At 71.7% G+C, this 56,754-nt stretch carries 49 protein-coding genes and 1 riboswitch (1 of these 50 only partly in view); of the genes, 17 read left to right on the top strand and 32 right to left on the bottom strand.

Features of this window, described 5'->3' with window-relative positions; translation table 11 throughout:
• Window positions 1-62: 62 nt before the first annotated feature.
• The 7 genes from nuoK (ACLZOT_RS36220) to ACLZOT_RS36250 are packed head-to-tail and all read right to left on the bottom strand — an operon-like array spanning window position 63 to window position 5,280.
• Window positions 63-458: an NADH-quinone oxidoreductase subunit NuoK gene (gene nuoK, locus ACLZOT_RS36220; protein ID WP_416973399.1), complete on the bottom strand. Its 396-nt coding sequence runs from the start codon at window positions 456-458 to the stop codon at window positions 63-65.
• Window positions 458-1,168 carry an NADH-quinone oxidoreductase subunit J gene (locus tag ACLZOT_RS36225; RefSeq protein ID WP_416973400.1) on the bottom strand — a complete coding sequence of 237 codons (711 nt, stop codon included), beginning with the start codon at window positions 1,166-1,168 and terminating at the stop codon, window positions 458-460. Before ACLZOT_RS36225 ends, nuoK (ACLZOT_RS36220) begins: the two co-directional genes overlap by 1 nt.
• Window positions 1,165-1,758: a NuoI/complex I 23 kDa subunit family protein gene (locus ACLZOT_RS36230; RefSeq protein ID WP_416973401.1), complete on the bottom strand. Its 594-nt coding sequence runs from the start codon at window positions 1,756-1,758 to the stop codon at window positions 1,165-1,167. The genes ACLZOT_RS36225 and ACLZOT_RS36230 overlap by 4 nt, the downstream gene beginning before the upstream one ends.
• Complete coding sequence (locus ACLZOT_RS36235) at window positions 1,759-2,727, bottom strand: complex I subunit 1/NuoH family protein (RefSeq protein WP_416973402.1); 969 nt, start codon at window positions 2,725-2,727, stop codon at window positions 1,759-1,761.
• A complete protein-coding gene (locus ACLZOT_RS36240) occupies window positions 2,724-4,220 on the bottom strand; it encodes an NADH-quinone oxidoreductase subunit C (RefSeq protein ID WP_416973403.1) in 1,497 nt (498 codons plus the stop codon). The genes ACLZOT_RS36235 and ACLZOT_RS36240 overlap by 4 nt, the downstream gene beginning before the upstream one ends.
• Window positions 4,217-4,843 (bottom strand): NADH-quinone oxidoreductase subunit B, encoded by a 627-nt coding sequence (locus tag ACLZOT_RS36245; RefSeq protein WP_416973404.1) that lies wholly within the window; start codon window positions 4,841-4,843, stop codon window positions 4,217-4,219. Before ACLZOT_RS36245 ends, ACLZOT_RS36240 begins: the two co-directional genes overlap by 4 nt.
• A gap of 29 nt (window positions 4,844-4,872) precedes the next feature.
• Window positions 4,873-5,280: an NADH-quinone oxidoreductase subunit A gene (locus tag ACLZOT_RS36250; protein WP_416973405.1), complete on the bottom strand. Its 408-nt coding sequence runs from the start codon at window positions 5,278-5,280 to the stop codon at window positions 4,873-4,875.
• A gap of 193 nt (window positions 5,281-5,473) precedes the next feature.
• On the opposite strand from ACLZOT_RS36250, the gene ACLZOT_RS36255 reads away from it, so the two are divergent.
• The 5 genes from ACLZOT_RS36255 to ACLZOT_RS36275 all read left to right on the top strand — a co-directional run bounded on the left by ACLZOT_RS36255 (window position 5,474) and on the right by ACLZOT_RS36275 (window position 12,442).
• Window positions 5,474-6,637: a sensor histidine kinase gene (locus ACLZOT_RS36255; RefSeq protein WP_416973406.1), complete on the top strand. Its 1,164-nt coding sequence runs from the start codon at window positions 5,474-5,476 to the stop codon at window positions 6,635-6,637.
• A gap of 250 nt (window positions 6,638-6,887) precedes the next feature.
• Complete coding sequence (locus ACLZOT_RS36260) at window positions 6,888-8,243, top strand: sensor histidine kinase (protein ID WP_416973407.1); 1,356 nt, start codon at window positions 6,888-6,890, stop codon at window positions 8,241-8,243.
• 302 nt (window positions 8,244-8,545) lie between these two features.
• Entirely contained in the window at window positions 8,546-9,205 is a 660-nt protein-coding gene (locus tag ACLZOT_RS36265; protein WP_416973408.1) for a LuxR C-terminal-related transcriptional regulator, read from the top strand.
• 236 nt (window positions 9,206-9,441) lie between these two features.
• Complete coding sequence (locus ACLZOT_RS36270; protein ID WP_416973409.1) at window positions 9,442-11,373, top strand: 2-oxoacid:acceptor oxidoreductase subunit alpha; 1,932 nt, start codon at window positions 9,442-9,444, stop codon at window positions 11,371-11,373.
• Window positions 11,366-12,442 (top strand): 2-oxoacid:ferredoxin oxidoreductase subunit beta, encoded by a 1,077-nt coding sequence (locus tag ACLZOT_RS36275; RefSeq protein ID WP_416973410.1) that lies wholly within the window; start codon window positions 11,366-11,368, stop codon window positions 12,440-12,442. The genes ACLZOT_RS36270 and ACLZOT_RS36275 overlap by 8 nt, the downstream gene beginning before the upstream one ends.
• A gap of 124 nt (window positions 12,443-12,566) precedes the next feature.
• Here ACLZOT_RS36275 and ACLZOT_RS36280 read toward each other — a convergent pair whose 3' ends face one another.
• Window positions 12,567-12,902: a winged helix-turn-helix transcriptional regulator gene (locus ACLZOT_RS36280; RefSeq protein WP_416973541.1), complete on the bottom strand. Its 336-nt coding sequence runs from the start codon at window positions 12,900-12,902 to the stop codon at window positions 12,567-12,569.
• 166 nt (window positions 12,903-13,068) lie between these two features.
• Between ACLZOT_RS36280 and ACLZOT_RS36285 the strand changes: the two genes are divergently transcribed.
• The 4 genes from ACLZOT_RS36285 to ACLZOT_RS36300 all read left to right on the top strand — a co-directional run bounded on the left by ACLZOT_RS36285 (window position 13,069) and on the right by ACLZOT_RS36300 (window position 16,778).
• Window positions 13,069-13,923, top strand: coding sequence for an SDR family oxidoreductase (locus ACLZOT_RS36285; RefSeq protein WP_416973411.1), 855 nt, complete (start codon window positions 13,069-13,071; stop codon window positions 13,921-13,923).
• Between the two features lie 316 nt (window positions 13,924-14,239).
• Window positions 14,240-15,310, top strand: a complete 1,071-nt coding sequence (gene rarD, locus ACLZOT_RS36290; protein ID WP_416973412.1) for an EamA family transporter RarD — start codon at window positions 14,240-14,242, stop codon at window positions 15,308-15,310.
• 237 nt (window positions 15,311-15,547) lie between these two features.
• On the top strand, window positions 15,548-15,715 hold the full coding sequence (locus tag ACLZOT_RS36295) for a winged helix-turn-helix transcriptional regulator (RefSeq protein WP_416973413.1): 168 nt from the start codon (window positions 15,548-15,550) through the stop codon (window positions 15,713-15,715).
• Between the two features lie 106 nt (window positions 15,716-15,821).
• Window positions 15,822-16,778 (top strand): M28 family metallopeptidase, encoded by a 957-nt coding sequence (locus ACLZOT_RS36300; RefSeq protein ID WP_416973414.1) that lies wholly within the window; start codon window positions 15,822-15,824, stop codon window positions 16,776-16,778.
• A gap of 240 nt (window positions 16,779-17,018) precedes the next feature.
• On the opposite strand, the gene ACLZOT_RS36305 is transcribed toward ACLZOT_RS36300, so the two are convergent.
• Complete coding sequence (locus tag ACLZOT_RS36305) at window positions 17,019-18,449, bottom strand: tetratricopeptide repeat protein (protein ID WP_416973415.1); 1,431 nt, start codon at window positions 18,447-18,449, stop codon at window positions 17,019-17,021.
• Window positions 18,450-18,673: 224 nt separating this feature from the next.
• On the opposite strand from ACLZOT_RS36305, the gene ACLZOT_RS36310 reads away from it, so the two are divergent.
• The 3 genes from ACLZOT_RS36310 to ACLZOT_RS36320 all read left to right on the top strand — a co-directional run bounded on the left by ACLZOT_RS36310 (window position 18,674) and on the right by ACLZOT_RS36320 (window position 20,964).
• Complete coding sequence (locus ACLZOT_RS36310) at window positions 18,674-19,204, top strand: NUDIX hydrolase (protein ID WP_416973416.1); 531 nt, start codon at window positions 18,674-18,676, stop codon at window positions 19,202-19,204.
• Window positions 19,201-20,307 carry an amidase gene (locus ACLZOT_RS36315; RefSeq protein ID WP_416973417.1) on the top strand — a complete coding sequence of 369 codons (1,107 nt, stop codon included), beginning with the start codon at window positions 19,201-19,203 and terminating at the stop codon, window positions 20,305-20,307. The genes ACLZOT_RS36310 and ACLZOT_RS36315 overlap by 4 nt, the downstream gene beginning before the upstream one ends.
• A 75-nt stretch (window positions 20,308-20,382) precedes the next feature.
• Window positions 20,383-20,964 (top strand): flavodoxin family protein, encoded by a 582-nt coding sequence (locus ACLZOT_RS36320; protein ID WP_416973418.1) that lies wholly within the window; start codon window positions 20,383-20,385, stop codon window positions 20,962-20,964.
• 6 nt (window positions 20,965-20,970) lie between these two features.
• On the opposite strand, the gene ACLZOT_RS36325 is transcribed toward ACLZOT_RS36320, so the two are convergent.
• The 4 genes from ACLZOT_RS36325 to ACLZOT_RS36340 form a co-directional block, all read right to left on the bottom strand.
• Entirely contained in the window at window positions 20,971-21,861 is an 891-nt protein-coding gene (locus tag ACLZOT_RS36325) for an ABC transporter permease (RefSeq protein ID WP_416973419.1), read from the bottom strand.
• Window positions 21,848-22,927, bottom strand: a complete 1,080-nt coding sequence (locus tag ACLZOT_RS36330; RefSeq protein ID WP_416973420.1) for an ATP-binding cassette domain-containing protein — start codon at window positions 22,925-22,927, stop codon at window positions 21,848-21,850. Before ACLZOT_RS36330 ends, ACLZOT_RS36325 begins: the two co-directional genes overlap by 14 nt.
• Window positions 22,928-22,977: 50 nt before the next feature.
• Window positions 22,978-24,183: a LolA family protein gene (locus ACLZOT_RS36335; RefSeq protein WP_416973421.1), complete on the bottom strand. Its 1,206-nt coding sequence runs from the start codon at window positions 24,181-24,183 to the stop codon at window positions 22,978-22,980.
• A 249-nt stretch (window positions 24,184-24,432) separates the two neighbouring features.
• Window positions 24,433-25,443 (bottom strand): polyprenyl synthetase family protein, encoded by a 1,011-nt coding sequence (locus ACLZOT_RS36340; RefSeq protein WP_416973422.1) that lies wholly within the window; start codon window positions 25,441-25,443, stop codon window positions 24,433-24,435.
• 462 nt (window positions 25,444-25,905) lie between these two features.
• A riboswitch (cyclic di-AMP (ydaO/yuaA leader) is annotated at window positions 25,906-26,081 on the top strand.
• 5 nt (window positions 26,082-26,086) lie between these two features.
• Here ACLZOT_RS36340 and ACLZOT_RS36345 point away from each other — a divergent pair.
• Window positions 26,087-26,548 (top strand): transglycosylase SLT domain-containing protein, encoded by a 462-nt coding sequence (locus tag ACLZOT_RS36345; RefSeq protein WP_416973423.1) that lies wholly within the window; start codon window positions 26,087-26,089, stop codon window positions 26,546-26,548.
• 55 nt (window positions 26,549-26,603) lie between these two features.
• On the opposite strand, the gene ACLZOT_RS36350 is transcribed toward ACLZOT_RS36345, so the two are convergent.
• A complete protein-coding gene (locus ACLZOT_RS36350) occupies window positions 26,604-27,431 on the bottom strand; it encodes an HAD family hydrolase (RefSeq protein ID WP_416973424.1) in 828 nt (275 codons plus the stop codon).
• 260 nt (window positions 27,432-27,691) lie between these two features.
• Between ACLZOT_RS36350 and ACLZOT_RS36355 the strand changes: the two genes are divergently transcribed.
• From ACLZOT_RS36355 to ACLZOT_RS36365, 3 genes are all read left to right on the top strand, one after another.
• A complete protein-coding gene (locus ACLZOT_RS36355) occupies window positions 27,692-28,780 on the top strand; it encodes a GNAT family N-acetyltransferase (RefSeq protein ID WP_416973425.1) in 1,089 nt (362 codons plus the stop codon).
• Window positions 28,781-28,829: 49 nt separating this feature from the next.
• A complete protein-coding gene (locus ACLZOT_RS36360) occupies window positions 28,830-30,149 on the top strand; it encodes a glycosyltransferase (RefSeq protein WP_416973426.1) in 1,320 nt (439 codons plus the stop codon).
• Between the two features lie 92 nt (window positions 30,150-30,241).
• The gene (locus ACLZOT_RS36365) at window positions 30,242-30,997 is read left to right on the top strand and encodes a polysaccharide deacetylase family protein (protein WP_416973542.1); all 756 of its coding nucleotides are present in this window, start codon (window positions 30,242-30,244) and stop codon (window positions 30,995-30,997) included.
• Window positions 30,998-31,135: 138 nt separating this feature from the next.
• Here the strand turns inward: ACLZOT_RS36365 and ACLZOT_RS36370 are convergent, their stop codons facing one another.
• The 5 genes from ACLZOT_RS36370 to ACLZOT_RS36390 all read right to left on the bottom strand — a co-directional run bounded on the left by ACLZOT_RS36370 (window position 31,136) and on the right by ACLZOT_RS36390 (window position 38,702).
• The gene (locus ACLZOT_RS36370; protein ID WP_416973427.1) at window positions 31,136-32,329 is read right to left on the bottom strand and encodes a glycoside hydrolase family 26 protein; all 1,194 of its coding nucleotides are present in this window, start codon (window positions 32,327-32,329) and stop codon (window positions 31,136-31,138) included.
• Entirely contained in the window at window positions 32,326-32,748 is a 423-nt protein-coding gene (locus ACLZOT_RS36375) for a hypothetical protein (RefSeq protein ID WP_416973428.1), read from the bottom strand. The genes ACLZOT_RS36370 and ACLZOT_RS36375 overlap by 4 nt, the downstream gene beginning before the upstream one ends.
• On the bottom strand, window positions 32,745-34,619 hold the full coding sequence (locus ACLZOT_RS36380; RefSeq protein ID WP_416973543.1) for a glycosyltransferase: 1,875 nt from the start codon (window positions 34,617-34,619) through the stop codon (window positions 32,745-32,747). Before ACLZOT_RS36380 ends, ACLZOT_RS36375 begins: the two co-directional genes overlap by 4 nt.
• A 395-nt stretch (window positions 34,620-35,014) precedes the next feature.
• Window positions 35,015-37,465, bottom strand: coding sequence for a lipopolysaccharide biosynthesis protein (locus ACLZOT_RS36385; protein WP_416973429.1), 2,451 nt, complete (start codon window positions 37,463-37,465; stop codon window positions 35,015-35,017).
• On the bottom strand, window positions 37,458-38,702 hold the full coding sequence (locus ACLZOT_RS36390; RefSeq protein ID WP_416973430.1) for a DegT/DnrJ/EryC1/StrS family aminotransferase: 1,245 nt from the start codon (window positions 38,700-38,702) through the stop codon (window positions 37,458-37,460). Before ACLZOT_RS36390 ends, ACLZOT_RS36385 begins: the two co-directional genes overlap by 8 nt.
• Window positions 38,703-39,115: 413 nt before the next feature.
• Here ACLZOT_RS36390 and ACLZOT_RS36395 point away from each other — a divergent pair, with 413 nt between their 5' ends.
• A complete protein-coding gene (locus tag ACLZOT_RS36395) occupies window positions 39,116-40,054 on the top strand; it encodes a M56 family metallopeptidase (RefSeq protein ID WP_416973431.1) in 939 nt (312 codons plus the stop codon).
• A 50-nt stretch (window positions 40,055-40,104) separates the two neighbouring features.
• Here the strand turns inward: ACLZOT_RS36395 and recQ are convergent, their stop codons facing one another.
• The 13 genes from recQ to ACLZOT_RS36460 form a co-directional block, all read right to left on the bottom strand.
• Window positions 40,105-42,105 carry a DNA helicase RecQ gene (recQ, locus tag ACLZOT_RS36400; RefSeq protein ID WP_416973432.1) on the bottom strand — a complete coding sequence of 667 codons (2,001 nt, stop codon included), beginning with the start codon at window positions 42,103-42,105 and terminating at the stop codon, window positions 40,105-40,107.
• Between the two features lie 230 nt (window positions 42,106-42,335).
• Window positions 42,336-43,985, bottom strand: a complete 1,650-nt coding sequence (nuoN, locus tag ACLZOT_RS36405) for an NADH-quinone oxidoreductase subunit NuoN (protein WP_416973433.1) — start codon at window positions 43,983-43,985, stop codon at window positions 42,336-42,338.
• Window positions 43,982-45,553, bottom strand: a complete 1,572-nt coding sequence (locus tag ACLZOT_RS36410) for an NADH-quinone oxidoreductase subunit M (RefSeq protein WP_416973434.1) — start codon at window positions 45,551-45,553, stop codon at window positions 43,982-43,984. Before ACLZOT_RS36410 ends, nuoN begins: the two co-directional genes overlap by 4 nt.
• A 5-nt stretch (window positions 45,554-45,558) precedes the next feature.
• Entirely contained in the window at window positions 45,559-47,472 is a 1,914-nt protein-coding gene (nuoL, locus tag ACLZOT_RS36415) for an NADH-quinone oxidoreductase subunit L (RefSeq protein ID WP_416973435.1), read from the bottom strand.
• A gap of 15 nt (window positions 47,473-47,487) precedes the next feature.
• Complete coding sequence (gene nuoK, locus ACLZOT_RS36420; protein ID WP_003974374.1) at window positions 47,488-47,787, bottom strand: NADH-quinone oxidoreductase subunit NuoK; 300 nt, start codon at window positions 47,785-47,787, stop codon at window positions 47,488-47,490.
• A complete protein-coding gene (locus ACLZOT_RS36425) occupies window positions 47,784-48,659 on the bottom strand; it encodes an NADH-quinone oxidoreductase subunit J (RefSeq protein WP_416973436.1) in 876 nt (291 codons plus the stop codon). Before ACLZOT_RS36425 ends, nuoK (ACLZOT_RS36420) begins: the two co-directional genes overlap by 4 nt.
• Entirely contained in the window at window positions 48,656-49,258 is a 603-nt protein-coding gene (gene nuoI / locus ACLZOT_RS36430) for an NADH-quinone oxidoreductase subunit NuoI (RefSeq protein ID WP_055718802.1), read from the bottom strand. Before nuoI ends, ACLZOT_RS36425 begins: the two co-directional genes overlap by 4 nt.
• Window positions 49,251-50,612 (bottom strand): NADH-quinone oxidoreductase subunit NuoH, encoded by a 1,362-nt coding sequence (gene nuoH / locus ACLZOT_RS36435; protein WP_416973437.1) that lies wholly within the window; start codon window positions 50,610-50,612, stop codon window positions 49,251-49,253. Before nuoH ends, nuoI begins: the two co-directional genes overlap by 8 nt.
• Window positions 50,609-53,110 (bottom strand): NADH-quinone oxidoreductase subunit G, encoded by a 2,502-nt coding sequence (locus tag ACLZOT_RS36440; protein WP_416973438.1) that lies wholly within the window; start codon window positions 53,108-53,110, stop codon window positions 50,609-50,611. The genes nuoH and ACLZOT_RS36440 overlap by 4 nt, the downstream gene beginning before the upstream one ends.
• Complete coding sequence (nuoF, locus tag ACLZOT_RS36445; RefSeq protein WP_416973439.1) at window positions 53,107-54,453, bottom strand: NADH-quinone oxidoreductase subunit NuoF; 1,347 nt, start codon at window positions 54,451-54,453, stop codon at window positions 53,107-53,109. Before nuoF ends, ACLZOT_RS36440 begins: the two co-directional genes overlap by 4 nt.
• A complete protein-coding gene (nuoE, locus tag ACLZOT_RS36450; RefSeq protein ID WP_416973440.1) occupies window positions 54,450-55,214 on the bottom strand; it encodes an NADH-quinone oxidoreductase subunit NuoE in 765 nt (254 codons plus the stop codon). Before nuoE ends, nuoF begins: the two co-directional genes overlap by 4 nt.
• Complete coding sequence (locus tag ACLZOT_RS36455; RefSeq protein WP_416973441.1) at window positions 55,211-56,533, bottom strand: NADH-quinone oxidoreductase subunit D; 1,323 nt, start codon at window positions 56,531-56,533, stop codon at window positions 55,211-55,213. The genes nuoE and ACLZOT_RS36455 overlap by 4 nt, the downstream gene beginning before the upstream one ends.
• Window positions 56,530-56,754, bottom strand: the 3' portion of a protein-coding gene (locus ACLZOT_RS36460; RefSeq protein WP_416973442.1) for an NADH-quinone oxidoreductase subunit C. The gene runs 516 nt beyond the window's last position; only the last 225 of its 741 coding nucleotides appear in the window; its start codon lies off the right edge, out of view; it ends in the stop codon at window positions 56,530-56,532. The genes ACLZOT_RS36455 and ACLZOT_RS36460 overlap by 4 nt, the downstream gene beginning before the upstream one ends.

Genomic DNA, 56,754 nt, shown 5'->3' on the forward strand with positions numbered 1-56,754 from the left:
CTGCGTGACCGCCGCCCCTACGAGGCCCGGCCACCTCTTCGTCTCGTGGCTTGACTTCAGCATTAGGCAGCGGCCTCGGCCTTCTCGTCCTTCGGGTGCGTGGGGTTCTCCGAGTTTTCCGGGGTCTCCGGGGTCTCCGGGGTCTCCGCCGTGTCGCGGAGTCGGTCGATGTCCGAGGTGCCGCGGTTGCGGTACACGGCGAGGACGATCGCCAGGCCGATGCCGATCTCGGCGGCGGCGATCGCGATGGTGAACAGGGTGAGGGCCTGGCCGGAGTGGAGGGTGTCCTCGGCGGTCCTGCTGAGCCAGACGTCGAAGGCGACGAGGTTGAGGTTGACCGCGTTGAGCATCAGCTCGACGGACATCAGGACCAGGATGGCGTTGCGGCGGGCGAGGACGCCGTAGAGGCCGGTGCAGAAGAGGAGGGCCGAGAGGACGGCGGGGTAGGCGAGGTGCATCAGCGGGCGCCTTCCTGCTCGGTCGGGGGGTTGGGGTCGGTGGGGGGAGCGGGGGTGCCGGCGGGGCTCGTCGTGGCCGGGGTCTTCGGGGGGCGCGAAGTTTTTTCGGAATCTGTGACGGGATGGGAACTCTGCGTGACCGGTCGGGCGTTGTCGGGGGGAGAGCTCGTATCCGCCTTCGCTTTGCGGGACAGGACGATCGCGCCGACCAGTGCCGCGAGGAGGAGGACGGAGAGGGCCTCGAAGGGCAGGACCCAGTGCCGGAAGAGGCTCTCGCCGGTGACCTTCGTGGAGCCGGCGGCCGGGCCGTCGAGGTCGATCCAGGTGGTGCGGAAGGCGTCGGCGACCACCCAGACCAGGGCGGTGGCGGCGGCGACCGCGACCGCGAGGGCGGGCCACCGGTTCCCGGAATCGGCGTCCGGGGAGCGGCCGATGGGGGCGCGGGTGAGCATCAGACCGAAGAGAAGGAGGACGACCACGGAACCGACATAGATGAGGACCTGCACCCAGGCGATGAACTCCGCCGTCAGCAGCAGGTATTCGACGGCGAGTCCCCCGAGGGCCACGACCAGCCAGAGAGCCGCGTGCACCAGCTGTCTGGTGGTCACGGTCACCACGGCGGCGCCGAGGGTGAGCAGGCCGACCAGCAGGAACGCGACCTCGACACCGGTCGGCGAGAGGAAGCCGTGCGGCGCTTGGGCGAGGGTCACTGCCGGCCTCCCGGGGGGTCGGTGGGCGCGGGGCCGGTGGCCGGGGGCGAGCCGGGAGGCGTCGACTGGGTGGCGGCCAGCTTTTCCGCCGCCTTGCGGGCCGCTGTCAGTTCCTTCGGTTCTTCCGCGGCGGGGTCCAGCGGGGGCGGGGCCGGGACCGTCCACATCCACTCGCGGAGCTTGTCCCGCTCGTGGGTGAGGTCGCGGATGTCGGTCTCGGCGTACTCGAACTCGGGGGACCAGAAGAGGGCGTCGAAGGGGCAGACCTCGATGCAGATACCGCAGTACATGCAGAGGGAGAAGTCGATGGCGAAACGGTCGAGGACGTTGCGGCTGCGCTCGCGGCCACCGGGCGCGGCGGCGGGGACCGTCTCCTTGTGGGAGTCGATGTAGATGCACCAGTCGGGGCACTCGCGGGCGCAGAGCATGCAGACCGTGCAGTTCTCCTCGAACAGGCCGATGACGCCGCGGGTGCGGGGCGGCAGGTCGGGCTGGGTGTCGGGGTACTGCTCGGTGACGGAGCGGCGGGTCATCGTGCGGAGGGTGACGGCCAGACCCTTGGCCAGGCCGGAGCCGGGAATGGGGGCCATTTAGGAGATCACCACCTTGACGACGCCGGTGACGGCGATCTGGGCGAGGGAGAGGGGGACGAGGAGGGTCCAGGAGAGCTTCTGGAGCTGGTCCTCGCGCAGGCGGGGATAGGTGACGCGGAGCCAGATCACGACGAAGGCGAGGAGGGCGGTCTTCAGGAGGGTCCACACCCAGCCGAGGCCGTCGGCGCCCCAGGGGCCGTGCCAGCCGCCCAGGAAAAGGACGGTGGTGAGGCCGCACAGGACGACGATGCCGGCGTACTCGGCGAGCAGGAAGAGGGCGAAGCGCAGGCCGGTGTACTCGGTGTAGGCGCCGAAGATGATCTCCGAGTCGGCGACGGGCATGTCGAAGGGCGGGCGCTGGAGTTCGGCGAGGCCGGCGACGAAGAAGACGATCGCGCCGACGAGTTGCCAGGGCAGCCACCACCACTCGAAGGCGTCGAGGATGCCGGGCAGCGAGACCGTGCCGGCCGCCATCGCGACGGACGCGGCGGCGAGGAGCATCGGGAGTTCGTAGGCGAGGAGCTGGGCGGCGGTGCGCAGGCCGCCGAGGAGGGAGAACTTGTTGGCGCTGGCCCAGCCGGCCATGAGGGAGCCGAGGACACCGACGCCCATCACGGCCAGGACGAAGAAGATGCCCGCGTCCAGGACCTGGCCGACGGCGCCCTCGCCGGGGCCGATCGGGATCGCGAGCAGGACGAGGAGGTACGGCAGCAGGGCGACGGCCGGGGCGAGCTGGAAGACGCGGCGGTCCGCGCCCGCCGGGACGACGTCCTCCTTCTGCGCGAACTTCACGCCGTCCGCGACGAGTTGGGCCCAGCCGTGGAAGCCGCCCGCGTACATCGGGCCCAGGCGGCCCTGCATGTGGGCCATGACCTTGTGTTCCGTCTGGCCGACGAGCAGGGGGAAGGTGAGGAAGACGACGAAGACGATCAGCAGGCGCAGGGTGACGTCGAGCGCGTCGTTCACCGCGGGCCTCCTGAGGGGGTGTCGTCGTCTTCGCCGGGGGGCTGGTCCGGGTCGGGTGCCGGGGGCTTCGGGGTGGTGCCGGGGGTCTCCGGCCGCCCGGCTTCGGGGGCGGGCTGCGGGGGCGGGGCGTCGGGGGCCGGTTCGCCGGAGGGCGGGTTGCCGGGGGCCGGTTCGCCGGAGGGCGGTTCGCCCGTGAGCGGGTCGTCGAAGGCCGGGCGGGCGTGGTGCCAGGGGGCGTCGCTGCTTCGGGGGGCCGTCGTGCGGCGGGGGGTGGGCTCCGGGGGCCGGGTGCGCTGGCTGGCCGAGCCTTGGGAGGCGCTGCGGTTGCGGCGGGGGCCGGCGGGCGGGGGTGCCGGGGTCTCGTCCGGGGACGCCGGTTCCGACGGGGCCTGGCGGGACGCCGGGTCCGTCAGGGGCTCGCCCGACGCCGGGGCCGGTGACGTACCCGGGCGCTGGGAGGCCGAGCCCTCGCTCGCGCTTCGGGAACGGCGGGGGGTGCCCGGGGTCTGGCGAGGTGCCGCCGGGGTCCCCTGGGGTGCGGGTCCCGGTTCCGCCGTCGTCGCTCCGTCGCCGGCCCGCTGGCTGGCCGAGCCCTGGGACGCCGTACGGCTGCGTCGGGTGGGGGCCTGGCCGGGGGTGGTGTTCGCCGGTGTCGTACCGGTCGTGGTCTCGGCGGTGTCCGGCGCGGGGGCGTCCGTGGCGGGGCCCGTCGTGCCGCCGCTTTCGGGAGTGCCGGCCGCGTCTGCGAGTTGGCTGGCCGAGCCCTGGGACGCCGAGCGGGTGCGGCGGGGTGGGCGTTCGCCGGAGGGTGGTGTTTCCGAGGGCGGGGCGGGGGGTTGGTTCGTGGAGCCCTCTGATGCCGCGCGGGTGCGGCGGGGGCGGTCGGTGGGGGGCGAACCCGGTGTCCGGCGGGCGGGGGCCGTGGGGAGTTGGCCCTTCTGGGGGCCCCATTCGTTGGGGTCGGGGACTCCTGGGGGGAGGATCTGGCGGCGTTTGGGGGTGCCGTGGTCCGACTCGCCGGGTTCCTTGGCGCCGGGCCAGGGCTTGGCGGCGCGGGCCACCAGGACGAAGTCCTTGCGCAGGGGGTGGCCCTCGAAGGTGTCCGGGAGGAGGAGGTGGGTGAGGGAGGGGTGGCCGGTGAAGACCACGCCGAACATCTCGTGGGTCTCGCGCTCGTGCCAGCCGGCGCCGGCGTAGATGTCGACGGCGGTGGGGAGGGCGGGGGACGCGTGCGGGACCGTCGTCCGCAGGAGGAGGCGGCGCAGGGGGGACAGGGCGACGACGTGGGCGGCTACGCGGAAGCCGGTGCCCGGTTCGTCGACGGCGCTCAGCCAGTCGAAGTACGTGCAGGCCAGGACCGTACGGGCGGTGTGCAGCGCGGTGAGCCAGGCGGCCGGGGGGACGTCGACGGTGAGGACGTCGTACGACTCGTCGAGGGTGGCGTCGGGGCCGAAGAGGTCCTGGACGGGGGCCGGGAGCCAGCCGGTGGTCATCGGGGGGTGCCCTTCGGCTCGGGGGCCGGGAGCAGGTCGCTCTGGAGGGCGGCCGGGGAGGGGCGGGAGGCGTAGCGGTCGGCCAGGGACTCGCGGGCGATCTTCTCCTGGAGCTTCAGGATCCCCTGGAGCAGCGCCTCGGGGCGGGGCGGGCAGCCGGGGACGTACACGTCGACGGGGATGATCTGGTCGACGCCCTTGGTCACCGAGTAGGAGTCCCAGTACGGGCCGCCGCAGTTGGAGCAGGCGCCGAAGGAGATGACGTACTTCGGCTCGGGCATCTGCTCGTACAGCCGCTTCACGGCGGGCGCCATCTTGTCGGTGACCGTGCCGGAGACGACCATCAGGTCGGCCTGGCGGGGGCCCGGAGCGAACGGGATCACGCCGAGCCGGATGAAGTCGTGCCGGGCCATGGACGCGGCGATGAACTCGATCGCGCAGCAGGCGAGGCCGAAGTTGAAGACCCACAGGGAGTAGCGGCGGCCCCAGTTGAGGACGACCTTCATGGGTTCGGGGGCGAGCCGGGCGAGCGCGCCGAGCCGCTTGGGCTCGGGGAGGTACACGGGTGACGGGGTGACGGCGTCGCCCTCGCCGGCCGGCGTAGTACCCGTAGCACCCGTCATACCCGTAGTCCTCTCGGCCGACCCCGGTGTCACGTCCATTCCAGGACGCCCTTCTTGTATGCGTAGAGCAGACCCACGGTCAGGAACCCCAGGAAGATGAACATCTCGACAAGTGTCGTGGCCCCGTAGCCCTCGGCGGCGAAGACCGTCGCCCAGGGAAAGAGGAAGATCGAGTCGACGGCGAAGATGACGTACAGGAAGGCGTAGACGTAGTACCGGACCTGGGTATGAGCCCAGCCCTCGCCGACGGGGTCGACGCCGCACTCGTACGTCATGAGTTTCTCGGGCGTCGGGACGACGGGACGCAGCAGGCGGCCCGCGCCGAAGGCCACCGCCACGAACAGCACGCCGACGACGGCGAGCAGTCCGACGACCGAGTACGACTGGAAGTAGTCCGCCGCGAGCGCGGTCTCAGGGGCGCCGGTGGATTCCCGCACGTCCGTCCCTTCGCTGCCGAGCTGTCGATGTTCTCAGTGCTGTCTGTTGTCGCGTACTCACGGGAGTCTAGGCCCTGCTAAAGGGACGGTAAGCGGGTCGTCACGCCACTTCTGGTGTGGGTGGGGTTTTCCCCAGGGCCGGGCGGCGGGGAACGTCATGGCGCCGCGGCCCGGCACACGGCAGGCTGGCCGTATGACCGCGAAATCCCTGGCTCCCGACGAGCCGCTCCCGCCCCCGCGCCCCGCTCTCGACGCGGTGACCTGGAAGGAGATCACCCATCTCGTGCTCAACCTGCCGGTCGCGCTGACCGGTTTCACGTACGCCGTGACGATGCTGGCCGTCGGCGCGGGGCTGACGATGACCGTCGTCGGGCTGCCGCTGCTGGCGCTCGGGCTGATGGGCGCGCGGGCGATGGGGCGGTTCGAGCGGGCGCGGGCGCGGGTGCTGCTCGGGGTGCGGGTGGAGGAGCCGTCGAAGGTGCCGTGGCGCCGGGGGCGCGGGTTCCTGCCGGTGCTGTGGACGGCGCTGAAGGACCCGGTGGGCTGGCGGACGGTGCTGTACGACGTGGTCAGGCTGCCGTGGGGCATCCTCACGTTCACGGTCACCCTCGTCTCCCTGTTCGTGGCGTGGCCGCTTCTCCCCTATCTGGCGCGGGGGTTCGCGAACGTGGACCGGGCGATGGTGCGGGCGCTGCTGTCGCCGTCGGACGAACTGGAGCGCCGGATCGCGGAGTTGGAGTCGGACCGGGGGGTCGTGGTGGACACGGCGGCGGCGGATCTGCGGCGTATCGAGCGGGACCTGCACGACGGGGCGCAGGCGCGGCTGGTCAACCTGGCGATGGGGCTGGGGCTGGCGAAGGAGAAGCTGCTGGAGGATCCGGACGCGGCGGCGGAGATGGTCGCGGAGGCGCACGGCGAGGTGAAGCTCGCGCTGCAGGAGCTGCGTGACCTGGCGCGGGGCATCCATCCGGCGGTCCTCACGGACCGGGGGCTGGACGCGGCGCTCTCCTCGGTGGCCTCCCGGTGCACGGTCCCGGTGAAGGTCACCGCGGATCTGCCGACGCGGCCGGCGCCGGCCATCGAGGGCATCGCCTATTTCACGGTCTCCGAGCTACTCCAGAACGTCAGCAAGCACAGCGGGGCGCGGTCCGCGTCCGTGGACGTGTGGCGGTCCGACGAGCGGCTCCTCATCCAGGTCTCGGACGACGGCGGCGGGGGCGCGAGCCTCGACAAGGGCACGGGGATGCGGGGGCTGGCGGACCGGCTGGACGCGGTCGACGGGCTGTTCGTCGTGGACTCGCCGCCGGGGGGCGGGACGACGGTGACGGCGGAACTGCCGTGGCGGGACCGGGGGTAGGTCTGCGGAGGTAGTACTTCGGGGGTAGTACTTCGGGGGTGCCCTGGCAGTGGCTCTGCGAGGGTACCCCCAGCGGGGTACCCCGGAGGTGGGAGAGCGCTCGCGGCCCTGGTCGGGGGCCGCTCGTAGCCCTCAGGTAGGGATAACCCCCCTCCCGAGACGCCGACGGACTCCATGGCTCCCCCGCCCCTCACCCGCGAGTCTGGTGGTACGGCAGACCGGTGCACGACGAGCGGAATGGGACGGAGCCATGGCCATGCAGGGCGTGGGGTACGGGGGATACGGGGAGCACGGCGGCTACGGCGAGTCCGAGCGGCGTCATCGGCTGCCGGCGGCGCTGCGGGCCCCGGTCGAGGGGCGTAGCTGGCGGGAGTTCGGGTACGTCCTGCTGAGCCTGCCGATCAGTGTCGTGTTCTTCACCTACACGGTGACGATGCTGTCGGTCGGCGTCGGTCTGCTGGTGACGTTCCTCGGGGTCCCCCTGATGGCCGCCGCGCTGGCGGGCTGCCGGGGTTTCGGGGCGCTGGAGCGGGCCCGCGCGCGCGGGATGCTCGGGATGCGGATCGACGACCCGGCGCCGCTGCGGCCCCGCAGGCGGAGTCTGATGGGCTGGGTGGGCGCGGTCCTCAGGGACGGCGCGTCGTGGCGGCACGCGCTGTACTCGCTGCTGCAACTGCCGTGGTCGGTCTTCACGTTCACCGTCTCGGTGACGTTCTGGTCGATCGGCTGGACGATGCTGACGTACCCGCTGTGGTTCTGGGTGTTCCCGATGTACGCCGGTCAGGACGGCCTCCAGCTCTACGGTGACGAGACGCACCGCGTCTACCTGGACAACCCCTTCGAGATCACCGTCACCGCGCTGATCGGGCTGGTGTTCACGATGGCCACGCCGTGGATCGTGCGGGCGCTGACGACGGTCGACCGGCTGATGGTGCACGGTCTGCTGGGCCCCTCGCGGCTGGCCTCGCGCGTGGTGGAGCTGGAGTCGGACCGGGGCGTGGTGGTGGACACGGCGGCGGCGGACCTGCGCCGGATCGAGCGGGACCTGCACGACGGCGCCCAGGCCCGGCTGGTGAGCCTGGCGATGGATCTGGGCCTGGCGAAGGAGAAGCTGCGCGAGGACCCGCAGGAAGCCGCGCGGATGGTCGCGGAGGCGCACGGCGAGGTGAAGACGGCGCTCCAGGAGCTGCGTGACCTGGCGCGTGGCATCCACCCGGCGGTCCTCACGGACCGGGGGCTCGACGCGGCGCTCTCCTCGGTGGCCTCCCGGTGCACGGTCCCGGTGAAGGTGGACGTGGATCTCGTGGAGCGGCCCGCGCCGGCCATCGAGGGGATCGCCTACTTCACGGTCTCCGAGCTGCTGCAGAACGTCAGCAAGCACGCGCGCGCGACGATGGCGTCCGTGGACGTGTGGCGGGTGGAGAACCGGCTGATGCTCCAGGTCGTCGACAACGGGGTGGGGGGCGCCGACACGGCCGGGGGGTCCGGGCTCGCGGGGCTGGCGGGGCGGCTGGACGCGGTGGACGGGATCCTGGTGGTGGACTCGCCGGCCGGGGGGCCGACGCGGGTGACCGCGGAGCTGCCGTGGCGGGCGGAGCGGATCTGACCTGATCTGATCGTCGTCTCCCAGGGGGCATCGTTCCGGACAGGAACGGTCGTGCGTGACCGTTCCTGTCCGGAACGTCGTCCTCCAGGGTCGTCATCAAGCCGTTCTCCGTCGTCGATCGGTCCTCTAGGGGCGCGTGGAAGCCTGTGTCGCGGCTTCCGGAGCCTGTGCCCCAGGGGTCCGATCGTCCTTATTTAGGGGGTCGGATCGCCCTGGACGGCGATCCGACCGGCTCCGGGCCTGGGATGCTGGGTGCGCACGCAGACGTACAGCGACCGGGGGGCCAGAACGTGGAGGACAGGGTGCGAGTCGTCATCGCGGAGGACTCGGTGTTGTTGCGGGAGGGGCTGACCAGGCTGCTCACCGACCGGGGGCACGAGGTGGTCGCCGGGGTGGGGGACGGGGAGGCGCTCGTCAAGACGATCACGGAGCTGGCCGCCGAAGGGGCGCTGCCGGACGTGGTCGTCGCGGACGTCCGGATGCCGCCGACGCACACGGATGAAGGGGTCCGGGCCGCCGTACAGCTGCGCAAGACCCATCCGGGGCTCGGGGTGCTGGTGCTGTCACAGTATGTGGAGGAGCGTTACGCCACCGAACTGCTGGCCGGTTCCAGCCGTGGAGTGGGGTATCTGCTGAAGGACCGGGTGGCGGAGGTCCGCGAGTTCGTGGACGCCGTCGTACGGGTCGCGCAGGGGGGTACGGCGCTGGATCCCGAGGTCGTCGCGCAGCTCCTGGGGCGCAGCCGCAAGCAGGACGTGCTGGCGGGGCTCACTCCCCGGGAGCGTGAGGTACTAGGACTCATGGCCGAGGGGCGGACCAACTCGGCGATCGCCAGACAGCTCGTGGTCAGCGACGGGGCCGTCGAGAAGCACGTCAGCAACATCTTCCTGAAGCTCGGCCTGTCACCCAGTGACGGGGATCACCGCAGGGTTCTGGCGGTTCTGACCTACCTGAACTCGTGACGGGGTAGCACTGTAGTCGCTTGACATTGTCCATGACCGTGTAGTGGCGGACGGGGAACGGAGCGAGCGGTAGATCAGGACAAGCCGGGGCGTCCGGCCGTCGTACGGCGGTGATTCCGCAGGCGATGATCGGCCGAATGGCCGAGGTCGGGCGACCCTCACAGACGTAGGCTTGATCTGGGAGGGCCTGCGGGAAGGCAGCTCCCGGACAGCCGCCTCGAAGGAGGTCCAGTTCAGTGACCAGTCAGGTCAGCAGCCCGGCGGAGCAGGCCGACGAAGCCGTCGTGGGAGAGCAGCGCAAACCGGGCGGGACGGCGAAGGACGTACGCCGTGTCGACCGGGTGATCATCAGGTTCGCGGGGGACTCGGGCGACGGGATGCAGCTCACGGGTGACCGGTTCACCTCGGAGACCGCGTCGTTCGGGAACGATCTGTCCACGCTGCCGAACTTCCCGGCCGAGATCAGGGCCCCCGCAGGGACGCTGCCCGGGGTGTCGAGCTTCCAGCTGCACTTCGCGGACCACGACATCCTGACGCCGGGTGATGCGCCCAATGTGCTGGTGGCGATGAACCCGGCGGCGCTGAAGGCGAACGTGGGGGACCTGCCGCGCGGCGCGGAGATCATCGTCAACACGGACGAGTTCACCAAACGGGCGATGCAGAAGGTGGGATACGGCGAAAGTCCCCTGGAGGACGGCTCGCTGGACGGATACCACCTCCATCCGGTGCCGCTGACGACGTTGACCGTCGAGGCCCTCAAGGATTTCGACCTCACCCGCAAAGAGGCCGAGCGCAGCAAGAACATGTTCGCGCTCGGCCTCTTGTCATGGATGTACCACCGGCCCACGGAGGGCACGGAGCGGTTCCTGAGGGCGAAGTTCGCGAAGAAGCCCCAGATCGCCGAGGCGAACCTGACGGCCTTCCGCGCGGGCTGGAACTTCGGCGAGACGACGGAGGACTTCGCGGTCTCCTACGAGATCGCCCCGGCGACCACCGCGTTCCCGCCGGGCGTCTACCGCAACATCTCCGGCAACCTGGCTCTGGCGTACGGGCTGATCGCGGCCTCCCGCCAGGCGGACCTGCCGCTGTTCCTCGGCTCGTACCCGATCACCCCGGCCTCGGACATCCTGCACGAGCTGTCGCGGCACAAGAACTTCGGTGTGCGCTCCTTCCAGGCGGAGGACGAGATCGCCGGTATCGGCGCGGCGCTGGGGGCGGCCTTCGGGGGCTCCCTCGCGGTGACGACGACGTCAGGGCCCGGCGTAGCTCTCAAGAGTGAGACGATCGGCCTCGCGGTGTCGCTCGAACTGCCGCTGCTGATCGTCGACATCCAGCGCGGCGGTCCCTCGACCGGCCTGCCGACCAAGACGGAGCAGGCGGACCTGCTCCAGGCGATGTACGGCCGCAACGGCGAGGCGCCGGTCCCGATCGTCGCCCCGCGCACGCCCGCGGACTGCTTCGACGCGGCGCTGGAGGCGGCCCGGATCGCGCTGACGTACCGCACTCCGGTGATGCTCCTGTCGGACGGCTACCTGGCCAACGGCTCCGAGCCCTGGCGGGTCCCCGAGGTCGACGAACTGCCCGACCTGGCCGTCCGGTTCGCGCAGGGCCCCAACCACACGCTCGCGGACGGCACGGAGGTGTTCTGGCCGTACAAGCGCGACCCGCACACCCTCGCGCGCCCCTGGGCCGTCCCCGGCACGCCCGGGCTCGAACACCGCATCGGCGGCATCGAGAAGCAGGACGGCACGGGCAACATCTCCTACGACCCCGCCAACCACGACTTCATGGTCCGCACCCGGCAGGCCAAGATCGACGGCATCGACGTCCCGGACATCGAGGTCGACGACCCGGACGGCGCGCGCACGCTGGTGCTCGGCTGGGGGTCGACGTACGGCCCGATCACGGCCGCCGTACGCCGGCTCAGGTCGGCCGGGGAGGCCATCGCGCAGGCGCACCTGCGGCATCTGAACCCCTTCCCGAAGAACCTCGGTGTCGTACTCAAGGGGTACGACCGAGTGGTGATCCCCGAGATGAACCTCGGTCAGCTCGCCACGCTCGTGCGGGCGAGGTACCTGGTCGACGCCCACTCCTACAACCAGGTCAACGGCATGCCGTTCAAGGCGGAGCAGCTCGCCACGGCGCTCAAGGAGGCCATCGATGGCTGAGCTGACAGAGGTGTCCGAGGCGAACCCGCTGCTCCAGCTGGTCCCGAGGGCCGAGGCGAAACAGGCCATGAAGGACTTCAAGTCGGACCAGGAGGTGCGCTGGTGCCCGGGGTGCGGGGACTACGCGATCCTGGCGGCCGTGCAGGGCTTCATGCCCGAGCTGGGGCTCGCGAAGGAGAACATCGTCTTCGTGTCGGGGATCGGCTGCTCGTCGCGGTTCCCGTACTACATGAACACCTACGGGATGCACTCCATCCACGGGCGCGCGCCCGCCATCGCGACGGGGCTCGCGTCGTCGCGGCGGGACCTGAGCGTGTGGGTGGTGACCGGTGACGGGGACGCGCTCTCCATCGGCGGCAACCACCTCATCCACGCGCTGCGGCGCAACGTCAACCTGAAGATCCTGCTGTTCAACAACCGGATCTACGGGCTGACGAAGGGGCAGTACTCCCCTACCTCGGAGGTAGGGAAGATCACCAAGTCGACGCCGATGGGGTCGCTGGACGCCCCCTTCAACCCGGTGTCGCTGGCGCTCGGCGCGGAGGCGTCGTTCGTCGCGCGGACCATCGACTCCGACCGCAAGCACCTGACGGAGGTGCTGCGGCAGGCCGCCGCGCATCCGGGGACCGCGCTGATCGAGATCTACCAGAACTGCAACATCTTCAACGACGGGGCGTTCGACTCGTTCAAGGACCGGGAGGCGGCCCAGGAGGCGGTCATCCGGCTCGAACACGGGCAGCAGGTGCGCTTCGGCGCGGACGGCACCCGGGGGGTCGTCCGGGACCGTCGTACCGGAGAGCTACAGGTCGTGGACGTCACCGCGGAGAACGAGGCGGACCTCCTCGTGCACGACGCGCACGCCGAGTCCCCCACGACCGCCTTCGCGCTGTCCCGGCTCGCCGATCCGCAGACCCTGCACCACACGCCGATCGGCGTGCTGCGCGCGGTGCGGCGGCCGGTGTACGACAGCCTGATGGCCGACCAGTTGGACACGGCCGTGGAGCAGCGGGGCAAGGGTGACCTCGCGGCGCTGCTGGCGGGCGGGGACACGTGGACGGTGGTGGGCTGAGGGGATGCGAGAGGGGGCGGCGGCACGGTCGGCGCCCCCGGTGTCGTACGGGCCGGCCCCGGGGTGACTCCCGGGCCCGGTCCGTAGTACTTCCGGGGGACACGGGTACCTCCGGGGGACCCGGTCAAGCGCGGCGGGCGTCGTACTCCTCGCGGGCCTTGAGGACCTGGTCCAGGCGGTGCTGGGTCCACTCGGCGACCTCGCGGACGCGTTCGGCGGCCTCGCGGCCGAGGGGGGTCAGGGAGTAGTCCACGCGGGGCGGGATGACCGGGTGGGCCTCGCGGTGGACGAAGCCGTCGCGCTCCAGGGTCTGGAGGGTCTGGGTGAGCATCTTCTCGCTGACCCTGCCGATCGCGCGGCGCAGTTCGCTGAAGCGGTGGGGGTGGTCCAGGAGGTTGATGAGGACGAGGACGCCCCAGCGGCTGGTGACGTGCTCCAGGACCAGGCGGTGGGGGCACATCGCGCCGTCGGGTTCCTGGTGGGCCCGTACGAGGTCCGTGAGTCCCGGGGTGGTGGTCTCCTTGGTTACCGGCATGCCAGTACCTTACTTCAAAGTGGGTACTTTCCTTTGGTTAGCGCAGCTCCTAGGGTTAGTGCAGAGCGCACCCCACAAGGAGTCATGAACCATGAGCATCGTCGTCACCGGAGCCACCGGACACCTCGGCCGCCACGTCGTGCAGCAGTTGTTGGAGAAGGTCCCGGCCGAGCAGATCACGGCCGTCGTGCGCGACGAGGCCAAGGCCGCCGACCTCGCCGCGCGCGGCGTCAAGCTCGCCGTCGCCGACTACAACGCCCCCGAGACCTTCGACGGCGTCCTCGCCGCCGGGGACAAGGTCCTGCTGATCTCGGGCAGCGAGGTCGGCAACGACCGGCCCGGCCAGCACCAGGTCGTCATCGACGCCGCGAAGGCCGCCGGTGTGGCTCTTCTGGCGTACACCAGCGCGCCCGGCTCCCTGACGGCCGCGCTCGCGGACGACCACCGGGCCACCGAGAAGGCGCTGCTCGCCTCCGGGGTGACGTACACGCTGCTGCGCAACGGCTGGTACCACGAGAACTACACCGAGAACCTGGCGCCGGTCCTGGAGCACAACGCCGTCGTCGCGGCGGCGGGCGCGGGGCGCGTCTCCTCCGCCGCCCGCGCGGACTACGCGGCCGCGGCCGTCGCCGTGCTGACCGGTGAGGGGCACGAGAACCAGACGTACGAGCTGGGCAGCGACGTCGCGTGGAGCTTCGCCGAGTACGCCGCCGAGCTGAGCGCGCAGACCGGCAAGGAGATCGGCTACAACGCGGTCACCACCGAGGTGCTCGCCGGGATACTCGCGGGCGTCGGGCTGCCCGAGCCGGTCGCGCAGATCCTCGCCGGGGTCGACGCGTCCATCGAGAAGGGCGAGCTGGAGATCACGTCCGGGGACCTGTCCCGGCTGATCGGGCGTCCGGCGACGCCGATCGCCGAGGCGATCTCGGTGGCGCTGAAGGGCTGAGGGCCGGGCGGAGAGTCCCTCAGGGGTATTACCTCAGAGGTATTCCCTCGGGGGTATTACCTCTGAGGTATGACGGGGTGTACGGGCGGCGCGGATGGGCGTCGCCCGTGCACCCCGTGGTCGTACCCGGGTAGTACCGGGGAGTGACCGGCGGTGCGCGAGGGGTCCGGCGTCCGCTCCCGGAGGGGTACCCGGGTAGTCCCCAGGGTGCCGTCATGACCGTATCGCGATACACGCATGACATCCCCGTCCCTCCCCCGCTACCTTCGTCCCGGCGTCCGCACGGCGCGGGCCGGTGGGGTGAGCGGGAGGTGTCGTGGCCGGGATGTCCAAGGGCGAGCAGCGAATAGGGATGGTGAACGGGTTCGCCGCCTACGGGATGTGGGGGCTCGTCCCGCTGTACTGGCCGCTGCTGAAGCCCGCCGGGTCGGTGGAGATCCTGGCCCACCGGATGGTGTGGTCGCTCGCCGTGGTCGCCGGCGCGCTGCTGTTCGTACGGCGCTGGGCGTGGGCGAAGGAGTTGGTCCGCCAGCCCCGCAGGCTCGCGCTGGTGGTGGTCGCGGCGGCGGTGATCACCGTCAACTGGGGCGTGTACATCTGGGCGGTCAACGCCGGGCACGTCGTCGAGGCGTCCCTCGGGTACTTCATCAACCCGCTCGTCACCATCGCGATGGGCGTCCTGCTGCTCAAGGAGCGGATGCGGCCCGCGCAGTGGGTGGCGGTGGGCGTCGGGTTCGCCGCCGTCGTCGTCCTGACCGTCGGGTACGGGCGGCTGCCGTGGATCTCGCTGGTCCTCGCGTTCTCGTTCGCGACGTACGGGCTGGTCAAGAAGAAGGTCAACCTCGGCGGCGTCGAGTCGCTGGCCGCCGAGACCGCCGTGCAGTTCCTGCCCGCGCTCGCCTACCTGATCTGGCTGGGCGCGCAGGGCGATGCGACGTTCACCGGCGAGGGCCCCGGGCACGCCGCGCTGCTCGCGTCGACCGGCATCGTCACCGCCGTCCCCCTCGTCTGCTTCGGCGCGGCGGCGATCCGGGTGCCGCTGTCCACGCTGGGGCTGCTGCAGTACCTCGCGCCGGTCTTCCAGTTCCTTCTCGGCGTCGTCTACTTCAGCGAGGAGATGCCGCCCGAGCGATGGGCGGGCTTCGGTCTGGTATGGCTGGCCCTCGTCCTCCTCACGGGGGACGCGTGGCGTACGGCGCGCAGGGCGAGGAGCGAGATCAGCGTGCCGGGCACGGCCATCACGACGGGGACGGTGAGCGCCGCACGGAAGGCGGCGAGCGTCTCCTCGGGGGTGAGCGCGAGTACGTCGGGGGTGGCCGCCCCTGGCTCCACGGGGGTAGTACCCGAGGGGGACGCCGAGCCGATGCCGCCCGCCGCCAAGCCGTAGACCGCGGTCACCGCGGAGATGCCGAGCGCCGACCCGAACCGGGTCGAGGTGTGCAGCAGGCCGCCGGCGAGGCCCTGTTCGTGGGGGCGTACACCGCTGGTCGCGGCGATCGTCAGGGGCCCGTGGGCCAGGGCGAACGCGAGCCCGGCGGGGAACAGGGCGGGGAGCATCGCGGCGTGAGCGTCGGCACGAGGGTCGCGTCGCAGCCCATCACCATCAGGGTCGGCGCTGCGGACCGTGTACCCCGTGGTCCCTCCCAAGGTGGAGTACGGGCTGACGGCGCTGGGGGCGACGCTGCGCGCGGCCGTCCAGTCACTGGTGCGGTGGACGCAGGAGCATCAGGGGGAGGTCGCGGCGGCCCTGGCGGAGTGCGACCGCAACTCCCTTTCCCAGGGGCCCTCTTGACTGGGCGTTGACCCCGGCTTCACCATCCAGTCACCTCATCAACCGTGGTGTCCCGGCGGAAACCCCGCCCGGGAACCGCCATGACTGGATTCCGGAGCCCCCCACCATGAAGCTCTCTGTCTCCGCGCGGGCGTCGGCCGCTGCCGTCGTCGCGGGTGTCACGCTGTTCGCCACCGGCGTCACCGGGTCGGCCGCCGGCGCGGCGTCCCCGGCCGGGACGCTGGCCGCCGCGCCCGACATCCCGGTCGCGGGCGTGAAGGCGCACCTCAGCCAGTTGCAGTCGATCGCCACGGCCAACGGCGGCAACCGCGCGCACGGCCGGGCCGGCTACCTCGCCTCGATCAACTACGTGAAGGGCAAGCTGGACGCGGCCGGATTCACCACCACCGTCCAGCAGTTCACCTCCTCCGGGCGCACCGGCTACAACCTCATAGCCGACTGGCCCGGCGGAGACACGGATCAGGTTGTCATGGCCGGGTCACACCTCGACAGCGTGTCCTCCGGCGCCGGCATCAACGACAACGGCTCCGGCTCCTCCGCCGTCCTGGAGATCGCCCTCGCCGTGTCCCGCGCGAACTACCAGCCCACCAAGCATCTGCGGTTCGCCTGGTGGGGCGCCGAGGAACTCGGCCTCGTCGGCTCCCGCTACCACGTCAACAACCTCTCCGCCGCGAACCGCGCCAAGATCAGCGCCTATCTCAACTTCGACATGATCGGCTCCCCCAACCCCGGTTACTTCGTCTACGACGACGACCCCACCATCGAGAAGACCTTCAAGGACTACTTCGCGGGGATCGGCGTTCCCACCGAGATCGAGACCGAGGGCGACGGGCGCTCCGACCACGCGCCGTTCAAGAGCGCCGGGGTGCCCGTCGGCGGGCTCTTCACGGGGGCCAGCCGCACCAAGACCGCCGCGCAGGTGACCAAGTGGGGCGGTACGTCGGGGCAGGCGTTCGACCGGTGCTACCACTCGTCGTGCGACACGACCGCCAACATCAACGACACGGCGCTGGACCGGAACTCGGACGCGGCGGCGTACGCGGTGTGGACGCTGTCGTCCTGAGGCGTCGGGACGGGGGCGTTGCGTTGCGGGGACGGGGGCGTTGCGTCGTTACGGTTGCGTAGCGACGTGACGGGTTCGTAACGACGCTACGGGCCCGGTTCGACGGGGGGGGGGAGGGCGTCGCGACGCTACCGGTTCGTCGTTACGCGAAAGCGGGTGCGTCGCGACGATTCAGTCTCGTCGCGACGCATCCGCCACCACGAGACGGGTTCGTTACGACGATACGGGCCCGTCGCGACGTCACCGTACCGCCGCCGCCCGCTCCGCCAGCCGCAGCATCCGGGACCTCGCGGAGTCCAGAGCCGCGGGGTCCTCGGCCGCCGGGCCGCCCTCGGTGGCGAGGGTGGTCCACAGGCCGAGGAGTTCGTTGCCGAGGTTGAGGCCCTGGAGGGGGTCGCGTACGGCACGCCAGGACGTCGCGGCGCTCTGTACGTTGCCGTAGGCGGCCTCGGGGTCGCCGGCGCGGTGGTGGGCCCGCGCGACGTCGAGGGAGACGTGGAAGGCGCGGACCGGGTCGCCGGCCAAGTAGGCGATGTAGGCGGCGAGTTCGCGCAGGCGCAGGACCTCGGGGTGATCCGCGCCGAGCGCCGCGGACGCCTCGCTGACGGTCTGCTCGGCGAGGCCCGCCGCGACGTCGATCCGGCCCGCGCGGACGGCCTCGTTGATCCGGGCCATGGGCCCCGCGAGCGGCCCCGGCTCCACGCCGTCGGCCTCCCGGGGGTCGTCCCCGAGGACCGCTTCGGCCACCGCGTCGAACCCGCGCGCGGGGGTGTGTTTCGGGGAGGGTTCCGGGATCGCGGTCGCCGGATCGAGGAGGGGCGCGCGGGTGGGGCGGGACGGAGGCGCGTCCAGGGGGACGGGCTGGGGACGGATGTCCAGTACGGGCGACGGGGCGGAGGGCTCAGGGGCGTCGTAGGGGTGCTCCGGCGAGTTCTCGGGCTCGGGCCACTCGGGGGATTCGGGCACCTCCGGGAACGCGGGCGGCTCTTCGCGGCCCGGACGCGCAGCGGACTCGGGCCGCGCCTCGGACCCCGGGCGCTCGTCGGACTCGGGCCGCGCCTCGGACTCGGGCAGCGCCCCAGACCCCGGGTGCCCGCCGTCCCCCGGCCGTCCCAAGGGCTCGGACCGCCCCTCGAACTCGGGCCGCTCATGAAGACCCGGGTGCCCCTCGCCCCCCGGCCGCCCCAGAGCCTCGGCGTGTTCCATCACCGGCGGCGGGCCGAACACCCCGGTGGGCGGTGTGACGGTGCCCGGGGCAGGGAAGGGCGCCTCGTCGGCGTACGCGTCGGATGCCGGTTCGGGGGCCGGCGTGGCGGACGGGGAGGCGTCCGCGTGCGGGGCGTGCGTGTCGCCGGCCGGGGCGGGGGGCGTGGGGATCGGTGTGGGCTCAGCCGTGAGGATGCTGGAGCCGTCGGGGGCGATGCGGAGGGGTACGACGTAGCCGCTGCGTTCGTCGTGGATGGTGGCCAGGACGGCGTGGCCGGTGGCTACGGCGATGCGGCGCAGGTGCGCGAGGACCGCGTGCTTGATCTCCTCGCCCTCGGGGGCGGTGAGGGGGACCCCGCCGACGGACGCGGTGTCCCGGCCGGCGGCCGTCGCGACCCGGACGTCGATCGGCGCCGGCGCCATCACGGCGGGCCCGGACTGGGGCTCTCGGCTGGGTCGAGACATGTGTTCCTCACTCGGTTCTGCCGGGGAACCGGCGTTCCGCGCGTCACGATCCGATAAACACGCTTACTGGCGAGTATGGCCGCTCGGTCCGGCTCCTCGCGTCACCGGGACGTCACAGCCTCGTTCCAGATACCTGGCCGGATTCCGGCGCCGTACACAACTTCGTTGATCCACAAGGCGGGTTCGCCGAGGATGGCACCGTACGACGCATCCCGGGGGGCCTCATGCGCTGGACTGTCCACGGTGAACGACCGCTGTACGACACGCCGTGGGTACGCCTGCGCGCGCTAGACGTCGAACTGCCCGACGGCACCCGTACGGAGTACCACGCGGTGCGGCTGCGGGACCTCGCGGTGCTCGCGGCGGTCGACGACGCGCGCGTGCTGATGATGTGGCGGCACCGGTTCCTCACGGACGCGTGGGGGTGGGAGCTGCCGATGGGGCTCGTCGAGGACGGGGAGTCGCCCGCGCGTGCGGCGGCGCGGGAGCTGGAGGAGGAGACGGGGTGGCGGCCGGGCGGCGTACGGGAGTTGGTCTACGCGGAGCCCGCGGCCGGTATCAGTGACACGCGCCATCACGTGTTCCGTACGGACGACGCGCGGCGGGTCGGGGAGCCCACGGAGCGCAACGAGTCCGACCGCGTGGAGTGGGTGCCGCTCGCCGATCTCGCCGGGATGATCCGGCGGCGGGAGATCGTCAGCGGGGCCACGCTGGTGGGGGTCATGGCGCTGCTGCTCGATCTCGGGCCCGCATGACACCCGGCAGCGCCGTCGCGATCTCCGCCGCCGTCCGCTCGGGCGCCCTGACCGCCGTGGAGGCCCTGGAAGGCACCCTGGAGCGGCTGGAACGCCTCGACCCGACCCTCGGCGCCTTCCAGGAGGTCTGGGCCGAGGAGGCGGCCGTGTGGGCCCGTGCCGTGGACACACGGGTGGCCGCCGGGGAGCGGCTGCCGCTCGCGGGGGTGCCGCTCGCGGTGAAGGGGCCGCGTTCGCGGTGGGGGGCGCTGGTCGACGCCGGGTGCGTCCCCGTGGGGCGTACGGCCGTGCCCGGGCCGGGGACGCCGTGGCAGACCTGGGGGCTCGGGCGGCACGGTCGTACCGTCAATCCCTGGCGGCACGACCGGACGCCCGGCGGGTCCTCCGCGGGGTCCGCCGTCGCCGTGGCCGCGGGGATGGTGCCCCTGGCCACCGGGAGCGACGGGGCCGGGTCGGTGCGGATACCCGCCGCCTGGTGCGGGGTGTTCGGGCTGAAGGCCGGGAACGGGCGGCTGGCCTGGGCGGACCGTACGGGGCTCGCCGCGCCGGGGTTCTTCGCCCGGGATCCGGCGGACGCGGCGGTGTGCTGGGAGGTGCTGTCCGGGGAGTCCCCGTCGGCGCTGGAGCGGCCGTTGGACGCCGTGTGGTCCGCCGGCCTGGGGTACGCCGAGGCCGACGCGGAGCCGGTGGCGCTGGCCCGGGCGGCGGCGGGGCGGCTGGTCGGAAGCGGGGGTGTGCGGCTCATCGGGGAGTCGCTGGTGCTGGAGGATCCGGCGGAGGCGTGGCTGTCCGTACGCGCGGGGGCGCGTGCGGACGGCGGCGCTCGGGAGGTCAACGATCGGCGGCTGGCCGAGGTGTTCCGGAGGGCCGATCTCGTACTGACGCCGGTGACGCCGAATGCGGCGCATGGGCACGAAGGGCCTGGTGACCGGTATTCCACCGCTCTGACGTGGGCGTTCAACCTCAGTGGGCATCCGGCGGTGAGCGTGCCGGCGGGGGTGGGGGCGGACGGGTGTCCGGTGGGGCTTCAGATCGTGGGGCGGCACGGGGAGGAAAAGGTGCTGCTCGCGGTGGCCTCCCTCCTGTCGTGGAGTCTGCGATGAGGGCCGCTTCCGGTGATCTCCCCGATTCTTGCGCGTGCATATAATTACTCCTCATCTGATTCCTGGGGGACCGTCATGACGAACCGTCGCTTCCTCTTCCTGCTGGGCAGCAGCCGTCGAGGCGGGAACACCGAACTCCTCGCGCGCCGGGCCGCCGAGCAACTGCCCGAAGGGGTCGAGCAGGAGTGGATCCGGCTCGTCGACCGCCCGCTGCCCGACTTCGCCGATCTGCGCCACGACGAGGGCTATACGACACCCACCGACCCCCACGAGCGCCACCTCCTGGACGCCACCCTCGGCGCCACCGACCTTGTCATCGCCTCCCCGCTGTACTGGTACTCCGTCTCCGCGCTCACCAAGCGCTACCTGGACCACTGGTCGGGGTGGCTGCGGCTGCCCGAGGCCGACTTCCGGGCCACCATGGCCGGGCGGACGCTCTGGGGGATCAGCGCCTACGCCAGCAGCGCGGCCCGCGCCGAGCCGCTCGCCGGGACCCTCCTGCACACCGCCGCGTTCATGCGGATGCGTTTCGGCGGGGTGCTGCTCGGCAACGGCACCGACCGCGAGGACGTCCTCAAGGACGGTGAGGCGCTGACCCGCGCGAAGAGCTTCTTCTCCGGGGAGACGCCGCTCGCGCGGTTCCCGGACGAGGTCTGAGCGGGCTCAGGCCGTGATGTCCTTCGCCGTGAAGCGCGCCCAGGCCGCCGAGCCGAAGACCGCCGCGTACAGGGCCTGCAGGCCGAGGTTCTTCTGCAGGTCCGGCCAGTAGACCGGCTCGCGCATCAGGTCGGCGAAGGAGAGCCAGTAGTGGGAGAACAGGTAGGGGTGTACGGCGTGCAGCTGGGGGATCTGGTCGACGATCTGGACGGTGATCAGCAGGCCGACCGTCGTCGCCATCGCGGCGATGCCGCTGTTGGTCAGCGTTGACACGAACAGGCCCAGCGCGGCGACGCCCATCAGGGACGCGGCCACCACCAGGGCGATCAGCAGGGCCCGCCACAGGCCCTCGGCGAACGTGATGCGCGTGCCGGAGATCGTCGTCAGGTCGCCGAGCGGGAAGAGCAGCGCCCCGACCGCGAGCGCCGAGAGCGCCACCACCAGGGTCGCGATCAGGCAGAACGCCATCGTCGTCACGTACTTGGTGAGCAGCAGCCTCGTACGGCCCGCCGGGGCGACCAGGAGGTAGCGCAGCGTGCCCGCGTTCGCCTCGCCCGCGATCGCGTCCCCGGCGATCACGCCCACCGCCATCGGCAGGAAGAACGGCAGGGTCGCCGCCAGGGCCGTGAACACCAGGAACAGGCCGTTGTTGGTGACCTGCGAGATGAACGCCGGACCGCCCTCCCCGCCGCCGGGACCGGGGCCGCCCGCCGAGGAGCCGTCGCCGGTCTCGATCCGCACCGCGATGCCGACCAGCACCGGGACCGCCGCGAGTACGCCGAGCAGGGCCAGCGTGCGCCAGCGGCGCAGTGTGATCACCAGCTCGCTGCGCAGCAGGCCCAGCGTCCACAGCGGGCTCGGCGCCCGCACCGCCGGTGCCGTCTCAACCCGCGACATCGAATCCCTCTCCGGTCAGCTCCACGAACGCGTCCTCCAGCGAGGCCCGCCGCAGGGCGAAGCCCCGCACGCGGACGCCCGCGGTCACCAGGGCCGCGTTCACCTCCGCGAGGTCGCGCTCCGGGGGTTCCGCGGTGACCCGCTCGCCCTCCGTCGTCACGTCCGCGAAGCCCTGTTCCTTCAGGACTCGCGCCGCGTCCGCCGGGTCCGGCGTCGTCACCACGAGCCGGCCCCGGGTGCGCGCCGCCAGCTCGCCCACCTCGCCCTGCGCGATCAGCCTGCCGCGCGCCATCACCGCCGCGTGCGTACAGACCTGCTCGATCTCGTCCAGGAGGTGGGAGGAGAGGAAGACCGTCGTGCCGTCCGCCGCGAGTTCCCTGATCAGCGCGCGGATCTCCCGCATGCCCTGGGGGTCCAGGCCGTTCGTCGGCTCGTCGAGGACCAGCAGGCGCCTGGGCTGCAGGAGCGCCGCCGCGAGGCCCAGGCGCTGCTTCATGCCCAGCGAGTACGCCCGCGCCTTCTTGCCGGCCGCCGCGGTCAGGCCGACCCGCTCCAGCGCCGACGCGACGCGGTGGGCCCGGGTGCGCGGGTCGGCCGTCGGGTCCGCCGCGTCGTACCGGACGAGGTTGTCCCGGCCCGACAGGAAGCCGTACAGCGCGGGGCCCTCGATCAGCGCGCCCACCTCCGGGAGGACCCTGCGGCCCGCCCCCGGCATCGGCCTGCCCAGAACCTTCGCGGTGCCCGACGTCGGTTCGATCAGGCCCATCAGCATCCTGATCGTCGTCGTCTTCCCGGAGCCGTTCGGACCGAGGAACCCGAAGACGCTGCCCCGGGGGACGGTCAGGTCGAGGGAGTCGACGGCGAGCTGGCCGCCGCGGAAGCGCTTGGTGAGGGCGTGAGTGTGGATGACCGCGTCGTCGGGGGCGGGGGCGGGGTGGGCCGGGGGTGTGGGGCGCGGGTTCGTGGCCGGCCTCTCCCCCGTCTCCGGTTCCGGCCCCGCGGTCGCCGCCCGCTCCGGAGCCGGGCCGGGCTTCGGGTCCGGCTCCGGTGTGGGCGGCTGTGGCATGGTTCCCCCGATCCCGTGACGACCCTGTGGTCGTGTCCCTGTAACCGTACTTAGTTGCCCTCGGCCGCCTTCACCAGGGCGTCCTTGGTGACCGCGCCGACGTAGACCTTGCCGTTGTCGGTGACCAGGGCGTTGACCAGGCGGGTGGAGAAGACCGTGCCCTTGCCGAAGTCGCCGGAGACCTTGTCGCCGAAGGAGTCGAGGAAGCCGCCGAGGGCGCCGGCGTCGGGGAGGTCCTCGGAGGAGGGGGCGCCCGTCCCCGTGCCCGTGTCGTACGTGGCGATGGACGTCCAGCCCTTGCCCAGGACGTTCAGGCCCGTGAGGTCCTCGCCTAGGACGTCGGGCGCGGCCTTGTCCTCGTCGCCGTGGATCGTGTCGCCCTCGGTGACCTTCGCGCCTTTGGGGGCGGTGAAGTCGAAGGTCGAGGCGGCCGGCTTGGCGAAGCTGACCTGGGTGAAGCCGGCGTCGATCACGGCCGCGCCGCCGCTCCTGGGGGTGAGCGTGAACTTGAGGGGGAGGCCGGTCTTCGCGTCCACGGCGATGCTGATCGCGCCGACCGTCGAACCGGACTGCTTGGGGGTGACGAGGAGCTTGTAGGCGTCGCGGCCCGCGACGTGGACCGTGCCGTCGACCTTCACGGACGTCGTCGGGTCTATCGCCTTCAGGGTCTCTTCCGTGAGGTCCTTCGGGGTCGCCGGGGCCGGGGAGTCCTTGCGGGCCGCCTCGGAGAGCGTCGAGTGGTGGACCTCGTTCGACTTGCTGTCGTAGCCCCAGACGTCCTTGCCGTTGTGGATCAGGCTGTACTCCGCCGCGTTCTCCAGCAGGGAGAGTTTCTGCTTCTCGGGGCCGTCGGCCGCGACGCGCAGCGTGTGCGTGCCCGCGGCCAGCTCCATCAGCTTGGTGGAGGGGTCGGCCGAGGAGGTGTCGGAGGACTGGGTCGCGCCGGAGAGGAAGCTGCTCTCCAGGCCGCCGAGGTCGGGGAGGCCCAGGTCGGTCGTGATCTTCACCGTGCCGGAGAGCTGCTGGACGTCCGACGCGGCGACCTTGTCCAGGAGCTGCTGGGCGGTGATCTGGGGGAGGTCGGGGTCACCGGAGTCGGCGAGGGCCGGGCCGAGGCCGATGGTGGCGGCGGCCACGCCCACGACCGTGGCCGGAACGACGTACCGCGCGGCCGCCCTGCGGCGACGGGACCTCGCCTCGTCGGCGTCGGCCTCGGCGGTCGGGGTTCCGTGGTCGTCGGATGCGTTCGGTGCCATGTCTGCCTTACCTCCGTCGTCGGCGGCGGCCGGTGGGCATCTCCGGGCAACCCACTCCTGACCGCCATTCTCACCCGAATCGGTGAGTCGTGGTCCTGCGTCTGCCATCCATGACACCAAACCGGACCCGCCTGCGACGTCACCCCGCAGAGCCAACTCCACGTACTCCTGGGGTATGACACGCCACACCGGCACCCCGTACTCCCCTAGGGGTCCCGAAGCTCATACCTGAGGGTCGGGAGCCGCCGCTCACCCCGCCCGGTGCACCACCGCGTCGCACATCTCCACCAGCGCCAGCTTCGCGTCGCACTCGGGGAGCGGGGACAGCGCCGCGCGGGCCTCCTCCGCGTAGCGGACCGTGTCGCGGCGGGCCTGTTCGAGGGCCGGGTGGGCGCGCAGCGCGGTGAGGGCCTCGGTGTGGCGGGCGTCGTCCGTGAGGTCGGAGTCGAGGAGTTCGCACAGGGCGACGTCCTCGGCCAGACCGAGGCGGGCGGCGCGCTCGCGCAGGCGCAGGACGGGGAGCGTGGGGATGCCCTCGCGCAGGTCCGTGCCGGGGGTCTTGCCGGACTCGTGGGAGTCGGAGGCGATGTCGAGGACGTCGTCGGCGAGCTGGAAGGCGACGCCGAGGCGTTCGCCGTACTGCGTGAGGACGTCCACGACCGTCTCGTCGGCGCCGGAGGTCATCGCTCCGAAGCGGCAGGAGACGGCGACGAGGGAGCCGGTCTTGCCCGCGAGGACGTCGAGGTAGTGGTCGACGGGGTCGCGGCCGTCGGTGGGCCCGGCGGTCTCCAGGATCTGGCCGGTGACGAGCCGTTCGAACGCCTCGGCCTGGATGCGGACGACCTCGGGGCCGAGGTCGGCGAGGATCTGGGACGCGCGCGCGAAGAGGAAGTCGCCCGTGAGGACGGCGACGGAGTTGCCCCAGCGGGTGTTGGCGCTGGCCACCCCGCGCCGGACCTCGGCCTCGTCCATGACGTCGTCGTGGTAGAGGGTGGCGAGGTGGGTGAGTTCGACGCCCACGGCGGACGGCACGACACCGGGCGCGTACGGGTCGCCGAACTGCGCGGCGAGCATCACCAGGAGTGGCCGGAAACGTTTGCCTCCCGCGCGCACGAGGTGCTGCGCCGCCTCCGTGATGAAGGGGACCTCGCTCTTGGTGGCTTCGAGCAGTCCTTCCTCGACAGCCGCCAATCCTGCCTGGACATCGGCTTCCAGCGCCTGGTCCCGCACGCTCAGCCCGAACGGCCCGACGACGGTCACGAGGGATCTCCTGTCTGCTGTTGCCCACGGGCGACTGTTGGCGATTACACGGTTTGTCGATAGGTCGCTGCCATCACTCAAGTCAGCGTATCCGGTCACGTTTCGATCACCGATAGCCCCCACGGTTACAGCACGGGCGCTATCGGATCACGCCCGTTATGCAGACGATGGATCGATAAGGCACATCATCTCCGGACATTCATACCTTGTGCACATTTTGCCGTTATTGCTATTTCGTGAGTTGAGTCACGGGCACTTCCTCCGCCCGCCCCTCCCCCACCACTCTTCCCCCTTGCCCCTGTTGGCGAGTTGACCCTTGGCGGTCGCAAAGGATCAAGCGCCCCATACACCTCACCCGGAGGTCAATAGGGGCGAGATGTGAATCAGGCACTTGTTCCGGACATGTGCTCTCGCATACGTTCCGCCGGGTCGGGCGGACGCCTAATCCTGCCGCCGCCCTTCACCACCTCATCGACGAACCACTCGCGTACGGCAGGAGCGGGGGACCCAGGTAGTACGCCGCGCCGGACACGTCCGCCGCGGCTCGGGGTGAAGCCGTGTCACCGTCCCCGGTGGCCCGGCCGGGCACCTCCCCGCCCGAACCCGACAGCTCACCTCGCAGGCGCCGGAGAGGAAAACCGCCATGCCTGCAGTCCGCAAGAAGCGTCTCGCCCGGGCCCTCGCCGTCGCCGCCACCGGCACGGCCCTGCTCGCCCTCCCGATCGTCGGCGCCACCAGTGCCTCCGCGGCCACCGGCACCTCGTCGTCCACGGTCGCCGGCTACCCGAACACCCTGGACGGCTGGATCCGCGAATCCCTCGCGATCATGGCCCAGAAGGGCATCCCGGGCAGCTACGACGGCATCTACCGCAACATCATCCGCGAGTCCTCCGGCAACCCCTGGGCCATCAACGACTGGGACTCCAACGCCGCCGCCGGCACGCCCTCCAAGGGCCTGCTCCAGGTCATCGACCCGACCTTCCAGGCGTACCACGTCGCCGGGACGGCGTACGACCCGTACGACCCGGTCGCGAACATCACCGCCGCGTGCAACTACGCGGCGGCGGTGTACGGGTCGATCGACAACGTCTTCGGCGCGTACTGAGCGAACACCCCTGTAGGAGCCCCGGTTTCGGACCGGGGCTCCTACAGGGAGCGCGTTACGGAAACATCCGTTCAAGAACGGTCGCCACTCCGTCCTCCTCGTTCGAGGACGTCACCTCGTCGGCCACCGCCTTGAGTTCGGGGTGCGCGTTGGCCATCGCGACCCCGTAGGCGGACCACTCGAACATCGGGATGTCGTTCGGCATGTCCCCGAAGGCGACCGTGTCCTCGGGGGCGATCCCGAGGCGTTCGGCGGCCAGGGCGAGCCCCGTGGCCTTGGTGACGCCGCTCGGCTGGAGTTCGACCGTGCCGGGCCCCGACATGGTGACCGTGGCGAGCGAACCGACCGCCGCGCGCGCGGTGGCCGCCAACTCGTCGTCCGTCAGCGCGGGGTGACGCAGCAGCACCTTGCTGATCGGCTCGCACCACAGGTCCTCGCGGCGTCCCACGCGCAGCGCGGGGAGCGTCGGGTGCGGCATCAGGTAGCCCGGCTCGATCAGCGTCAGCCCGTCCACACCGTCCTGGTCGACGGCGGCGTACACCTGGCCGACCTCCGCCTCGATCTTGCCGAGGGCGGTCTCCGCGAGTTCCCGGTCCAGCGTGACCGACCACAGGAGGCGGTCCTCGCTGGCGTCGTACACCTGCGCTCCCTGGCCGCACACGGCGAGCCCTCTGCCGCGCAGGATCTCCAGCAGGGGGCGCACCCGGGGGGCCGGGCGGCCGGTCACCACCAGGTGCCGCGCGCCGGCCTCCACGACCCGCTGGAGGGCGTTCAGCGAGCGGTCGGAGAAGGTGTCGTCGGCGCGCAGGAGCGTGCCGTCCAGGTCGGTGGCGACGAGGGCGTACGCGCGCGTGCCGGAAGCGGGGGTGGTGGGTGCGGCCATGATCAGAGAATACGGACCGCACCGCGCGCGGGAGGCCCGATGACCTCTCTCGCCACACCCGCGCGCGGGAGGGCCGGTTTCGCGACGAGCACCCGCGCGGGGTGACGAAAAGGTCCCCTTCGTCATCGAATCCCCATCGAGATGCCAACGCTTCTGCGAAGACTGCACCGGTTGGCAACAGCATGGGCCGCTATCTACCGCGGTGCCGTCTGGAGGGGTACGGTCCATGTGTCCAGGGGGGACTTGATCGGGGGGTCAGGTTGAACAGTGGGCGCATTCGTGTGCTGCGCGCGCAGGAGTTGGGCGAGGGGGAGCGTGAGCGGTGGCGGGCCCTGCGGGCCGCCTCGCCAGCCTTGCGCAATCCGTTCATGGAACCGGAGTTCGTCGAGGCCGTGGGGCGCGTACGGGCGCGTACGCGGGTCGCGGTGGTGTACGAGGGGCGCGAACCCGTCGGGTTCCTCCCCCACGAGCGCGGCCCGCTCGGCATGGGCCAGGCCCTCGCGCACGGCGTGTCGGACGCCCAGGGGGCGGTCCTGGCGCCCGGACTCGGCCTGGAGACAGGCGAGTTGATGCGCGCCTGCGCACTGTCGAGCTTCGCGTTCGACAACCTGGAGGCGGGCCAGGGCCTGTTCGTCCCGCACGCCGCCGCCGAGTACGCGGCCTACGTCATCGACGTCGAGAAGGGCTACGACACCTACGAGTCCGTGCTGCGCGGCCAGTCGCCGAAGTTCCTGCGGACGACGCTCGCCAAGGAGCGCAGACTCGGGCGCCAGGCCGGCGAGCTGAGGTTCGTGTTCGACGAACGCGACCCGGCCGCGCTGCGCGCCCTCATGGCGTGGAAGTCCGCGCAGTACCGCCGTACCGGCCGGCGCGACCGGTTCGCGCAGGAGTGGATCACGCGCCTGGTCGCACTCCTCGCCGACACGCGCACGCCGGAGTGCGCCGGCACGCTCTCCGTCCTGTACGCCGGGGAGCGGCCCGTCGCCGCGCACTTCGGGCTGCGCTCGTCGACCGTCCTGGCCTGCTGGTTCCCTTCGTACGACACGGAGTTCGCGAAGTTCTCGCCGGGGCTCGTGCTGCATCTGCGGATGGCCGAGGCGGCGGCGGCCGAGGGCATCACGACGCTGGACCTCGGGCGGGGGGCCGCCGAGTACAAGGAGGCGCTGAAGACCGGGGAGATCCCGGTGCACGAGGGCGCGTGGACGCGTCCGGGTGCGGGGGCGGCGCTCTACTGGCTGAGCCGTGAACCCTCGCGCCGGGCGCACCACTTCGTGCGCGGGCGCCCACGGCTCGCGAGCGCCGCCGCACGGGCGCTGAAGAGCGCCGGGCGGCTGCGGGGCGCCGGGTGAGCAGTACCGAGGGGTTCCAGCCGAGGGGTTCATGACATCAGGGGGGTTCATGTCCCGTACGACCCGTACATCCCAGGTACGAGCCGAGATACGGCGCTTCCTCGCCGTACGGCCCGTCCAGATCGGCGAGTTGGACCTGACCGGCGAGGGCGCGGCCCTGAGACCCGGCCCGGGCGGCCCGCCCGTGACCTCGGGGCCGGTGTTCGTGCTGGTCCGCCGGGAGGGCCGCCCGGTCGGCACGTTGCTCGGGGAGGTCCCGGAGGGGACGGACCCGAAGGCGACGCTGCGGGAACTGGCCGAACAGATGGGCAAGGACGGCCCGTTGGGGAGCAGCGACCGGACAACGGCCCAGCCGCCCCCGTACACGACGGTCGTCATCGCCACCCGCGAGCGGACCGGGAAGCTCGTGCACGCGCTCGACTCGATGCTCGCGCAGGACCATCCGCGGTTCGAGATCGTGGTGGTGGACAACGCGCCCGTCACGGGGGCTACCCGGGATCTCGTACGGGAGAAGTACGCCGAGCGGGTGAGGTACGTGTGCGAGCCGGTGCCGGGGCTCGCGATCGCGCACAACCGGGGGGTGGCCGCCGCGCGCGGGGAGGTCGTGGCGTTCACGGACGACGACGTCGTCGCCGACCCGCGCTGGCTCACCGAGCTGACCTCGCCGTTCACCGCCGACCCCGGCCTCGGCTGCACGACGGGGCTGATCCTGCCGGCCCGGCTGAGCACCCCGGCCCAGGTCCTCCTGGAGAGCCACGGCGGCTTCTCGAAGGGGTTCGTGCCGAGGACGTACGACCCCGCCGAACCGCCCGCCGACGAGCCCCTGTTCCCCTTCACCGCCGGGCGGTTCGGGTCGGGGGCCGGCATGGCGTTCCGTACCCGGGTCCTACGGGAGGTACGGGGGTTCGACCCGGCGACCGGGGCCGGGACCCCGGCGCGCGGGGGTGACGACCTGTACGGGTTCGTCCGGGTACTGGCGCACGGGTACCGGCTGCACTACACGCCGTACGCGCTGGTCTGGCACCACCACCGGGAGACGTGGCGGGACCTGGAGACGCAGGCGTACGGGTACGGGGCGGGGCTGGGCGCGTACTTGACGGCGGTGCTGGTCAACAGCCCCGGGCTGATACCGGGGTTCCTCGCGCGGCTGCCCAAGGGGGTGCTGTACGCGCGGACGTTGACGGCCAGCCGGGAGGCGGACGAGGCGCGTCCGGCCCCCGCCGGGCCCGGCGCCCACGGCGAGCGGGATCATCCGTGGCCCCGGCGGCTGTCCAGGCTCCAGCGGCGCGGGATGCTGTACGGCCCGGTCGGGTACCTGCGGGCGCGGTGGGCGCTGCGGGCGGCCCGGGTGCGGGGAGCGGCCCGGTGAGCGGGGGCGAGGGCGTCAGACCCACGGGGGGTGAGGGCGTCGTACCGGCGGGGGACGACGGTGTCATACCCGTGTTCCTCTACCACGCCGTGATGGAGGAACCCCCGGACTGGATCGCAGAGTTCACGGTGACGCCGCAGGTGTTCGCCGCTCACCTGGACGCGGTCGTCGACAGCGGCCGTACGCCGGTCACGATCAGTGTGCTCGCGGACTTCCTCGCCGGGCGGGCGGCGCTGCCGCCGAGGCCGGTGCTGCTGACGTTCGACGACGGGTTCGCGGACCTGCCGGGGCCGACCGCCGAGGCGGTGTTCGCGCGGGGGCTCACCGCGACCGCGTACCTCACGACCGGCGCCATCACCCCGGGCGAGCGCAGCCTGTTGCCGCCCGCGCCGATGATGTCGCTGGGCGGCGTACGGGAGTTGGAGGGGGCCGGGATGGAGATCGGCAGCCATACCGTCACCCACGCGCAGCTCGACACGCTCGCGCCCCGGGACCTCGCGCACGAACTGCGCCATTCCCGGGCGGTGTTGGAGGACACGCTCGGCCATCGGGTCCGGCATCTCGCCTACCCGCACGGCTACAACGACCGCCGGGTGCGCCGGATGGCCGCCGCGGCGGGGTACGAGACGGCGACCGCGGTGCGGCACGCGCTCAGTTCGGAGCGGGACGAGGCGCACCGGATCGCGCGGCTGATCGTGCGGCGCGGTCATACCGTCGGGGACGTCACCGACTGGCTCTCGGGCAGGGGGGCGCGTATCGCGCCGTACCGGGACGCGCCCCGGACGGTGGCGTGGCGGTGGTACCGGAAGGGGCGGGCGGCGGTGAAGGGGCCGGTGTTCGCGGGGTGACGGGGCGGGTGTGTGGCGCTGAGGTACTACCCGCGTACATCTCAGGTACGAAGAGGTGGGCGCAGCCGCCGCCCTGGCGCAAAGCCTGACCGTGCTGAAGGGGCGGGGAGAACACCCCGCCCCGGTAGTCCCCCGCCACTACTTCAGGGGCTGGTTCAGGTACGGGTCGGAGACCGCCTTGCGCAGGCTCGACCAGGCCCCGGAGTCCGCCACGGCCAGGTCGCAGTGCGGGCCGGGGTCGCGGTAGTTCCACTGGAGGGCCGCCTTGACGCCGGTCAGTTGCTTGAGGACCGAGGGGACCTCGGCGTACCAGTCGGCCTGGCGGCCGGGGCGGTCCGGGTCGTTCGCGGTGCCGAACTCGGAGAGCATCAGCGGTTTGTCGTCGGAGATGTTCTCGCGCACCCAGTCGTGGGTGGCCCGCTGGGTCTGGGCGAAGGAGAGCCAGCCGGCTTTGTGGCACCGGTAGTAGTTGTACTGGTTGTAGGCGACCCAGTCGACGTAGTCGTCCCCCGGGTACATCCGCTTGATGAGGTCGGCATGGGCCAGGTAGCCGGTGGTGATCCAGGTCCACACGACGTTGGTGACGCCGAGGGCACGGAACCGGTCGTGGATGTGCCGGTAGGCCCGGACGTAGTCCTCGGGAGTTCCGCTGGCCGGGGTACGGGTGTCCATCTCCAGGTCGAAGGAGAGGAAGACCTTCTTCCCGTACTCCTTGACGCGCCTGGCCTGGACGTCGATCACGGACGCGTCGAGGTCACCGGCCGCGATCTGCTTCCACGTGGGCTGCTGCGCCGCCGTACCGCCCCACACCTTGCTCTCCCAGGAGAGCAGGAGAAGCCGGTCCCGGCCGACCTCGCGTTCCTCGTCGGTGAGCAACTGGCCTTCCTTGCGCGCCCCTTGGACCTGGGACATGTCGTGGTAGGTGTAGACGATGTCGAGGGGGCGGCCGATCTGCTTCTCGTAGGCCCGCACCTTCTGCGGCAGGTCGTCCTTGGTGTGCGGCACGAACGCGCCGAACCAGGCCCCGCAGGGCGGCTCCAGCAGGGCCGTCGGCGCGCACCGGCCGCCCTGCGCGGAGGGGCGGGAGCCGCCCAGGTCCCGGTCGCCGGAGGAGTCGTCCCGCAGGACCAGGACGGCGGTGAGGGTGACGCCTGCGGTGAGGAGCGCGGTGAGCGCGAGGCGTCGGGGGCGGGGGCGGGGCCGACGGGGCCGTCCCCGGTGTCGTCCGTGGGAGGGAGGGGTACGGGGTACCCCCGGGGGGCGCTGGCCGGTGATACCTGAGCGGTAGACGGGTCGTGGGCGGGCGTTTCGTAAACGGTGGAGCCACCTCACAGGGCAGTACCTTTCGCAGTCCGCGGGGAGGCGCGCAGGCGCGGGCAGAACGCCGCGACGGTGGTCAGCAGCGTGAGCGTGAGCAGGACGCGCTGCGCGCTGAAGGCGTGCGTGGCGATGAACACCGTCCCGACGATCAGGGCGGCGGACACGCTCACGAGGACGGTCAGCATCAGCCGCTCCAGGAGGTCGGAGTGGCGGGCGAAGGCCGGGTCGCGGCCTTCGACGGGGCCCTCGGCGGGCCGCGCCATGAGCACGGGCCCGCAGATTCTGACCAGGGCCCCGCCCGGTCCCGCCGCCAGGAACAGCACGACGGCGGCGCCTCTGAGCGGCGATCCGCCGGGCAGAGCGAGGGAGCTGACGGCGAGCCAGCCGGCGAACGGGGCCGCCATCCGGACGACGAGTTCCTGCGGGGTCATCGGGCCGTCTCCTTCAGCGCGTACGCCACCCCCGCGTCGTTGACCGCGACCCGTTCGAACAGGGGCGACGCGGCGACGGAGGCGCGGATGTGGTCCAACTGGGCTTGTGTGAGCAGGCCGTTCATCTCCGAGTCGGCGTACTGGCCCTGGGTCAGGACCAGATAGGCGCGGGCCGGGGAGCCGACGGCCGACATGTCGGCGGCGAGCGTCGCCGCCGGGGCCCTGAGGATCTTCTCGACGTGCGCGCGGGCGTCGTCGAGGAACCAGTAGTGGTCGACGCGCCAGTAATCCGCGTACGCCAGCGGGTAGTTGCGGTCGGCCGCGACGACCAGCGAGCCGTCCGGGGCGCGGTCGAAGACGTCCTGGACGAGCTGGACCTCGGCGGGCGGGAAGTAGCTGATGCGGTCCTTGCCGGAGTAGCTCGGGACGAACGCGAAGGTGCCGGCGAGCAGCGCGGCGAGCGGCAGCCAGGTGTAACGGCGCCTGTCCGCACGGGGGTTGAGTTCGGTCGCCGTGAGGGTCCGGACCTGCGGCAGGAGCGCCGCCGCCGCGAAGAACGCGGCGCCGGGGAGCATGAACATCAGGACGCGGAAGATCATCTCGCTGCCGTAGCTGCTCGCCGCGAACATCGGCAGCGGGGCCACCGCGAGCAGCAGCAGCGGCAACGCCCGGTGGCGCAGCACCGGTTGGCGCCAGGCGCCGAGCGCCGCGAGCAGCAGCACCGACGCGGACAGCAGGCGGGCCGCCCAGGAGGTCGCGATCGCGCCCGTGCCGGTGGGGGTGGCGCCGTAGCCCGTCTCGACGTTGCCGCCGATGTCGCCGACCGAGCGGAGCATGTCGGGCATCGTCGCGGAGAGGAACGGCAGCGCGGCGGTGAGGCACCAGGCGAGGAAGATGACGACCGTGGTGACGAGGGGGACCTTGTCGCGGTAGCGGCGGGCGACGAGGAGCGCCGCGAGGGAGATCACCAGCATGCCCGGGGTGAGCTGGTGGGAGATGACGATCCCGACGACGAACAGGGTGAGGACGACGGTCCATACGGCGGCGCGCGGGCGGGTGTCGGGGGTACGGGGGGTGGCGTACCTCCTGAGGACCACGGCGAGTACGCCGAGGTGCAGGACGAAGGCGACGGACTGGGGGGAGAAGTAGTCCTGCCCCACCCAGTTGGCTGTGCAGAAGAGCCATACCGCCGTCCAGATCAGGCGCCTGTCCTCGGTGAACGTGCGGAAGATCAGGATCAGCGGGAGGAGCAGGACCAGGCTGGAGACGAGGGGCCACCACGCCATGAACGCGGCGGCCGAGTCGACACCCAGGAGGCGTACGAGGGCCGCCTGTGCCGCGAAGAAGCCGGGCCACTGGTCGTAGACGGCCATGTCGCCGAGGGTGTCGGAGCCCTGGAGGCGCCCCGAGGTGAGCAGGTGGTCGATCACCGCGTCGTGCTTCCACGCCCACGCGTACAGCGGGGTGGGGTACACGACCGCCTGGGTGGCGCGCTCCATCACCAGCAGGGCGACGACGTACGCCGGCGCCCACGCGGGGTGCCTGCGGCGCGGGTCGAGGAGTGTGGACCAGAACCCGGCCGTCAGCAGCGCGAGGCCGGCCCAGAACGCCGGGTGCAGGGCCGTGACCAGCCCGAAGTCGTCCAGCTCCCCGACGTCCGTGTGCCGCACGGCGTACGCCCACAGTCCCATGGCCCCGGCCAGCCCCGCCGCGGGCCACAGCGCCGAGTGGTACCAGGGGCGCGCGGGCGGGAGGTCGGCGAGGTCCGTGACGGGGTCCTCGGGGTGAGGGGCAGGGGGGTCGGCGAGGGCGGTGACGGGGGCGCCCAGGGGTTCGGCCGCGGAGGGCTCCGTACGTCCCGGGTATGACATACCTGCGTACGACACCGGGTCCCCCGAGGGGGCTACGGGAGTGCCGGACGGGCTCGCGGAGGGGGCGAAGGGGGAGGCGGAGCTGTCAGCCGCCCCCGCGGTCCACTCCCCCACCGTCCCCTGCCCCGCGGCCTCGGGCCAGCGCACGACCCGCCCCGCGCCGCCGGACGCCTCCCCGGCCCCTTCCCGGCCGCCCCGGCCGAGCCGCAGCTTCCGTGTCCGCTCGGTCCGTTCGCCCCCCGGCGTGCCGGTGCCCCGGTCGTCCGGCCCCACGCCGGGCGGCTGGGAGGTGTCCGTTCCCGGGTGGGACGTCTCGGCGCTCTGGGAGCCTGGGCCTGGTTCGGTTCTCCGGTTCGGTGGACGCACGACGGTTCCCCCCTGTCGTTCGGCGTTGGTCAGGTGTGCTCGGGCTCGGTGGGCGGTGGGGCGCGGTGCACCGACAGGAGCAGGGCGAGGACGAAGAGCGCGGCGAGGGTCGGCGGCGCGAGGGGTGCCAGGGTCTCCCGCCACGCCCAGCCCCCCAGGGCGGCGAGATAGACGAGCCCCCAGCGCGCCGTCCAGGGCGGTCGCAGCCGCTCCCCCAGGCGGGCGAGCACCTGCCACAGCGCGACGAGGCACAGCAGTTGGCACAGTGGCGGCGCCCAGCGCAGCAGCGGTCCGGGCCCGTCGAGCCCCATCGCCTCCGCGAGGAATCGCGCCGTTTCGGTGTAGAACGTCCCGCCGACCGGTTCCGGTTCCCGCCCCAGCGCGACCGGTACGGCGTACAGCGCGAGAGCCACGGCGCCCAGCGCCGCCCCCGGCAGCCACGGGTCGTGGCGCGGGCAGAGCGTCACCGCGGCGGCGTACAGCAGGAGCAGGGCGAGCCCTGCGACGAGGGCGGCCTCGGGCAGCGCGTCGAGCATCGCCCGCCCGGACGACAGCGCCGTACTCCCCGTACCGGCAGGCCCCGTAGTACCCGTAGTACCCGTAGTACCCGGGGACCGCAGCCACGGCAGGTCCCGCACCCCGGCGGCGAACGCGGCGACGGCGACGGCGAGGGCCGCCCACAGTCCGCCCCGCAGCCGGCGCTGTCCCGCCTCGGACCACAACCCCCGTGCGGGGTACGCCGGTCCGGCGCCCCGGTCGTCGAGGGGTACCCCCGCCGGCGGCCCGGGGGAGGACTCGGTCGACGACGCCGAGGACAGTTCGGAGGCCGACCCCGCAGGCGTACCCGGGTACCTCCGCGGTACGAGCCCGGAGCGCGGACCCGGCACCGGGGAAACCCCGCCGCGCGCCCCCTGCGGCCACACGATCACCGCAAGCGTGTCCGCCTCCAGCGCCTCCCGCTCGTACCCCGGCCGCCCGATGAACAGCGGCACGGTGTCCTCGTCGGCGGCGGACGCCCGCCGCGCCCAGGTCGTGCCGTAGCCGGAGGCCGTCGCGTACCCGGCGGTCGCGCCCAGCCGGTGGGCGGGCTCGGGCGACGGCGCGGCGGGCAGCGGATCGGGCGACCCGGCGGACGGCGCGGCGGGCGGAGCTGCGGGCGGAGCGGCGGACGGCCGCAGCGCCGCGCGCAGGCCGATCACGGAGACCGCGGCGATCAGGGTCATCCCGAGCAGCACCGCCCACCCCGCCCCGGCGATCCCGGCGGACCCGAAGAGCAGCGCCGCGCTCCCGAGCACCAGCGTGCACATCGCCCCCTGGAGCGCGGCGAGCATGCCCGTGCGCCCCTGGACGCGCAGCACCCCGATGTACAGCTCGACCACGACCCGGGGCAGCGCCCCCAGCGCGAGCAGGCGCAGCACCGTCGTCCCGTGCTCGGCGTAGTCCTCGTCGAACGGCGTGAGGATCCGCGGCGCGAACAGCACCAGCACGAGGACGACGGGGACGAGGAGCAGCGTCATCCGGCGCAGCGCGCCCCGGACGCCGTCCGCGAGGTGGCGCGGGTCGTGCGAGGCGTGCGCGGTGAGCGAGGAGGCCATGTTGATGGCCATGAACTCCATCGTGCCGCCGACGGTGTACGCGACGTAGAAGTAGCCGTTCTCCGCCGCGCTGAAGCGCACCGCGACCATCACCGGCAGCAGGTTGATCATCGCGAGGCTGAACAGCGCGCCCAGCGAGTCACCGGCGAGGAAACGGCCCATCTCGCGCAGGCGCGGGGGCTCCACGTGCCGGTCGGCGGCCTGCTGGCGCGGGATGAGGCGGCGGAAGATCAGCCAGCCGAGCGGCAGCGTCGACAGGGCGATCGCGGCGGCCCAGGAGACGAAGATGCCGAGCACCGGCAGGACGGTCGCGAACACGGCGAGCAGGATCAGCTTGCCGAGGGAGAACACCGCGTTGCCGACGGGCACCCACAGGGCCTTGCGCAGCCCCGTCAGCACCCCGTCCTGGAGCGTCAGCAGCGCCCACGCGACGCACGCGACGACGAACACCGTCCCGGCGAGGGGCGTCCCCAGGGGCGCGTACGAAGCCCCCCACAGGTCGAGCGTCAGCAGGAACACGAACGCGGCGACCGCCACGACCACCGAACTCGCCGCGTACGCGCGCCACACCAGCGCCCCGGTCGCCCTCCCCGCGCGCGGGACGAACCTGACGACGGCGCCGATCATCGTCGTCGCCGTGATGCTCGCGAGCAGCCGCATCGCGGCGATGGCGGCGGAGCCCTGGCCGACGGCCTCCTCGGAGTAGTAGCGGGCGGCGACCAGCCAGAACCCGAGGCCCAGGACGGCGGAGACGCCGGTGCTGAGCATCAGGAAGTAGGCGTTGCGGAAGAGGGAGTCGGGGCCCCCGCGCGCGGGCGCGCTCTTCGCCTCCTCCCGCGCGCCGGCCGCCGCGCGCTGTCTGGGCTCGGCCCGCGTCTCAGTCACAGGCCCCTCCCCGTGCGCGTACGGGCCGCACCCCCGCCTCCGTCAGCGCCGCGATCACCTCACGCGCGCGCAGGGGGTCGACCGGCAGCGCGTGCCGGGCGAACCAGCGCGCCCCGGACGGGTCCGGCGACACGTCCGTGAACTCCGCGCCCGCGTAGTCGTCCAGCGGCGGGTCGTACAGGTACCCGACGACGATCCCCCGGCGCGCGAGCGCCTCCCGCGCGGCGTCCCGGTCCTCGACGAACAGGGGGACCCGGAAGAGGGGCTGCGGCGGGCCGTCGTACGCGCGTGCCCACGGCGTCGCGAGCAGGAGTCCGGCCCCCTCCCGGCAGGCCGCCAGAACGCCGTCCAGGCGGTCCAGTTTGCGCCCCACGCGCGCGAGGCGGGCGTTCCCGGCGCGCAGGCGGTAGTCGTGCATGTCGACGCGGACCCACGCGTCGTACGCGGCGAGACCGGGGGCCTCGGCGCCCGCGCGCGCGAGGTCCGCCGGCCGCAGCGGCATCCGGATCTCCTCGCGCTCCGTCCGCCCCAGCAGCCGCAGCGTCGCCCAGGCGGCCCCGCGCAGGCCCAGGCCCCGTACGGCGGCCTCCGCGTACGGCCGTACGGCGTACGCCAGTTCGGCCGTGGGCCGCGCGGGAAGGAGCAGGTCCTCGCGGGCCTTCTCCAGGGCGTCGCGCAGGCCCGCGTCGGCGCAGGACAGGAACCCGCCCGCCTTCGCGCCGACGTGCTTCGACAGGCTGAACACGGAGGCGTCGCCCCACGCGCCGACGGGCCTGCCGCCGACCTCGCCGCCGATCGCGTGCGCGGCGTCCTCGAACAGCGGGATCCCCAGGGCGTCGCACCTCGCGCGCAGGCGCGGGGCGTCGTCCGGGTTGCCGTACAGGTTGGTCGTCAGGACGGCCGACAGGGCGCCCCAGGTGCCCTCCGGGACCGCGTCCACGTCGATCGACGCGTCCAGGGGTCTCAGGGGGGCCTGCACGGGCCTGAGGCCCGCCGCGAGCACCACGAAGAAGATCACGTCGTCGTTGACCGGCGACATCAGGACCCGTCCGCCGGGCGGGCACCAGTGGCGCAGGGCCACGTACAGCCCGAACCGGCACGACGGTACGTACACGCACTCCCGGCCGAGTCTGCCGCGCATCGTCGCTTCCAGCCCCGCGAGCCGGTCCCCCGCACCGGTCCCGCCGAGCCGTACGCCACGACGCGCCGGCCTCAGGCCGGCCTCCCCTTCGGCCATCCGCCCCCCAGATGCGCCAAGCGAGGGCCCCCTCCCCGAGGCCCTCCGGCACCCGCCCAGAGTCTCCCTGTTCGCACCGCTCCGTCAAGATTGCGTCCCAGCCTGTGGATAACTTCCCGTATCCGACCTAAACCGCCGTGGTGTACGGAGTGATGGGGTGTGTGAGGTCTGGGGTGCTGTCGGGGGAACGGCCGTCCCCGCGTGTCGACGTCCCGCGCGCGGGCGCGAGTTGCGCGCGCCTCCCGAAGGGCTGACGGTGCCGTGTCCACGCCGTCATACTGGCCGCGAGGACCCGTGCGGCCGGGGCGCCCGGCCGGGTCGGGGAGCGCGACGCCGGCCGTCTGGTTCACCGCACCGCTTCACCGCACCGCAGATCCGTGTACGCCCGCCGAGCAGAATCCGGGAACCGTGGGATGACCATCTGTCTGCTTCTGCTGAGTGCCGTCGGGCTGACGGCCGCCCTGCCGGTGCCCCGCGCGCTGACGCGGGCGCGGTGGCCGGAGCGGGAGCCCGTCGTGGGGCTGTGGGTGTGGCAGTGCCTCGTGGCGACGGTCCTGCTGTGCTGCGTCACCGCGCTGACGCTGGGCATCGCGGCCGTCTTCCACACGGCCCGTACGCAACTGTTCGCGCCCGCGCCGCGGGAGGTGACGGAGGCGTACGACCTGTCCGCCGCGCCCGTGTGGGCGGTCGTTCTGACGCTGCTGCTGGCGTGCGGGGCCGCGTGGACGACGGCGATGCTGGGGCGGGAGCTGGTCGAGGCCCGGCGGCGGCGGGTGCGGGACCGTGCGCTGCTGCGTGAGCGCGCGCCGGACCTGCCGGCCGGGCTGCCCTCCGCGCGCGGGCCCCTCCTCGTCCTGGAGGACGAGTACCCGGACGCCTGGTGGCTTCCCGGCAGCCCGCCCCAACTCATCGTCACCACGGGTGCGTTGAACCGGCTCACCGCGCACCAGCTCGATGCCGTCCTCACTCACGAGAAGGGGCACGCGCGGGCCCGTCACGACTGGCTGCTGCACCTCTCCACCGCGCTGGCGACCGGGTTTCCCCGGGTGCCGCTCTTCGCCCACTTCTGCGACCAGACCCACCGGCTCGTCGAACTCGCCGCGGACGACACCGCGTCGCGCCGCTGCGGGCACCTCACGACGGCCCTCGCGCTCATCGAGCTTAACCAGCACCGGGGCGTCCTGTCCTGCGCCTCCAGCCACCGCCTCCTCGGCGAACGCGTCGACCGCCTCCTGCAGCCACCGCCGCGCCTGCTGCGCCGGCACCGGGCCCTGACGACGACGGTGGCGGCGCTGGTCCCTCTGCTGCCGCTGCTGATCACGTTCGCGCCGGGGCTGTCGGCGCTGGCATAAGGGCCCCGGAAAGGTTCGGGCGACCCGGACACCAGCGCCGCACGCGAGCCCTACGTCCAGTCCGGCTCCTCCTCCGGCTCGCCCCAGAAGTCGTCCTCCGCCGGTACGGGTCCCCGCGCCGCGGGAGCCGGGGTGGGCGCCGGCGTCCTCGCTGATCCCTCCGGTGCCCCGCCCAGCTCCGCCAGCGCCGTCACGACGCCCTCGCCGTAGGTCGCGAGCTTCTTCTCGCCCACCCCGCTGATGCCCGCCAGCTCACGGACCGACGACGGCCATACGGAGACGATCTCGCGGAGGGTCGCGTCGTGGAAGATCACGTACGCCGGGACGCCCTGTTCGCGGGCCTGTTCCGCGCGCCAGGCGCGCAGGGCCTCGAAGGCGGGCTGGAGGTGGGGCGGCAGTTCGACGACGGCCGCCTTGGCCTTGCCGCCCCTGCCGGAGGAGGAGGACGTCTTGGCGGTCGGCGCCTTCTTCTGCTCCTTGCGCAACGGCACGTCCCGTTCGCGCCGCAGGACCGTGCCGCTGGCCTCCGTGAGGACCAGCGTGCCGTACTCCCCCTCGACCGCCAGCAGCCCCTGCGCGAGCAACTGCCGGATGACGCCCCGCCATTCGCCCTCCGCGAGGTCCTGGCCGATGCCGAACACGGAGAGCTGGTCGTGGTCGAACTGGATGACCTTGGCGCTGCGCTTGCCGAGCAGGATGTCGATGATCTGGACGGCGCCGAACTTCTGCCCGCGCTCGCGCTGGAGGCGGACGACGGTGGACAGGACCTTCTGCGCGGCGACCGTGCCGTCCCACGTCTCCGGCGGGGTCAGGCAGGTGTCGCAGTTGCCGCAGCCGACGGGGTCGGGGTCCTGGCCGAAGTAGTCGAGGAGCTGGCCGCGCCGGCACCGCGCGGTCTCGCACAGCGCGAGCATCGCGTCCAGGTGGGACTGCGCGCGGCGCCGGAACGCCTCGTCCCCCTCGCCGGACTGGATCAGCTTGCGCTGCTGGATGACGTCGTTGAGGCCGTACGCCATCCACGCCGTGGACGGCTGGCCGTCACGCCCCGCGCGGCCGGTCTCCTGGTAGTACCCCTCGACGGACTTCGGCAGGTCGAGGTGGGCGACGAAGCGGACGTCCGGCTTGTCGATGCCCATGCCGAAGGCGATGGTCGCGACGACGGTCAGGCCGTCCTCGCGCAGGAACCGGGACTGGTGCCTCGCGCGGGTGCCCGCGTCGAGCCCCGCGTGGTACGGCACCGCCGCGATGCCGTTGGCCGCCAGGAACTCGGCGGTCTTCTCGACCGAGTTGCGCGAGAGGCAGTACACGATGCCGGCGTCGCCCGCGTGCTCCTCGCGCAGGAACGCCAGGAGCTGCTTCTTGGGGTCCGCCTTGGGGACGATGCGGTACTGGATGTTGGGCCGGTCGAAGCTGGCGACGAAGTGCCGGGCGGCCGGCATGCCGAGGCGCTGGACGATCTCCTCGTGCGTGGCCTTCGTCGCCGTCGCCGTCAGGGCGATGCGCGGGACGTCCGGCCAGCGCTCGCCCAGGAGGGACAGGGCGAGGTAGTCGGGGCGGAAGTCGTGGCCCCACTGGGAGACGCAGTGCGCCTCGTCGATCGCGAAGACGGCGATCTTGCCGCGCGAGAGCAGCTCCAGCGTGCTGTCGAGGCGCAGCCGCTCGGGGGCGAGGTAGAGCAGGTCCAGCTCGCCGGCGGCGTACTCGGCCTCCACGAGGCGGCGTTCGTCGAAGTCCTGGGTCGAGTTGATGAACCCCGCCTTCACGCCGACCGCGCGCAGGGCGTCCACCTGGTCCTGCATGAGCGCGATGAGGGGCGACACGACGATCCCCGTGCCGGATCTGACCAGCGCGGGGATCTGGTAGCACAGCGACTTCCCACCGCCGGTCGGCATCAGCACGACCGCGTCACCGCCGCCGATCACATGATCGACGATCGCCCCCTGCTCGCCCCGGAAGCTGTCGTACCCGAACACCCGGTGCAGCGTCGCGAGCGCCTCGCTCTCCACGCCCCCCGCGGCCACCGCTTCCGCCACCTCTACCGCCTCCGCCATCGCGCCGATCCCACCCGTCGTCCCTCGAACCACTGCCTCCACGTGCCTCCCACGATAGGCCCCCGCACCGACACCCACGGAGTTATCCACAGGTCGGCCGAGAACCTCGCCCCCCGCACCACCGGCGACAGCACGCGCGCGCCCGCGAGAGGACACCCCGGGCAGACCGACGGCCCGGCACCCCCCGGAAGAAGGGCACCAGGCCGTCGTACACGCACCCGCGCGCGGTCTCAGCGCACGAACACCCCCGCCTGCCCCGCCAGGTCGAGGAAGTACTGCGGCGCGACGCCCAGGACGAGGGTGACCGCCACCCCCACCCCGATCGCGGTCATGGTCAGCGGTGAGGGCACGGCGACCGTCGGGCCCTCGGGGCGGGGCTCGCTGAAGAACATCAGGACGATGACCCGGATGTAGAAGAAAGCGGCGATGGCCGACGAGATCACACCGACCACGACCAGCGGCGCCGCACCCCCTTCCGCGGCGGCCTTGAAGACGGCGAACTTGCCCGCGAACCCGGAGGTCAGCGGGATACCGGCGAAGGCCAGCAGGAACACGGCGAAGACGGCCGCCACCAGGGGTGAACGGCGCCCCAGGCCCGCCCACTTGGAGAGGTGGGTGGCCTCGCCCCCGGCGTCGCGGACCAGCGTGACCACCGCGAACGCGCCGATCGTCACGAAGGAGTACGCGGCGAGGTAGAAGAGGACCGAGGAGACCCCGTCGGGCGTCGTCGCGATGACACCCGCGAGGATGAACCCGGCGTGCGCGATGGACGAGTACGCCAGCAGCCGCTTGATGTCGGTCTGGGTGATCGCGACGATCGCCCCGCCCAGCATCGTGACGATGGCGACGCCCCACATCACGGGCCGCCAGTCCCACCGCAGCCCCGGCAGGATGACGTACAGGACCCGCAGCAGCGCCCCGAACGCGGCGACCTTGGTGGCGGCGGCCATGAACCCGGTGACCGGCGTGGGCGCACCCTGGTAGACGTCCGGCGTCCACATGTGGAACGGCACGGCACCGACCTTGAAGAGCAGGCCCATGACGAGGAGCGCGGCGCCGATGAGGAGCAGCGCGTCGTTGCCCATGGTGTCGGCGAGCGCGGGGTCGACGGACTTGACGGTGCCGTCGACGACCTGCGCGATGGTGCCGTAGGAGACGGAACCGGCGTACCCGTACAGCAGCGCGATCCCGAACAGGGTGAACGCGGAGGCGAACGCGCCGAGCAGGAAGTACTTGACGGCCGCTTCCTGCGACATGAGCCGCTTGCGGCGCGCGAGCGCGCACAGCAGGTACAGCGGGAGGGAGAAGACCTCCAGCGCGATGAAGAGCGTCAGCAGGTCGTTGGCGGCCGGGAAGACGAGCATCCCGGCGACCGCGAAGAGCAGCAGCGGGAAGACCTCGGTGGTGGTGAACCCGGCCTTGACGGCGGCCTGTTCGCTGTCGCTGCCGGGTACGGCGGCGCCCTGCGCGGCGAACGAGTCGACCGGGCTGCCGTGGGCCTCCGGGTCGAGGCGGCGCTCCGCGAAGGTGAACAGGCCGACCAGGGCGGCGAGCAGGATCGTGCCCTGGAGGAAGAGCGCCGGCCCGTCGACGGCGATGGCGCCCATCGCGACGATGCCCGCGCGCGTGGTGCCGTACCCCTTCGCCGCGAGGGCGACGACGGCCGCGAACGCGGCGCACAGGGCGACGACGGAGACGAACAACTGGGCGTAGTAGCGGGACTTCCGCGGCACGAACGCCTCGACGAGGATCCCGACGACCGCCGCGCCCACGACGATCAGGGTGGGCGACAATTGCCCGTATTCGATCTTCGGCGCGTCGATCTTCGCGATCGGTTCGGCCGCCGTTGTCCACAGGCTGTGGACGGCTGTTGCGCTCACCTGGCCGCCTCCACCTCAGGCTGGGGGTCCTTCTTGTTCACGTCGGACAGCGTCTGCTTGACCGCCGGGTTGACGACGTCCGCGATCGGCTTCGGGTAGACCCCGAGGACGACGAGCAGGACGATCAGCGGCGTGACGACCGCGATCTCCCTGATCTTCAGATCGGGCATCGACGCGACCTCGGGCTTCACCGGGCCGGTCATCGTCCGCTGGTAGAGGACGAGGGTGTACAGCGCGGCGAGCACGATCCCGAAGGTCGCGATGATCCCTACGACGGGGTAGCGCGCGAACGCGCCGACCAGCACCAGGAACTCGCTCACGAAGGGCGCGAGGCCGGGCAGCGACAGCGTGGCGAGGCCGCCGATCAGGAACGTCCCGGCGAGCACCGGGGCGACCTTCTGGACGCCGCCGTAGTCGGCGATGAGCCGCGAGCCGCGCCGGGAGATCAGGAAGCCGGCGACGAGCATCAGGGCGGCCGTCGAGATGCCGTGGTTGACCATGTAGAGCGTCGCGCCGGACTGGCCCTGGCTGGTCATCGCGAAGATGCCGAGCACGATGAACCCGAAGTGCGAGATCGACGCGTACGCCACCAGCCGCTTGATGTCCCGCTGCCCGACGGCGAGCAGGGCGCCGTAGATGATGCTGATCAGGGCGAGTACGAGAATGACCGGAGTCGCCCATTTCGACGCCTCCGGGAAGAGCTGGAGGCAGAAGCGGAGCATCGCGAACGTGCCGACCTTGTCGACGACGGCCGTGATGAGGACCGCGACCGGGGCCGTGGCCTCGCCCATCGCGTTCGGCAGCCAGGTGTGCAGCGGCCACAGCGGGGCCTTCACCGCGAAGGCGAAGAAGAAGCCGAGGAACAGCCAGCGTTCCGTGTTGGTCGCCATGTCGAGCGTGCCGTTGGCGCGCGCGGCGGCGATCTCCTGGAGGCTGAAGTTGCCCGCGACCACGTACAGGCCGATCACGGCGGCCAGCATGATCAGGCCGCCGACCAGGTTGTAGAGCAGGAACTTGACGGCCGCGTACGACCGTTGGGTCGACGCCGCCTCCTCGCCGTGCTCGTGCGCGCGGTCCCCGAAGCCCCCGATGAGGAAGTACATCGGGATGAGCATCGCTTCGAAGAAGATGTAGAAGAGGAAGACGTCGGTGGCCTCGAAGGAGATGATCACCATCGCCTCGACGGCCAGGATCAGCGCGAAGAAGCCCTGGGTGGGCCGCCAGCGCTTGCTGCCGGTCTCCAGCGGGTCGGCGTCGTTCCAGCCGGCCAGGATGATGAACGGGATGAGCAGCGCGGTCAGCGCGATGAGCGCCACCGCGATGCCGTCGACGCCCAGTTCGTAGCGGACCCCGAACTCCTTGATCCAGGAGTGGGACTCGGTGAGCTGGTAGCGGTCGCCGTCGGGGTCGAAGCGGACCAGGATCGCGATCGCGAGGGCGAGCGTGCCGAGCGAGACCAGCAGCGCGAGCGACTTCGCCGCGTTGCGCCGCGCCGCCGGTACGGCCGCCGTGGCGATCGCCCCGACGGCGGGGAGCACCGCCGTCGCTGTCAGCAGGGGAAAGGACATCGGTATCAGACCGCCCTCATCAGCAGCGTCGCGGCGACCAGGACCGCCGCGCCGCCGAACATCGAGACCGCGTAGGAGCGCGCGAAGCCGTTCTGGAGGCGGCGCAGCCGTCCGGACAGGCCGCCGAAGCCGGCCGCCGTGCCGTTGACGACGCCGTCGACCAGGGTGTGGTCGACGTACACCAGCGAGCGCGTGAGGTGCTCGCCGCCGCGTACCAGCACGACGTGGTTGAAGTCGTCCTGGAGGAGGTCGCGGCGGGCGGCCCGGGTGAGCAGCGACCCGCGCGGGGCGACGGCCGGGACCGGGCGGCGGCCGTACTGGAGGTACGCCAGGGCGACGCCTACGACCATGACGGCGACCGTCGCCGAGGTGACCGTCGTGGCGCTGATGGGCGCGTCGCCGTGGTCGTGGCCGGTGACCGGCTCCAGCCAGTGCAGGAAGCGGTCGCCGACGCCGAACACGCCGCCCGCGAAGACCGAGCCGAAGGCCAGCACGATCATCGGGATCGTCATGGACCTGGGGGACTCGTGCGGGTGCGGTTCGTTGCCGTTCTCGTCGGGCTGCCAGCGCTTCTCGCCGAAGAACGTCATCAGCATCACGCGCGTCATGTAGTACGCCGTGATGGCCGCGCCCAGCAGGGCCGCGCCGCCGAGGATCCAGCCCTCGGTGCCGCCCTTGGCGAACGCCGCCTCGATGATCTTGTCCTTGGAGAAGAAGCCGGACAGACCGGGGAAGCCGATGATCGCGAGGTAGCCGAGGCCGAAGGTGACGAACGTGACCGGCATGTACTTCCTGAGGCCGCCGTACTTCCTCATGTCGACCTCGTCGTTCATGCCGTGCATGACGGAACCCGCGCCGAGGAAGAGCCCGGCCTTGAAGAAGCCGTGCGTCACCAGGTGCATGATCGCGTAGACGTACCCGATGGGGCCGAGCCCTGCCGCGAGGACCATGTAGCCGATCTGCGACATCGTCGACCCGGCGAGGGCCTTCTTGATGTCGTCCTTCGCGCAACCGACGATCGCACCGAACAGCAGCGTGACCGCGCCGACGATGGTGACGACCAGTTGCGCGTCCGGCGCGGCGTTGAACACCGCGGCCGAGCGGACGATCAGGTACACGCCCGCGGTGACCATCGTCGCCGCGTGGATGAGCGCCGACACGGGCGTCGGGCCCTCCATGGCGTCCCCCAGCCAGGACTGGAGCGGCACCTGTGCGGACTTGCCGCAGGCGGCCAGCAGCAGCATCAGGGCGATCGCGGTGAGCTTGCCCTCGCTCGCGTCGGCTGCGACACCCGGTTCGGTGTGCGTGCCGAGCAGCGGGCCGAAGGCGAACGTCCCGAAGGTCGTGAACATCAGCATGATCGCGATCGACAGGCCCATGTCGCCGACCCGGTTGACCAGGAACGCCTTCTTCGCGGCCGTCGCGGCGCTGGGCTTGTGCTGCCAGAACCCGATGAGCAGGAACGAGGCGAGGCCCACGCCCTCCCAGCCGACGTACAGCAGGAGGTAGTTGTCGGCGAGGACCAGGATCAGCATCGCCGCGAGGAACAGGTTCAGGTAGCCGAAGAAGCGGCGGCGCCGGTCGTCGTGCTCCATGTACCCGATCGAGTACAGGTGGATCAGCGAACCGACGCCCGTGATCAGCAGCACGAACGTCATGGACAGCTGGTCGAGGCGGAACGCGACGTCCGCCTGGAAGCCCTCGACGGGGATCCAGCTGAACAGGTGCTGGTGGAGCGTGCGGTGCTCGGCGTCCTTGCCGAGCAGGTCCGCGAAGAGGATCAGGCCGAACACGAAGGAGACGGCCGACAGGAGCGTGCCGATCCAATGGCCGACGGCGTCCAGCCGGCGGCCTCCGGTGAGCAGGACGGCCGCTCCGAGCAGGGGCGCCGCGATCAGCAGCGCGATGAGGTTCTCCACGTTTCTTCCGACCCCTTACAGCTTCATCAGGCTGGCGTCGTCGACCGAGGCCGAGTGGCGGGAGCGGAACAGCGACACGATGATCGCGAGTCCGACCACGACCTCCGCCGCGGCGACGACCATCGTGAAGAAGGCGATGATCTGGCCGTCGAGGTTGCCGTGCATCCGGGAGAAGGCGACGAACGCGAGGTTGCAGGCGTTCAGCATCAGCTCGATGCACATGAACACGACGATGGCGTTGCGCCGGATGAGCACTCCGGTCGCGCCGATCGTGAACAACAGGGCGGCGAGGTACAGGTAGTTGACCGGGTTCACTGCGACGCCTCCTCTGCCTCGCGCGCCTCGCGCGTCTCGCGCCTGAAGCGCGGCGGCTCGATCTCGTCGCGCTCCAGGCGCTCCTCGGAGCGCTGTTGGAGGGCCTTGAGGTCGGCGATCGCCTCCGTGGACACGTCCCGGATCTGGCCGCGGTCGCGCAGGGTCTTGCTGACGGTCAGTTCGGACGGCGTCCCGTCGGGCAGCAGGCCCGCGATGTCGACGGCGTTGTGCCGCGCGTACACGCCGGGGGCCGGGAGCGGCGGGAGGTGCTTGCCCTCGCGCACGCGCTGCTCGGCCAGCTCGCGCTGGGTCTTGGCGCGCTCGGTGCGCTCGCGGTGGGTGAGGACCATCGCGCCGACGGCGGCCGTGATGAGCAGGGCGCCGGTGATCTCGAAGGCGAAGACGTACTTCGTGAAGATGAGGGTCGCGAGACCCTCCACGTTGCCGTTCGCGTTCGCCTGCGCGAGGCCGTTGAACTCGCTCAGGGAGGCGTTCCCGATGCCGCCGACGAGCAGGATGCCGAAGCCGGCGCCGCTGAGCAGGGCGAGCCAGCGCTGCCCCTTGATGGTCTCCTTCAGGGAGTCGGCGGCGGTGACGCCGACCAGCATCACGACGAACAGGAACAGCATCATGATCGCGCCCGTGTAGACGACGATCTGCACGATGCCGAGGAAGTAGGCGCCGTTGGCGAGGTAGAACACCGCGAGGATGATCATGGTTCCGGCGAGGCACAGCGCGCTGTGGACGGCCCGCTTCATGAAGACGGTGCACAGGGCGCCGATCACCGCGACCGTACCGAGCGTCCAGAACTGGAACGCCTCGCCGGTGGACGTCCCAGCGGAAAGAGTGGCTGCGGCGGCTAGCGCGCTCACGCGTCTGCCCCCTCTTCTTCCGGCTTCTCTCCCTTGGAGACGGCGACCTGACGCTCCGTACCGGGCGCGGCCTCGGTGACCAGCCCCCGGTAGTAGTCCTGTTCATCCGTCCCGGGGTAGATCGCGTGGGGCGTGTCGACCATGTTGTCGTCGAGGCCCGCGAGGAGCTGTTCCTTGGTGTAGATGAGGTTCGCGCGGCTGGAGTCGGCGAGTTCGAACTCGTTGGTCATCGTCAGCGCGCGCGTGGGGCACGCCTCGATGCACAGGCCGCACAGGATGCAGCGGGCGTAGTTGATCTGGTAGACGCGGCCGTAGCGCTCGCCCGGGGAGTAGCGCTCCTCGTCGGTGTTGTCCGCGCCCTCGACGTAGATCGCGTCGGCCGGGCAGGCCCAGGCGCACAGTTCGCAGCCGACGCACTTCTCCAGGCCGTCCGGATGGCGGTTGAGCTGATGCCGTCCGTGGAACCGCGGTGCGGTGGTCTTCTGCTGCTCCGGGTACTGCTCGGTGAGCCGCTTCTTGAACATGGCCTTGAAGGTCACGCCGAAGCCGGCGACGGGGTTCTGGAAACCGGGTGCGGTCTCCTTGGGCTCCTCAGCCATCGGACGCCTCCTTTCCGTCACGAGGTCCGTCACTCTGAGTATCGACCCCACCACTGACAATCAGCTCCCGGTCCTGGCGGGACCGGCGCCGGGGCACCGGCGGAAGCTCCTGGCCGGGCAGCGGCGGCACCGGGAATCCGCCCGCCATCGGGTCGAACCCGACCGGTTCCGCGGGCGCTTCGGCCTTCTTCGCCTTGTCGCGGAAGACGTCCACGACGAACGAGAGCAGCAGGACGGCGATCAGCCCGCCGGCCACGTACAGGGCGATGTCGGTGAAGCCGTAGTTCTCGTTGCGCAGGGTCCGCATGGTGGCGACGAGCATCAGCCACACCATCGAGACCGGCAGCAGCACCTTCCAGCCGAGCTTCATCAGCTGGTCGTAGCGCACGCGCGGGAGGGTGCCGCGCAGCCAGATGAAGAAGAACAGCAGGAGCTGCACCTTGACGACGAACCAGAGCATCGGCCACCAGCCGTGGTTCGCGCCCTCCCAGAAGCCGCTGATCGGCCAGGGCGCGCGCCAGCCGCCGAGGAACAGGGTGGTGGCGACGGCCGAGACGGTCACCATGTTGACGTACTCGGCGAGCATGAACATCGCGAACTTGATCGACGAGTACTCGGTGTTGAAGCCGCCGACGAGGTCGCCCTCGGACTCCGGCATGTCGAAGGGGGCGCGGTTGGTCTCGCCGACCATCGTGACGATGTACAGGATGAACGAGACCGGCAGCAGCAGGATGTACCAGCGGTCCGTCTGCTGCTCGACGATCGTCGACGTCGACATGGACCCCGAGTACAGGAACACCGAGGCGAACGCGGCGCCCATCGCGATCTCGTAGGAGATCATCTGCGCGGCCGAGCGCAGACCGCCGAGCAGCGGGTACGTCGACCCGGAGCTCCAGCCCGCGAGCACGATGCCGTAGATGCCGACCGAGGCGACCGCGAGGATGTACAGCATCGCGATCGGCAGGTCGGTGAGCTGCATCGTCGTGCGGTGGCCGAAGATCGAGACCTCGTTGCCGGCCGGGCCGAAGGGGATCACCGCGATCGCCATGAACGCGGGGATGGCGGCGACGATCGGCGCGAGGACGTAGACGACCTTGTCCGCGCGCTTGACGATGACGTCTTCCTTCAGCATCAGCTTGATGCCGTCGGCGAGCGACTGGAGCATGCCCCAGGGGCCGTGCCGGTTGGGTCCGACACGCAGCTGCATCCAGGCGACGACCTTGCGCTCCCAGACGATGGAGAACAGCACGGTCACCATCAGGAACGCGAAGCAGAACACCGCCTTGACGACGACCAGCCACCAGGGGTCACGGCCGAACATCGAGAGGTCTTCCGCCGCGAGGTACGGGCTCATGCCTCCACCTCCTTGGGGGCGTCGGCGGGCGTCGCCGGGCCGATGCGGACGAGAGTTCCGGGCCGGGCCCCGGTGTCCGAGGCGACGCCCGCGCCCGCCGAGTTGAGCGGGAGCCACACCACCCGGTCGGGCATCTCGGTGACGGCCAGCGGCAGTTCGACGGTCCCGGTGGCGCCGGTGACGGCCAGCAGGTCACCCTCCTTCACGCCCGCCTCGGCGGCCGTGGCGGCCGACACGCGCGCGTAGGAGGCGTGCCGGGTCGCGGCGAGCGCCGTGTCGCCCTCCTGGAGGAGCCCCCGGTCGAGGAGCAGCCGGTGCCCGGCGAGGACGGCCTCACCGGCGGCGGGCCTCGGGAGCGTTCCCCCGGTCTCGTTCGGCTCGGCGGCCCGCTGCCCGTCCCAGGCGCCCAGCCGGTCGATCTCCGCGCGCGTGGTGCGCAGGTCCGGAAGGCCCAGGTGGACGTCCATGGCGTCGGCGAGCATCTGCAGCACGCGCGTGTCGCTCGGGGGCAGCCGGCGCGTCATCTGCTCGGGCTTGAGGGCGGCGTCGAAGAACCGCACCCTGCCCTCCCAGTTGAGGAACGCGCCCGGCTTCTCGGCGACCGCGGCGACCGGCAGGACGACGTCCGCGCGCGTGCTGACCTCGCTGGGCCGCAGCTCCAGCGAGACCAGGAAGCCCACCTCGTCGAGCGCCGTACGCGCCCGCGCGGGGTCGGGCAGGTCGGCGACCTCGACGCCGGCCACCAGCAGCGCCTGGAGTTCCCCGGCGACGGCGGCCTCGACGATCTGGCCGGTGTCGCGGCCGTACCCGTGCGGGAGTTCGGCGAGCCCCCAGACGGCGGCGACCTCCTCACGCGCGCGTGGGTCGGTCGCCGGGCGTCCGCCGGGCAGCAGCGCGGGCAGCGCACCCGCCTCCAGGGCGCCGCGCTCGCCGGCCCGGCGCGGGATCCACACGAGCCGCGCCCCGGTCGCCGAGGCGACCCGCACAGCGGCCGTGAGACCCCCCGCGACGCCCGCCAGGCGCTCGCCTACGACGATGACGGCGCCCTCGGCCCGCAGCGCCTCGGCGGCCGCCTCTCCGGGCGTCTCCAGGCCGTTCCCGGCCGCGAGGGCGTCCAGCCACTCCGTCTCGGTGCCGGGAGCGGCCGGCAGCAGTGTGCCGCCCGCCTTCTCCAGGCCGCGCGTCGCGTGCGTGGCCAGCGAGAACACCCGCAGCCCGGTCTTGCGCCACGCCTTGCGCAGCCGCAGGAAGACGCCGGGGGCCTCCTCCTCGGACTCGAAGCCGACCAGGAGGACGGCGGGCGCCTTCTCCAGGTCCGCGTACGCGACGCCCGTGCCGTCGAGGTCCCGGCCGCGTCCGGCGACCTGGGAGGCCAGGAAGTCGGCCTCCTCGCCGCTGTGCACGCGCGCGCGGAAGTCGATGTCGTGGGTGTCGAGCGCCACGCGCGCGAACTTGCTGTACGCGTACGCGTCCTCGACGGTGAGCCGGCCGCCGGTCAGCACGCCCGTGCGCCCGCGCGAGGCGAGCAGTCCCTGCGCCGCGATCTGGAGGGCCTCCGGCCAGGAGGCGGGCACCAGGTCGCCTTCGGCGTTGCGCACGAGGGGCGTCTCCAGGCGGTCGCGCTGCTGCGCGTACCGGAACCCGAAGCGCCCCTTGTCGCAGATCCACTCCTCGTTGACCTCGGGGTCGTTCTGGGCGAGCCGCCGCATGACCTTCCCGCGCCGGTGGTCCGTACGCGTCGCGCACCCGCCCGCGCAGTGCTCGCACACCGAGGGCGACGACACCAGGTCGAAGGGGCGCGAGCGGAAGCGGTACGCGGCCGAGGTGAGCGCCCCGACGGGACAGATCTGGATCGTGTTCCCGGAGAAGTACGACTCGAACGGATCGCCTTCGCCCGTACCGACCTGCTGGAGGGCGCCCCGTTCGATCAACTCGATCATCGGGTCGCCCGCCACCTGGTTCGAGAACCGCGTGCAGCGCGCGCACAGGACGCACCGCTCGCGGTCCAGCAGGACCTGCGCGGAGATCGGGACCGGCTTCTCGTACGTCCGCTTGCGGCCCTCGAAGCGGGACTCCGCCTGGCCGTGCGACATGGCCTGGTTCTGGAGCGGGCACTCGCCGCCCTTGTCGCAGACCGGGCAGTCCAGCGGGTGGTTGATGAGCAGCAGCTCCATCACGCCGTGCTGGGCCTTCTCGGCGACCGGGGAGGTCAGGTGCGTCTTGACGACCATCCCGTCGGTGCAGGAGATCGTGCAGGACGCCATCGGCTTGCGCTGGCCCTCGACCTCGACGATGCACTGGCGGCAGGCGCCGGCCGGGTCGAGGAGGGGGTGGTCGCAGAACCGGGGGATCTCGATGCCGAGCTGTTCTGCGGCGCGGATGACCAGGGTGCCCTTGGGCACGCTGATCTCGGCGCCGTCGATCGTCAGCGTCACGAGATCTTCCCGCGGCACCGCCGCCTCCCCGCCTCCTGTGGGGGCATTGGTGGTCACGGTCATGCCTTCACCTCCGGGCGGTCCGCCCAGGCCGTCGACTTGGCCGGGTCGAAGGGGCAGCCCCGGCCGGTGATGTGCTGCTCGTACTCCTCGCGGAAGTACTTCAGCGAGGAGAAGATCGGCGAGGCGGCGCCGTCGCCGAGGGCGCAGAACGACTTGCCGTTGATGTTGTCGGCGATGTCGTTCAGCTTGTCGAGGTCGCTCATGACGCCCTTGCCGGCCTCGATGTCGCGCAGCAACTGCACGAGCCAGTAGGTGCCTTCACGGCAGGGCGTGCACTTGCCGCAGGACTCGTGGGCGTAGAACTCCGTCCACCGGGTCACCGCGCGCACCACGCAGGTCGTCTCGTCGAAGCACTGGAGGGCCTTCGTGCCGAGCATCGAGCCGGCCGCGCCGACGCCCTCGTAGTCGAGGGGCACGTCGAGGTGCTCGTCGGTGAACATCGGGGTGGAGGAGCCGCCCGGCGTCCAGAACTTCAGCCGGTGCCCGGGGCGCATCCCGCCGCTCATCTCCAGCAGCTGGCGCAGCGTGATGCCGAGCGGCGCCTCGTACTGGCCGGGGCTCGCGACATGGCCGGAGAGGGAGTACAGCGTGAAGCCCGGGGACTTCTCGCTGCCCATCGACCGGAACCATTCTTTGCCGCGATTCAGGATCGCGGGAACCGACGCGATCGACTCGACGTTGTTCACGACAGTGGGGCAGGCATACAGCCCCTCGACGGCGGGGAAGGGAGGACGCAGCCGCGGTTGACCCCGGCGGCCTTCGAGCGAGTCGAGCAGCGCGGTCTCCTCACCGCAGATGTACGCGCCGGCGCCGGCGTGGACGGTGAGCTGGAGATCGAGCCCGCTGCCGAGGATGTTCTCGCCGAGATAGCCCGCCGCGTACGCCTCGCGTACGGCCTCGTGCAACCGCCGCAGGACGGGGACGACTTCACCCCGCAGGTAGATGAAGGCATGCGACGACCGGATGGCGTAACACGCGATGACGATGCCCTCGATGAGGCTGTGCGGGTTCGCGAAGAGGAGCGGGATGTCCTTGCAGGTCCCCGGCTCCGATTCGTCGGCGTTGACAACTAGATAGTGCGGTTTTCCATCTCCCTGGGGAATGAACTGCCATTTCATCCCCGTCGGGAACCCGGCCCCGCCGCGCCCCCTCAGTCCGGAGTCCTTGACGTACGCGATCAGGTCGTCCGGCGACATGGCGAGGGCCTTGCGCAACCCCTCGTACCCCTCGTGCCTCCGGTACACGTCGAGCGACCAGGCTCGCTCCTCGTCCCAGAAGGCCGACAGCACGGGTGCCAGCAGCTTCTCGGGGCTGCTGCCTTTCAGTTCGGGTGCCAACGTCATCCCTCCCCCTCCTCGGCGGCGGGCCGGTGCTCGGGTTCCTCGCGCGGATGGACCACGCGCGCGGGTGCGGTCTCTCCCCTGGCCAGGCGGAGGCCCACCAGCGAGGCGGGTCCCGCGCCGCCGCTCGCCTCGACGGCGCCCTCGCGCTCGTCGGGGAAGCCCGCCAGGATGCGGGCGGTGTCCTTGAAGGTGCACAGCGGCGCCCCGCGCGTGGGGGACACCGTCCGGTCGGCGCGCAGGTCGTCGACGAGGCGTTTGGCGCTCTCGACGGTCTGGTTGTCGAAGAACTCCCAGTTGACCATCACGACAGGCGCGAAGTCGCAGGCCGCGTTGCACTCGATGTGCTCCAGCGTGACCTTCCCGTCGTCCGTGGTCTCTCCGTTCCCGACGCCCAGGTACTCCTGGAGCGAGTCGAAGATGGCGTCGCCGCCCATCACCGCGCACAGCGTGTTGGTGCAGACGCCGACCTGGTAGTCGCCGCTCGGCCGGCGCCGGTACATGGTGTAGAAGGTCGCGACGGCGGTGACCTCGGCGGTGGTCAGGCCCAGGACGTCCGCGCAGAACCGCATCCCGGTGCGCGTGACATGGCCCTCCTCGGACTGCACGAGGTGCAGCAGCGGCAGGAGCGCGGAGCGGGAGTCGGGGTAGCGGGCGATCACCTCGCGCGCGTCCGCCTCCAGGCGGGCCCGTACGTCGTCCGGGTAGGCGGGCGCGGGCAGTTCGGGCATGCCCAGGCTGATCCCGGAAGAGCTGGTGGTCACCGGTCGACGCCTCCCATCACGGGGTCGATGGACGCGACGGCGACGATCACGTCGGCGACCTGGCCGCCCTCGCACATCGCCGCCATGGCTTGCAGGTTGGTGAAGGACGGGTCGCGGAAGTGGACCCGGAAGGGGCGGGTGCCGCCGTCGGACACGGCGTGCACGCCGAGTTCGCCCTTGGGGGACTCGACGGCCGCGTACGCCTGTCCCGGCGGGACCCGGAAGCCCTCGGTGACCAGCTTGAAGTGGTGGATCAGGGCCTCCATGGAGGTGCCCATGATCTTCTTGATGTGGTCGAGGGAGTTGCCCAGTCCGTCGGGCCCGAGGGCCAGTTGGGCGGGCCAGGCGATCTTCTTGTCGCCGACCATGACCGGGCCCGGCTGGAGCCGGTCCAGGCACTGCTCGACGATGCGCAGCGACTGGCGCATCTCCTCCAGGCGGATCAGGAAGCGCCCGTAGGAGTCGCAGGTGTCGGCGGTCGGGACGTCGAACTCGTAGGTCTCGTACCCGCAGTAGGGCTGCGCCTTGCGCAGGTCGTGCGGGAGGCCGGTGGAGCGCAGGATCGGGCCGGTGGCGCCGAGGGCCATGCAGCCGGCCAGGTCGAGGTGGCCGACGTCCTGCATGCGGGCCTTGAAGATGGGGTTCCCGGTGGCGAGCTTGTCGTACTCCGGGAGGTTCTTCTTCATCTTCTTCACGAACTCGCGGATCTGGTCCACCGCGCCGGGCGGCAGGTCCTGCGCGAGTCCGCCGGGGCGGATGTACGCGTGGTTCATCCGCAGGCCCGTGATGAGCTCGTAGATGTCGAGAATCATTTCACGATCGCGGAATCCGTAGATCATGATCGTGGTGGCGCCGAGCTCCATGCCGCCGGTGGCGATGCACACCAGGTGCGAGGAGAGCCGGTTCAGCTCCATCAGCAGGACCCGGATGATCTCGGCGCGCTCGGGGATCTGGTCCTCGATGCCGAGGAGCTTCTCGACGGCGAGACAGTAGGCGGTCTCGTTGAAGAAGGACGTCAGGTAGTCCATGCGCGTGACGAAGGTCGTGCCCTGCGTCCACGTACGGAATTCGAGGTTCTTCTCGATGCCGGTGTGCAGGTAGCCGATGCCGCAGCGGGCCTCGGTGACCGTCTCGCCGTCGATCTCCAGGATGAGGCGGAGCACACCGTGCGTGGAGGGGTGCTGGGGGCCCATGTTGACGACGATGCGCTCGTCGTCGGCGCGGGCCGCGGACTGGACGATCTCGTCCCAGTCGCCTCCGGTGACCGTGTAGACGGAGCCTTCCGTGGTCTCGCGGGGAGTTGCGTGCGACGTGCTCACGAGTACGACCTCCGCTGGTCCGGAGCCGGGATCTGGGCGCCCTTGTACTCGACGGGGATGCCGCCGAGGGGGTAGTCCTTGCGCTGCGGGTGGCCCTGCCAGTCGTCCGGCATCATGATCCGCGTCAGGGCCGGGTGACCGTCGAAGACGATCCCGAAGAAGTCGTACGTCTCGCGCTCGTGCCAGTCGTTCGTCGGGTAGACGGGGACCAGGGACGGGAT

This window comes from Streptomyces sp. 4F14 (genome assembly GCF_048159485.1).
Lineage (GTDB): Bacteria > Actinomycetota > Actinomycetes > Streptomycetales > Streptomycetaceae > Streptomyces.

Excerpts from the sequence above, each read along its gene's own strand:
- ACLZOT_RS36395 (WP_416973431.1), top strand. The coding sequence starts at position 39,116 with ATGACCATCTGTCTGCTTCTGCTGAGTGCCGTCGGGCTGACGGCCGCC.
- ACLZOT_RS36280 (WP_416973541.1), bottom strand. The coding sequence starts at position 12,902 with ATGTGCCCCCACCGCCTGGTCCTGGAGCACGTCACCAGCCGCTGGGGC.
- ACLZOT_RS36330 (WP_416973420.1), bottom strand. The coding sequence starts at position 22,927 with ATGCCACAGCCGCCCACACCGGAGCCGGACCCGAAGCCCGGCCCGGCT.
- ACLZOT_RS36275 (WP_416973410.1), top strand. The coding sequence starts at position 11,366 with ATGGCTGAGCTGACAGAGGTGTCCGAGGCGAACCCGCTGCTCCAGCTG.
- ACLZOT_RS36300 (WP_416973414.1), top strand. The coding sequence starts at position 15,822 with ATGAAGCTCTCTGTCTCCGCGCGGGCGTCGGCCGCTGCCGTCGTCGCG.
- ACLZOT_RS36365 (WP_416973542.1), top strand. The coding sequence starts at position 30,242 with ATGGAGGAACCCCCGGACTGGATCGCAGAGTTCACGGTGACGCCGCAG.
- ACLZOT_RS36410 (WP_416973434.1), bottom strand. The coding sequence starts at position 45,553 with ATGTCCTTTCCCCTGCTGACAGCGACGGCGGTGCTCCCCGCCGTCGGG.
- ACLZOT_RS36320 (WP_416973418.1), top strand. The coding sequence starts at position 20,383 with ATGACGAACCGTCGCTTCCTCTTCCTGCTGGGCAGCAGCCGTCGAGGC.
- ACLZOT_RS36345 (WP_416973423.1), top strand. The coding sequence starts at position 26,087 with ATGCCTGCAGTCCGCAAGAAGCGTCTCGCCCGGGCCCTCGCCGTCGCC.
- recQ (WP_416973432.1), bottom strand. The coding sequence starts at position 42,105 with ATGGCGGAGGCGGTAGAGGTGGCGGAAGCGGTGGCCGCGGGGGGCGTG.
- ACLZOT_RS36335 (WP_416973421.1), bottom strand. The coding sequence starts at position 24,183 with ATGGCACCGAACGCATCCGACGACCACGGAACCCCGACCGCCGAGGCC.
- nuoI (WP_055718802.1), bottom strand. The coding sequence starts at position 49,258 with ATGGCTGAGGAGCCCAAGGAGACCGCACCCGGTTTCCAGAACCCCGTC.
- ACLZOT_RS36245 (WP_416973404.1), bottom strand. The coding sequence starts at position 4,843 with ATGACGGGTGCTACGGGTACTACGCCGGCCGGCGAGGGCGACGCCGTC.
- ACLZOT_RS36305 (WP_416973415.1), bottom strand. The coding sequence starts at position 18,449 with ATGTCTCGACCCAGCCGAGAGCCCCAGTCCGGGCCCGCCGTGATGGCG.
- ACLZOT_RS36360 (WP_416973426.1), top strand. The coding sequence starts at position 28,830 with ATGTCCCGTACGACCCGTACATCCCAGGTACGAGCCGAGATACGGCGC.
- nuoF (WP_416973439.1), bottom strand. The coding sequence starts at position 54,453 with ATGACGTTGGCACCCGAACTGAAAGGCAGCAGCCCCGAGAAGCTGCTG.
- ACLZOT_RS36325 (WP_416973419.1), bottom strand. The coding sequence starts at position 21,861 with ATGTCGCGGGTTGAGACGGCACCGGCGGTGCGGGCGCCGAGCCCGCTG.
- ACLZOT_RS36240 (WP_416973403.1), bottom strand. The coding sequence starts at position 4,220 with ATGACCACCGGCTGGCTCCCGGCCCCCGTCCAGGACCTCTTCGGCCCC.
- ACLZOT_RS36230 (WP_416973401.1), bottom strand. The coding sequence starts at position 1,758 with ATGGCCCCCATTCCCGGCTCCGGCCTGGCCAAGGGTCTGGCCGTCACC.
- ACLZOT_RS36375 (WP_416973428.1), bottom strand. The coding sequence starts at position 32,748 with ATGACCCCGCAGGAACTCGTCGTCCGGATGGCGGCCCCGTTCGCCGGC.
- ACLZOT_RS36310 (WP_416973416.1), top strand. The coding sequence starts at position 18,674 with ATGCGCTGGACTGTCCACGGTGAACGACCGCTGTACGACACGCCGTGG.
- ACLZOT_RS36380 (WP_416973543.1), bottom strand. The coding sequence starts at position 34,619 with ATGTCATACCCGGGACGTACGGAGCCCTCCGCGGCCGAACCCCTGGGC.
- ACLZOT_RS36285 (WP_416973411.1), top strand. The coding sequence starts at position 13,069 with ATGAGCATCGTCGTCACCGGAGCCACCGGACACCTCGGCCGCCACGTC.
- ACLZOT_RS36315 (WP_416973417.1), top strand. The coding sequence starts at position 19,201 with ATGACACCCGGCAGCGCCGTCGCGATCTCCGCCGCCGTCCGCTCGGGC.
- ACLZOT_RS36390 (WP_416973430.1), bottom strand. The coding sequence starts at position 38,702 with ATGGCCGAAGGGGAGGCCGGCCTGAGGCCGGCGCGTCGTGGCGTACGG.
- ACLZOT_RS36440 (WP_416973438.1), bottom strand. The coding sequence starts at position 53,110 with ATGACCGTGACCACCAATGCCCCCACAGGAGGCGGGGAGGCGGCGGTG.
- nuoH (WP_416973437.1), bottom strand. The coding sequence starts at position 50,612 with ATGAGCCCGTACCTCGCGGCGGAAGACCTCTCGATGTTCGGCCGTGAC.
- ACLZOT_RS36260 (WP_416973407.1), top strand. The coding sequence starts at position 6,888 with ATGGCCATGCAGGGCGTGGGGTACGGGGGATACGGGGAGCACGGCGGC.
- nuoK (WP_416973399.1), bottom strand. The coding sequence starts at position 458 with ATGCACCTCGCCTACCCCGCCGTCCTCTCGGCCCTCCTCTTCTGCACC.
- ACLZOT_RS36350 (WP_416973424.1), bottom strand. The coding sequence starts at position 27,431 with ATGGCCGCACCCACCACCCCCGCTTCCGGCACGCGCGCGTACGCCCTC.
- ACLZOT_RS36255 (WP_416973406.1), top strand. The coding sequence starts at position 5,474 with ATGACCGCGAAATCCCTGGCTCCCGACGAGCCGCTCCCGCCCCCGCGC.